Raw genomic sequence first — 56,092 nt, 5'->3', positions numbered from 1 at the left:
CGAAGCCAAGAAGGAAGGCGCCACGCTCAGTGGTGTGGAAGGGCAAAGCGCCCGATATGCGCAGGGACTGCCCGTCAGTCTGCCGGCCTGGCGCCGGCCGCTGCCCTTCGTGTTCGAGTCTACCGGGGTGGAAACCCGCTTCACCAACGGGCTGGACCCTGCACCCCGCGCCCGGCCGCTGTTCGCCTTCTACCGGCCTGATCTCTTGCTGCACTGGCTCACTCCCGTTCGGGCTGAGCCTGTCGAAGCCCACCCTTCGACAAGCTCAGGGCGAACGGTACAGGAGCCAGCGGCGAGATACGGTTCATCCGGCACCTTCCTCGCCCGCCTGCAGCAGATGCCCCCGCTCGTGACCGAATGGGGCAGTGGCGGCGCCAGCTACCAGCTGTGGCCCGCGCAGATCAAGGCCATCCAGAACCTGGAGAAGAGCCTGGCCGCCAACAAGCCCAAGGCCCTGATCCAGATGGCCACGGGCAGCGGCAAGACCTTTACCGCCATCAGCTTCATCTACCGGCTCATCAAGTTCGGTGGTGCCCGGCGCGTGCTGTTTCTGGTGGACCGTGGCAACCTCGCGCGCCAGACCAAGAAAGAGTTCGACGCCTACGCCAGCGACCGCGCCAAGGAGCTGGTGCAGAGTTTCGAAGCCTTCATCGCCCAGCACAAGGACGAGATCACCGCGCTGCAGATCCTCTACAACTGACGCTGGTGCCGCACTCAGGCAAGGGCAAGAACGCGCTGGACTTCCACTTGTCGTTCTACCTGGGCTACCTGGCCGCCAAACACCCGGAGGCCAACCTGGTGGTGGTGGCGAACGACAAGGGCTATGACTCGATGCTCGGTCACGCCAAGTTGCTGGAGTTCAGAGCGACGCGGGTGGGGTTCAAGGCCAGGAAGGCGCCTGCCGCCAAGAAGGCCGCGCCAGCGAAGAAGGTCACGGCAAAGAAGGCCGCACCGGCCAAGAAAGTGGCGCCACCAGCCAAGAAGCTTGTGGCCAAAAAGGCACCGGCCAAGAAGGTGCCTGCCAAGAAGGCGGTGGCCAAAAAAGCGGTGACCAAAATGCCGGCGTCTGCGGTGCAGGCAACGGCCCAGACAACGCCCGCTCCAGCGGACAAGGTATTGGCGCGGGCGAAAGCGTCCTTGGCCAAGATGGGGAAGAACCGCCCAATCAAGCTCACTTCTCTGCTGCGCCACCTGAAGTCCATCGTGGGGCAGGGAGCGACGGCCGAAGACGCGGACGCCTTGTCTCGGCGTCTGGAAGAGGCCAAGGTCATCCAGGTGGTGGGCGATCTGGTGCTGTATCCCTGACGGCCTGCCGTGTCGACTTGCGGAAAAGCCGTTTGGCTGTTAAATTCTATATTCGCAAATCGCGAATATTGAACAAATGCAGCTCAAACCCCAGGATTTTCTCGTCGCCCTCAAGCTCGTGGCTTGGGGCGACCAGCGCTGGACGTATGCGCGCCTGGCGCAGGAGCTGGGGCTGAGCGCTTCGGAAGCCCATGCTTCGGTAAAGCGGGGTTTGCTGTCCGGGTTGCTGCTGCAGAACCGCGCTTCGGCGGCTTCGTTCGCGGGCGCGGCCGGCGCGGGAGCCCAAGCGCTGCGGGAGCCACAGGGCATTTATCGGGTCACGCGCAAACGGGTGCGCCGCAGTGCGGTGCACTCGGAAGAAGATGTCGGGCTGCCGGATAACCCGGTGCGCGTACATGCCCAGGCGCTGGCGGAATTCGCCCTGCACGGGGCCAAGTACGCTTTTCCCGGCGTGCGTCTGCCGCTGGCGGTCGGGGTGCCCACGAGCCACAGCGCGCCCGCGTTTGCCGGCGTGTTCGCACCCGGCAGCACAGACTTTGTCTGGCCGCACCCGAACGGATCGGTGCGCGGCATGGGGGTGGAGCCGCTGCACCCTTCTGTGCCCTTTGCCGCCATGCAGGACGCGAAGCTGTACGACATGCTGGCGCTGTTCGATGCTCTGCGCGTGGGCAAGGCGCGCGAGCGGAACATGGCCATGGAGCGGCTGCAGGCCTTGATCGACCCGAGTGCGCCCACGCCGCAAAAGGATTCGCCGCGTGGCTGACCCGAATCTGGCGCTGTTGATGGCCATGGCGCGCGCGATGGGTCCACTGTGCGAGCAGGTGGTGTTCGTAGGCGGTTGCGCCACGGGGCTGCTCATCGACAACCCAGGCTTGATGGACGTGAGGCCCACCGAAGATGTGGACGCCATCGTGGAAGTCACGTCACTGGCGGGTTACCACCAGCTGGCCGAGCACTTGGCGCAACGCGGCTTCAAGCAGACCATGGCGGACAACACGCCACCGTTTCGCTGGTATTGGAACCGCCTGCAACTGGACTTGGCCCCGCTGGACGAAAAGGTGCTGGGTTTCGCCAACCCGTGGTACCGGGCGGGCTTCGAATCGGCGGAGCAGGCCACAGGGGAAGACGGTTTGGTTCTACGGCACCTTTCGGCGCCGTACTTCCTGGCCACCAAGTTCGAAGCCTTCAAGGATCGCGGTCGCAACGATGTGTTTGTGAGCCATGATCTGGAGGACATCATGACCGTGGTGGAGGGGCGTGCAGCCCTTGTGAAGGAGGTCAAGGCCGCGCCCGACAATGTGCGGTTGCATATCGCCCGGTCGGTGGCAAATTTGCTGGCCTTGCCAACCTTCACCAATGCCTTGCCCGGTCTCCTGAGCGACCCGGAGCGCGAAGAGACTGCCCTTGCGCGTCTGAGTCAGATTTCATTTTTTGCTTGAGCATGAACAACAACACCCATTCCCTCGTCCAGAAGCTCTGGAACTACTGCAATGTGCTGCGCGACGACGGCATGAGCTATGGCGACTATGTGGAGCAACTGACCTATCTGCTGTTTCTCAAGATGGCGCATGAGCGCAGCCAGCCGCCGCATAACCAGGCGAGCATCGTGCCCAAGGGCTATGGATGGCCCGAGCTGCTGGCACGAGATGGCGACGCACTGTTTGACCACTACCGCCACACCCTGGAGCGCCTCGGGCTGGAACGCGGCACGCTGGGCCTGATCTTTGCCAAGGCCCAAAACAAGTTCCAGGACCCGGCCAAGCTGCGCCGCGTGGTGGCGGACCTGATCGACGCGGAAACCTGGACCATCCTGGGCGCGGATGTGAAGGGCGATGCCTACGAGGGCCTGCTGGAGCGCAATGCACAAGACACCAAGAGCGGCGCGGGCCAGTACTTCACGCCGCGCGCGCTCATTCAGGCCATGGTGGACTGCATCGGCCCGCGGCCGGGCGAGACGATTTGCGACCCGGCCTGTGGCACGGGCGGTTTTCTGTTCACCGCGCACCACCACATCACCGCGCACCACAAGAATCTCACACGCGACCAGCTCAAACACCTGAAGGAAAAGGCCTTCACCGGCTACGAGCTCGTGCAGGCCACGGCGCGCGTGTGTGCGATGAACCTGATGCTGCACGGCATCGGATCCGAAAAGTCGGTGCCGGTGGTGGTGGGTGATGCGTTGGGCGCCGATCCCGGCGCGCGCTTTGACGTGGTGCTGGCCAACCCGCCGTTCGGCAAGAAAAGCAGCACCGTGATCGTGGGTGAAGACGGCCGCACGAGCACGGAAAAAGACATCATCGAACGCGACGACTTCTGGGCCACCACGAGCAACAAGCAGCTCAACTTCGTGCAGCACATCAAGACGCTGCTGGCCACGAACGGGCGCGCGGCGGTGGTGCTGCCCGACAACGTCCTTTTTGAAGGCGGGGCGGGCGAAACCATTCGCCGTCGTTTGATGCAGGAATGCGACCTGCACACCCTGCTGCGCTTGCCCACAGGTTTGTTCTACGCACAAGGCGTCAAGGCCAATGTGCTGTTCTTCGACAAGAAGCCCGCCAGCGAAACGCCCTGGACACGGAAGCTGTGGATCTATGACCTGCGCACCAACCAGCACTTCACGCTCAAGACCAATCCATTGCGGCGCGAGCACCTGGACGAGTTCGTGGCGCTCTACAACATGGCCAACCGCAACCAGCGCCTGGCCACCTGGAGCGCCGAACAGCCGACGGGGCGGTGGCGTGACTACAGCTATGAAGACATCATGGCCCGTGACAAGGCCAGCCTCGACATCTTCTGGCTCAAGGACGATTCGCTGGCAGACAGCGACAACCTGCCGGCACCCGATGTGATTGCGCAGGAAATCGTGGAAGACCTGCAAGCCGCGCTGGAGCAGTTCAAGCTGATTGCGGGGGACCTGGGTGCCGAAGTGGACGAGTCGGCGTGAACGAGATGAAGACCCTGCCGCTCCGCCTCACTCCCGGCCAGGACTTGCGCTCGGCCCTGGAGGCGGCAGTGCGCGAGCAGGGCTGTGAGGCCGCGTTCGTGATCTCGGGCATCGGCAGCCTGAGCGATGCGCGCCTGCGCTTCGCGGGCGTGGACCAGGCCCAGACCTTGGACGGTGACAGCGAGATCCTGAGCCTGTCGGGCACGGTGGGGGTGGACGGCGAGGGCCGCAGCCACTCGCACCTGCACATGGCCGTGTCCACCGCCAGCGGTGCCGTCTTCGGCGGCCACGTGGTGCCGGGCTGCCGCGTGCGCACCACGGCCGAGGTGCTGCTGGGCCTGCTGCCCGAATGGCGTTTCTCGCGCGAGGCCGACCCCGCCACCGGTTTCCCGGAACTGGTGGTGCGGCCGCGCGAAGCCTGAGGCGTGCGCCACCCAGAAAAAAAGGGAGCCAGTGGCTCCCTTTTTTGTGACCGACCGCCGCTTACAGCGTGTCGATGAAGCTGCGCAGCTTGTCCGAGCGGCTCGGGTGCTTGAGCTTGCGCACCGCCTTGCTTTCGATCTGGCGGATGCGCTCGCGCGTCACGTCGAACTGCTTGCCCACTTCTTCCAGCGTGTGGTCGGTGGACATCTCGATGCCGAAGCGCATGCGCAGCACCTTGGCTTCGCGCGGCGTGAGGCTGTCGAGGATCTCCTTGACCACTTCGCGCAGGCCGGCCTGCATCGCGGCCTCGATGGGCGCGGTGTTGGCCTGGTCTTCGATGAAGTCGCCCAGGTGCGAATCGTCGTCGTCGCCGATGGGGGTTTCCATCGAGATCGGCTCTTTCGCGATCTTCATGATCTTGCGGATCTTGTCCTCGGGCATCTCCATCTTCTCGGCCAGGATGGACGCATCGGGCTCGAAGCCGAACTCCTGCAAGTGCTGGCGGCTGATGCGGTTCATCTTGTTGATGGTCTCGATCATGTGCACCGGGATGCGGATGGTGCGCGCCTGGTCGGCGATCGAGCGGGTGATGGCCTGGCGGATCCACCACGTGGCGTAGGTCGAGAACTTGTAGCCGCGGCGGTATTCGAACTTGTCCACCGCCTTCATCAGGCCGATGTTGCCTTCCTGGATCAGGTCCAGGAACTGCAGGCCGCGGTTGGTGTACTTCTTCGCGATCGAGATCACCAGGCGCAGGTTGGCCTCGATCATTTCCTTCTTCGCGTCGCGCGAGGTGGACTCGCCCTGGTTCATCCGCTTGTGGATGTCTTTCAGGTGCGCCAGCGGCACGACCACGCTGCTCTGGATGTTGATCAGGCCCTGCTGCAGCTCCTGCACCGGCGGGATGTTGCGCTCGATGATCACGCTCCACGGCTTGCCGGCGGCGGCCTGCTTCTCGACCCACTTGAGGTTGAGCAGGTTGGGCGGGAATTCCTTGATGAAGGTTTCCTGCGGCATGCCGCACTTGTCCACGATGATGCGGCGCAGCTCGCGTTCTTTCTTGCGCACGTCGTCGACCTGGCTGCGCATGGTGCCGCAGAGCTTCTCGATCGCCTTGGCGGTGAAGCGGATGGACATCAGCGTTTCGGTGATGGCCGTCTGCGTCTTGAGGTAGCTCGGCGTGCCGTAGCCTTCCTTGTCGTAGGTCTTGTGCAGCTTCTCGAACAGCGCGCGCATGTTGTCGAAGCGGGTGAGGGCTTCGCGCTTGAGTTCTTCGAGCTTGCGGGTCAGGGCCTTGGAGCCGCCCTTGCCGTCGTCGTCGTCGGCTTCGTCGTAATCGTCGAAGTCTTCTTCGGCCACGTAGTCATCGGCCTCGTCGGCGTCGGCGAAACCGTCCACCACGGTGGAGATGACGACCTTGCCTTCGCGGATGTCCTCGGCCATCACCAGGATCTCGGCGATGGTGGCCGGGCTCTCGCTGATGGCGGCCATCATGTCGTTGAGGCCACCCTCGATGCGCTTGGCGATCTCGATTTCGCCTTCGCGCGTGAGCAGCTCCACCGTGCCCATTTCGCGCATATACATGCGCACGGGGTCGGTGGTGCGGCCGAATTCGCTGTCCACCGTGGACAGGGCGGCTTCGGCTTCTTCCTCGGCTTCCTCTTCGGTGGCGGCGGTCGGGCCGGTGTTGTTCAGCAGCAGGGTCTCGGCGTCGGGCGTCTGTTCGTAGACGGCCACGCCCATGTCGTTGAGCAGCGAGACCACCACTTCCAGGGTCTCGGCTTCCACCAGCTTGTCGGGCAGGTGGTCGTTGATTTCGCCGTGCGTGAGGTAGCCGCGCGTCTTGCCCAGCTTGATCAGGGTCTTGAGGCGTTCGCGGCGGTTGCGGGCTTCCTCTTCGGACAGGACGGTTTCGTCCAGGCCGAATTCCTTCATCAGCGCGCGCTCCTTCGCCTTGCTGATCTTCATGCGCAGGGGTTTGACCTTCTCGGTCGTCTGCGCGGCGGTGGTGTCCACCGCCTCGACTTCGGTCTCGTCACCCGTCAGGTCGTCCTCGATGTCGCTGAGGTCGGCATCGTCCAGGTCGGCATCGCCTCCCTTGCCCTTGGCGTCCGCCTTGGGCTTGCGGCCGCGCTTGGCCGCGGGCTTGTCGCCCGCATCGGCCTTGGCCGGGCGACCGGCCTTCTTCTTCGCGGGTTCTTCGAGCAGTTCGGCCTCGGACTTGGCCTTCACGGCGGTCTTCTTGGCGGGCGCGGCCTTGGCGGCGGCTTTGACGGGGGGCTTCTGGGTCACAGCGGGGGCTTTCTTCGGGGGAGAAACCGGGGCGGCCGCGCGCGGGCTGGCCTTCTTGGCGGTTTTGGTGCTGGACGCAACGGACGTACTGGATTTCTTCGCGGGCATGGGGACCTCAAAAAAATGTCGAACTGGAGCCGGCAGAACACACAAAAAACGCCTGAAAGGCCGCGCGACGCGGTCCGTTCCGGTGATTTTGTTGGGCACAACGCCTGCCTTTCGCCGGAAAGGGCAGGCCTGCAAGCTGTGGGGCGAACATTTGGTGTGCAGTCCTTGCGGGGTTCCGTCGGGCCGGGGAGGTCGCCGAGGTGGCCAGGAAGGTGTTCCATCTAGCCCCTTGCTGGGGCCGGGCCGGTGCCGGAGGTGCTGCTGTCGCGCTTGCGGTGCAAAACCTTGGATTATACCGCTGACAAAGTTTTTTTGTCAGGCGGGCGTGTCGCTTTGGAGGGCCTGCAGCTGGGCGTTGACCCGTTTGTAGTCCTCCATGGCGCTGGCATCTCCCGCGGCCACGCGCTCGGCCAGCTGGCGAGCCTGTTCCACCAGCCCGTCGCGGCGCAGGCGGTGCATCACGTCGTTCAGCTCGGACAGCTCGGCGCTCGGGTCGCCGCCCAGGGTCGCCTGCTCGACCTGGACGCAGGCAAAGGTCTCGTGTTCGTGGCCGCGCAGGGCCTCGCGCACCGCAGCCCAGGGCTGGTGCCCGTGTTCGTGCAGCTGGGCTTCCAGCCAGACGAACACCGGGCCGTGGGGCGCGGGCAGGTGGGCCAGCAGGGCGTGGTCGTCGGCCGAGAGCGTGTCCCAGGCCTGCGGGCTGGCCAGCAGCAGACCCACCGCGCGGTCGGCCCGGCTGCCCCCCGCGCGGCGCGTGCCCAGCATGCGGGGCGGGGGCGGCGGGCCTTTGCGCCACTTGCCGAAGCCCTTGCTGCCGCCGCCGTAGGTTTTGCCACCACCGCCGTAGCCGCCACCGCCGCTGCTGTAACCGCCGCCGGCGCCGCTGTCGTAGCCCGGGTCCGAGGTGTAGGCCGCGCTGGCCCCGCCGCCGTCGTAACCGGCGTCGTGCCCCGGCTGCGCGGGCGCCGGGCTGGCGGCCCGGGGCTTGCGCGGGCCGCCGCCGGTCTGCTGCCAGAGCTGCAGCAGGTCCGGGCTGCCGATGCCGATGCCGGCGGCCAGTTCGCCGATGAGCTGGCGCTTGAGCGCGCCATCGGGCAGGGCGCTCCAGAGTGGGCGCGCCTGGCTGGCCATGCGCGCGCGGCCTTCAGCGGTGCTGAGGTCGCAGTCGGCACCGGCGGATTCGACCAGGAAGCGCGACAGCGGCACGGCCTCCTTCACGCACTGCGCGAAAGCCGCCTCGCCGTTGGCGCGGATGAAGCTGTCCGGGTCGTGTTCGGCCGGCAGGAACAGGAACTTGACGCTGCGCGTGTCGGTGGCCAGGGGCAGGGCGGCATCGAGCGCCTTGCGCGCGGCGCGCCGGCCGGCGCCGTCGCCGTCGAAGCTGAAGACCACGGCGTCGGTGAAGCGGAACAGCTTTTGCACGTGGTCGGGCGTGCAGGCCGTGCCCAGCGTGGCCACGGCGTTGGCGAAGCCGAGCTGGGCCAGCGCGACCACGTCCATGTAGCCTTCGGTGACGAGGGCGTAGCCGGCCACGCGGATGGCGGTGCGGCCCTCGAACAGGCCGTAGAGCTCGCGGCCCTTGCTGAACACCGGCGTTTCGGGCGAGTTGAGGTACTTGGGCTCGCCCTTGTCGAGCACGCGCCCGCCAAAGCCGATGCACTCGCCCTTGACGTTGCGGATCGGGAACATGATCCGGTCGCGGAAGCGGTCGTAGCGCTTGGCCTGGCCGTCGGCGCCTTTTTCGTCCTCGTGCTCGATCACCATGCCCGACTCGACCAGCAGGGGCGCCTGGTAGTCGGGGAACACGCTGGCCAGGGCGCGCCAGCCCTCGGGCGCGTAGCCCAGGCCGAAGGTCTTGGCGATCTGGCCCGAGAGGCCGCGGCCCTTGAGGTAGTCGATGGCGCGCGGCGAGACCTTGAGTTGCTTGGCGTAGGCCTGCGCGGCCTTCTCGAGCACGTCGGTGAGCGTGGCCTGCTTCTGGCGCTGCTGCGCGGCGCGCTCGCGGTCCTGCGGCGAGGCCTCGTCTTCCGGCACCTGCATGCCGGCCTGCTGGGCGAGGTCTTTCACCGCCTCGATGAAGCTCATGCCGGCGTGTTCCATCAGGAAACCGATGGCGTTGCCGTTGGCCCCGCAGCCGAAGCAGTGGTAGAACTGTTTGCTCGGGCTGACGCTGAACGAGGGCGATTTTTCGCCGTGGAACGGGCACAGGCCCATCAGGTTGGCGCCGCCCTTCTTGAGCTGCACGTAGCGGCCCACCACGTCAACCACGTCCACGCGGTTGAGCAGTTCCTGGATGAAGGTCTGGGGGATGGCCACCGGGGTATTCTGACCGATGCACCCCGGTTGCTCAGTCCCCGGCGACGATGCCCTCGCGGCGGGGATCGGCTCCGCCCAGCCACACCCGCTGGCCGCGCTGCGTGCCCCGCATCAGGGCCTGCAGGCCGCTGGTCATGTCCGCTTCCTCCACCGTGTGGCCGCGCTGGCGCAGGGCCTCCACGGTGGCGGGCGCAAACCGTTTCTGTTCCAGCAGCAAGGGCCCACCGGTGGTGCCGAAGTTGGGCAGGTTGATCGCGTCCTGCGGCGACAGGCCCCATTGCAGCGTGCCGTGCAGGGTCTTGGCGGTGAAGTGGATGATGAGCGCGCCGCCCGGGCTGCCCGCGCTCATCAGCAGCTCGCCGCTGGCCTTGTCGAACACCAGGGTGGGCGACATCGAGGAGCGCGGCCGCTTGCCCGGTTCGACGCGGTTGGCGATGGCTTGGCCCTGGGCGTTGCGGGGAGCGAAGCTGAAGTCGGTGAGCTCGTTGTTGAGCAGGAAACCACCCGGGCGGCTCGGATCGGTGGTGACCATGAGGCGCGAGCCGAAGACGGCCTCGATGGTGGTGGTCATGGCCAGCGCATTGCCGTAGGCGTCCACGATGCTGATGTGGCTGGTGCCGTACTCGGGCTGCTCGGGCATGGGCGCCCAGCCCACCTGCACGCCGCCCGGCACGCCGGCGGGCGCCTGCGGCATGCGGGCGTTCGGGCTGATGAGGCGGGCGCGCTCGTCCAGGTAGCGCGCATCGAGCAAGCTGCTCCAGCGGCCACCAGGGGCGGCGACGAAATCCGGGTCGGCCACGTACTGCGCGCGGTCGGCGAACGCCAGGCGCGAGGCCTCGGTGTAGCTGTGCAGCCAGTCGGCCGAGGGCAGGGCGGTGCCCATCGCGGGTTTCACCAGCGGCTCCTGGGCCTGCGGCGTGCGCGCGAGCAGACCGAGGATCTGGCCGACCGCGATGGCGCCCGAGCTGGGTGGCGGGAAGCCGCAGACGCGCAAGGCGCGCTGCGCGGCCGTGTGGTCGTGGCACAGGGCTTCGCGCTCGCGCGGCTGGTAGCGCTGGAGGTCTTCGAGGCTGAGGCTGCCGGGTCGCACCGGGTGCTGCCGCACCTTGTTGACGATGGCCTGGGCCACCGGGCCTTCGTGCAGGGCGATCGGGCCCTGGGCCGCGATGTTCCTGAGCACCTGCGCGAGTTCGGGGTTGCGCAGCACATGGCCCACCGGGTGCGGCTGGCCGTCGGGCCGGTAGAAGTAGGCGGCCGCGACCGGGTCGTTCTTCAGCGCGGTCTCGGCCAGCAGCAGGGTGTGCAGCCGGGGGCTGACGGCGAAGCCCTGGTCGGCCAGCGCGATGGCGGGCTCGAACAGGCGCGCCCAGGGCAGCTTGCCGTGTTGGCGGTGGGCCTGCGCGAGCATCGCCACCGCGCCGGGGGTGCCCACCGAGCGGCCGCTGGCCACGGCCACCATGAAGGGCAGGGGCTTGCCCTGTTCGTCGAGGAAGAGTTGCTCGTTGGCCCCGGCGGGCGCGGTCTCGCGGCCATCGAAGGCCTGGACGCGGCGCCCGTCGTGGTGCAGCAGGAAGGCACCGCCGCCGATGCCGCTGGACTGCGGCTCCACCAGCGTGAGCACCATCTGCACGGCGATGGCCGCGTCCACCGCGCTGCCGCCGGCGCGCAGGATGCGCGCGCCGGCCTCGGTGGCCAGCGGGTTGGCCGCCGCCACGGCCTGGCGCGGGAAGGCCCAGCCCGGTTTGACCGTGAGGCCCGAGGCACCCTCGGGCTGCTGGATGGAAGAGGAGGAAGGGGTGGTGGGTGTGCCGCAGGCGCTGAGCAGGCTCAGCGAGGCGATCAGGCAGGCAAGGCGTGTCATGGCAATGGCTCCTTGAAGATCGTTGTCGAGACGGCCACCGTATCCCAGAAACGCGGATGGACCGCCTTGGCGGTCCATGGAGGCGTAAGAAACCGTTTCGGGATTACTTCGGTGCCAGGCGGATCGCGCCATCCAGGCGGATCACCTCGCCGTTGAGCATGTCGTTCTCGAAGATGTGTTTGGCCAGCTTGGCGTAGTCCTCCGGGGTGCCCAGGCGGCTCGGGAAGGGCACGCCGGCGGCCAGCGCGTCCTGCACTTCCTTGGGCATGCCGAAGAGCATGGGTGTGCCGAAGATGCCGGGGGCGATGGTCATGTTGCGGACGCCGTTGCGCGCCAGGTCGCGCGCGATCGGCAGCGTCATGCCGACGATGCCGCCCTTGGACGCCGCGTAGGCCGCCTGGCCGATCTGGCCGTCGTAGGCCGCCACGCTGGCGGTGGAGATCATCACGCCGCGCTCGCCGGTGGCCTCGGGCTCGTTCTTGCACATGGCCTCGGCGGCCAGGCGGATCATGTTGAAGCTGCCCACCAGGTTGACCATGATGGTCTTGGTGTAAACGCCCAGGTTGTGCGCACCGTTCTTGCCCACGGTCTTCTCGGCCGGGGCGATGCCGGCACAGTTCACCAGGCCCATGAGCTTGCCCAGGGACAGGGCCTTGGCCACCACCGCCTGGCCGTCGGCCTCGTTGCTCACGTCGCACTTCACGAACGCGCCGCCAATCTCCTTGGCCACGGCTTCGCCCTTGTCGGCCTGCATGTCGGCGATCACGACCTTGCCGCCGTTGGCCGCCAGCATGCGCGCCGTGCCTTCGCCCAGCCCCGATGCGCCGCCGGTGACGATGAATACCTTGCCTTGAATGTCCATGGGTGTGCTCCTGTGTGATGAGAGGGGATGTGACGTTGACGTAAACGTCAATTCGACCCGGATTATGCGACATGCCCGTGTCACGCCCTTGTCACGCGGGTGCCCTAGTCTGGGCACTTTGTTTCCATCATGGAGCCCACATGTTTGACAGCCAGGACGAGCTGATGCGCCGCATCCACACCGACCTCATGGACGGTTACGACGAAGAGCTGGAGATGGAGCTCGAGGACCGCGTGCTGGACCAGGCCCTGGACGCCGATGAAGAGGCCAAACACAAGGAAGCGCGCCGCACCTACTTCCGCGAGCTGTTCCGGCTGCAGGCCGAACTCGTGAAGCTGCAGGACTGGGTGGTGGCCACCGGGCACAAGGTGGTGATCGTGTTCGAGGGCCGCGACGCGGCCGGCAAGGGCGGGGCGATCAAGCGCATCACCCAGCGCCTGAACCCGCGCGTGTGCCGCGTGGCCGCGCTGCCCGCGCCCAACGACCGCGAGCGCACGCAGTGGTACTTCCAGCGCTACGCCGCGCACCTGCCCGCCGCGGGCGAGATGGTGCTGTTCGACCGCAGCTGGTACAACCGCGCGGGCGTGGAGCGCGTCATGGGCTTCTGCAGCGACGAGCAATACGAAGAGTTCTTCCGCTCGGTGCCCGAGTTCGAGAAGATGCTGGTGCGCTCGGGCATCCAGCTCATCAAATACTGGTTCTCGATCTCGGACGAAGAACAGCACCTGCGCTTCCTGGGCCGCATCCACGACCCGCTCAAGCAGTGGAAGCTCAGCCCCATGGACCTGGAGAGCCGCCGCCGCTGGGAGCTCTACACCCAGGCCAAGGAAGTGATGCTGGAACGCACCCACATCCCCGAATCGCCCTGGTGGGTGGTGCAGGCCGACGACAAGAAAAAGGCCCGCCTCAACTGCATCCACCACCTGCTGCGGCAGATGCCCTACGGCGAAGTGGAGCGCGCCACCATCACGCTGCCCGACCGCGTGCGCCACGAAGGCTACCGGCGCCACCAGGTGCCCGGCGAGATCTACGTTCCTCAGGTGTACTGACCGCCACAAAAAAGAAAAAGCCCCCATGCATTCACACGGGGGCTTTTTTCTTTAGCCGAAGCGCCTCAAGTCCAGAACATCGCGGATCCGGCTTCGCCGGTCCGCAGATGTTGCCCCCTTGAGGGGGTCGCGCGAAGCGCGGCGGGGGTGTTCTTACTTATAGCCCACGCGGTCCAGCATTTGCTGCACCTTGGTCATGTTCTTCGCCACCACGCCCAGCGGCACGGTCTCGGCCTTGAAGCTGTCGCCGCCCATGGCCTTGATGGCCGGGTTGTCGACCTTCAGGCCCTTGACGGTGGGGAACTCGTTGTTGCCGTTGGCGAAGTAGTCCTGGGCGTAGGGGCTGGACAGGAACTCCATGAAGGTGATCGCGTTGTCGCGGTTCTTGGCGTGCTTGGCCACGCCCGCACCGGCGATGTTCACGTGGGTGCCGCTGGTGGCCTGGTTGGGGAACATGACCTTCACCTTGCTCATCACGGCCTTGTCTTCCGCCTTGTCGGACTTGATCAGGCGCGCCACGTAGTAGGTGTTGGTCAAGGCCACGCCGCATTCGCCCGAGGCCACGCCCTTGATCTGGTCGGTGTCACCGCCCTTGGGCGCACGCGCCATGTTGTCCACCACGCCCTTGAGCCAGGCTTCGCCCTTCTGGTCGCCCAGGTGTTCGACGATGGTGGAGAACAGCGAGAGGTTGTAGGGGTGCGAGCCCGAGCGCGTGCAGACCAGGCCCTTGAGCTTGGGGTCGGCGAGCTGTTCGTAGGTGGCCACGTCTTCGGCCTTCACGCGGGCCGGGTCGTACACGATCACGCGGGCGCGGGTGGAAAAGCCGGTCCAGGTCACGCCGTCGGCGGTGGCGCTGGCGCGCAGGTTGGCGGGAATGGCGGCGTCGAGCTTGGCCGACTTGATCGGCTGGAACAGGCCCTGGGTGTCGGCCACGGCCAGGCGGGCGGCGTCCACCAGCATGATCACATCGGCGGGGGAGGCCGCGCCCTCGGCGCGCAGGCGGGCGATGATGCCGGCGTCGTCCGCGTCCACGCGGTTGATCTTGATGCCGGTGGTCTTGGTGAAGGTCTCGTACATGGCCTCGTCGGTCTGGTAGTGACGGGCGGAATACAGGTTGAGCACCTTGTCCTGGGCCTGGATCTGGGTATGGGCGCCCAGCGCGGCGGCCATGGCGATGGCCATCATGGCGAGTTTGGGAAGTCGGGTCATGACGCGGTCCTTGGAGGTGGTTTGAAACGGAGCAGAGGAGGGGGACGCCCCGTCGATCGGATCGGTGGGCGAGGGGATAATTCCGCCGAGCATGCTAGCACGAACGAGAATGGTTCTTATCAAAAACTTACGCCCCAACTTGCCGCGAACCGCCTGGATTCTGGCCGCCGTCCTGCTGATCGCGGGCTGCTCCAGCGGTCCACGCCGGCTGCCGGAGACCCCCCCGGTTGCCACCGTTCCCCCAACCCCTGAGGTACCCACGCGCGCGCCCCGCCTGGGGCTGGCGCTCGGTGGTGGCGCCGCGCGCGGGTTCGCCCATGTGGGCGTCATCCAGGTGCTGGAGCAGAACGGCATCCGCCCCGATCTGGTGGTGGGCACCTCCGCCGGCAGCATGGTGGCCGCGATGTACGCCAGCGGCAAGACCGCCGCCGAGCTGGAGGCCACGGCCCTCAGCATGGAAGAGGCCACCTTGACCGACTGGTCCCTGCCCATCATGGGCCGGGGCATGCTGCGCGGCGAGGCGCTCACGCGCTACGTGCGCCAAGCCGTGGGCGGCAAGCTGCTGGAGAACATGTCCATTCCCCTGGGTGTGCTGGCCACCGACCTGGCGACCGGGCAGGGCGTGCTGTTCCGCCGGGGCGACGCGGCTCAGGCCGTGCGCGCCTCCAGCGCCGTGCCGGGCGTGTTCGCACCGGTGAACATCACCGGGCGCGACTATGTGGACGGCGGCCTGGTGGCGCCGGTGCCGGTGCGCTACGCCCGCGACATGGGCGCCGAGGTGGTGCTGGCGGTGGACATCTCGAGCGCGCCCGAGGGCAATTCGGCGGTCGGCAGCGTGCAGGTGCTGCTGCAGACCTTCGCCATCATGGGGCAAAGCATCAACCGCCACGAACTGGCGGGGGCCGACGTGGTGCTGCGCCCCGCGCTGGTGGGCGTGGGCAGCGCGGACTTCACGGCGCGGCTGCGCGCCATCGAAGCGGGCCGGGCCGCGATGCAGGCGGCCTTGCCGCAGCTGCGCACCCAGCTGGCCCGGCGCCTGCCGGCCAACCGGCCATAAAAAAAGCCCTCACCTTGCAGTGAGGGCTTAAGGGGTCCGATGAAATCGAATTTCGAAAAGGACCCGAGGAGACAACCAGAAAAACAGACTTGAGATTCAAGCGCTGCCTTTGAGGGGTAGCGCGCCGTGACTTGATACTAGAGGGGCCTTTTTGACGTGTGTCAAGCGGGCCGATCAACGGCACGATCGCGGTGCTGTGCTGCTTAGCGCTTCTTGGCGGCCGTCTTGGTCGCGTTCACGGCCGAGGCGGTCACGGTGTTGAAGTTGGCTTCGGCCATTTCGGTGGCTTGCTTGACGGCCTTCTGGACCGATTCCATGGCGTTGTTGGCGGCGGAAACGGCGCTCTTCATCACGGCCACGGCGGTTTCGGAACCGGCGGGAGCGTTCTTGGCGGCGTTGTCCACGACAGCCAGGAACTTCTTCTGGGTGTCGCTGGCTTGGGCTTCAGCGGCCTTGCCGAACTCGGCGCCGGTGCCGGCGGCGATGTCGTACAGGTGGCGGCTGTAGGCCACGGTCTTCTCGGCCAGGGGCTGCATCAGGTTGGCTTGCAGGGACAGCAGTTCCTGCGCGTCCTTCACGCTCAGCAGGGCCTGGGCGCTGTTGGCGGATTCGGACAGGGCAGCCTTGGTGGCTTGCACGTTCAGATCGACCAGCTTTTCCACGCCTTCGAAGGCTTTCTGGGTCAGGCCGAAAAGGGTCTCGATGTTGGCTTTCTGGGCGGCAACGATTTGTTCAGCGGTCAACATATTCATACTCCTAAACTTTGTAAAACAAGGGCTTAGTTGAAGGCTGCTGAGAACACCGCGCTGTCGGGACGCTGTTGTTTTCGTTCGCTTTGCTGCACTGCAACATGACTCGAATTATAGGGAGATGCCGCGGACGTGCAAGCTCTTTTTGTTGCGCCGCAGCATTCTAGATGCGGTGTTCTAAAAGTCGGTGGTGGCACTGCGGCATCGTCCTGCGCCCACAATGGCCCGGCCCGACCGAATCCCTCGCCCCGATCTCCCTTCCGTGCACGCCTACTACGCCGACCACTTTGTCCTGCCGCTGCCCAGCGGGCACCGCTTTCCCATGGGGAAATACGCGCGCCTGCGCGAGCGGCTGGTGGCCGAGCTGCCCGAGGTGCAGATGCTCGAGGCCTTGCCCGCGAGCCGCGGCGAGCTGGCCCTGGTGCACACCCCGGCGTACATCGAGGCCGTGGCCAGCGGCACGCTGAGCCCGGCGGCGCAGCGCGAGATCGGTTTTCCCTGGAGCCCGGCCATGGCCGAACGGGCGCGCCGCTCGGTGGGCGCCACCCTGCAGGCCTGCCGCAGCGCCCTGGGCGGTGCCGGGCTGGCCGCGAACCTGGCCGGCGGCACGCACCACGCCTATGCCGACAAGGGCAGTGGCTTCTGCGTGTTCAACGACTTCGCCGTGGCGGCCCGCCTGATGCAGGCCGAGCACGCGCGGCTGAACCGCGCCCGGGGACCGCTGCGGGTCGCGATCATCGACCTCGACGTGCACCAGGGCAATGGCACGGCGTCCATCTTCGCCAACGACGCGTCGGTGTTCACACTGTCGCTGCACGGCGCGAGGAATTTCCCCTTCCGCAAGGAGCCCAGCGACCTCGACGTCGAGCTGCCCGATGGCTGCGACGACGATACCTACAGGGACGCGCTGGAGCGGGCGCTGGGTGAGCTGGAGCGCCGCTTCGACCCGGGCCTGGTGCTGTACCTGGCGGGAGCGGACCCGCACGAGGGCGACCGGCTCGGGCGCCTCAAGCTCAGCTTCGATGGCCTGGAGGCGCGCGACCGCCGGGTGATGGACTGGGCCTGGCAGAAGCGCCTGCCGCTGGCCATCGCCATGGGCGGTGGCTACGGCCACGACCTGGAGGCCACGGTGCAGGTGCAGGTCAACACCTACCGCACCGCGCTGCAGTACCGGCAGCGCTGGCGCGGCTGGGCGGCGGCGGTTGCCGGATCAACCCACTGGCACAATGCCCCGGCATGAGCACCGCCAGCAGCCCACCTCCGCGTCCGCAGGCCTTGCCCCGCAGCGCCTACCGGGTGTTCCGGCCCATCGGCACACGCTGGAGCGACAACGACATCTATGGCCATGTGAACAACGTGGTGTACTACAGTTGGTTCGACACGGCGGTCAATGCGCACCTGATCGAGCAGGGCGCGCTCGACATCCATGGCGGCGAGGTGATCGGCCTGGTGATCGAGACCCAGTGCAACTACTTCGCGCCGCTGGCGTTTCCCCAGACCGTGTGGGCCGGCCTGCGCGTGGCGCACCTGGGCAGTTCCAGCGTGCGCTACGAAGTGGGCCTGTTCGCCGACGGTGAAGAGACCGCCGCGGCCTGCGGGCACTTCGTCCACGTGTACGTGAACCGCGAAACCCGCCGCCCCGTGCCGCTGCCCGACATCCTCAAGAAGACTTTGGAGACCCTGCGATGAGCCAGAACCCCGCGTCGCCCCTGATCGATGCCGCCAGCGTCGATGCCGCGATCAACAGCCGCATGTCCACCCGGGCCTTCCTGCCCGACCCGGTGCCGCGCGAGACCATCGAGCACCTGCTGCGGCTGGCCAGCCGCTCGCCTTCGGGCACCAACACCCAGCCCTGGAAGGTGTACGTGCTGCAGGGCGCCAGCCGCGACAGCCTGGTGGAGAAGGTCTGCGCCGCGCACGACGCGCTGCGCGCCGATCCGGCGCTGGCCGCCGAGTACCGCGAGGAGTACGACTACTACCCCGAGAAATGGGTCAGCCCCTACATCGACCGCCGCCGCGAGAACGGTTGGGGCCTGTACGGCCTGCTCGGCATCACCAAAGGCGACAAGGACAAGATGCACGCGCAGCACCAGCGCAATTTCCGCCTGTTCGACGCCCCGGTGGGCCTCATGTTCACGGTGGACCGCATCATGGGCCGGGGCTCGCTGGTGGACTACGGCATGTTCCTGCAGACGCTCATGATCGCCGCGCGCGGCCACGGCCTGCACACCTGCCCGCAGGCCGCCTGGAACGGCTTCGCGAAGATCATCCTGCCGCACATCGGTGCCGGCGACAACGAAATGCTGGTGTGTGGCATGGCCCTGGGCTACGCCGACCCCAGCCACCTGGTCAACGGCTTCCACACACCGCGCGAGCCGGTCGAGAGCTTCACCCACTGGCTGGAATAATCGCCGGTTCCACTTTTCATTCCAAAGGACACAACATGATCACCACCCCCAGCGGCCTGCAGTACGAAGACACCGTGGTCGGCAACGGCGAAGTGGCCCAGGCCGGCCGTCCCGTGCAAGTGCACTACACCGGCTGGCTCTACAACGATGGCGTGCAGGGCTCCAAGTTCGATTCGAGCAAGGACCGCGGCCAGCCGTTCGAATTCCCGCTCGGCGCCGGCCACGTCATCAAGGGCTGGGACGAGGGCGTGCAGGGCATGGCCGTGGGCGGCACGCGCCGCTTGGTCATTCCGGCCGCGCTCGGCTACGGCGCGCGCGGTGCCGGCGGCGTGATCCCGCCCAACGCCACGCTGCTGTTCGAAGTGGACCTGCTGGCCGTCTGACGGCATGCCGGCGCTCTGATGGGCGCCCTACCGCGCCCAGCGAAGGCGCTTCGGAGACAACATGACATCACCCACCCTGCGCCGGTTGTGCCTGGCGGCCACCCTGCTGCCCGGCCTGGCCCGGGCAGCAGATCTCGACGGCAGCCAGCTGTCCGTGTGGTGGGGCGTGCCGTTCGCGGGCGTCCTGCTCTCCATTGCCCTGATGCCCCTGCTGGCACCGGCTTTCTGGCACCACCACTTCGGCAAGGTGTCGGCCGCCTGGGCGCTGGCCTTTCTCGTGCCGTTCGCGATCGTGGCGGGTCCGGGCCTGGCAGGGACCAGCGTCGTGCACGCGCTGCTGGCCGAGTACATCCCGTTCATCGTGCTGCTGACCGCGCTGTTCACGGTGGCCGGCGGCATTTTCGTGCGGGGCAACCTGCATGGCAGCCCGGGCCTGAACACCGGCCTGCTGGCCATCGGCGCGGTGCTCGCCAGCTTCATGGGCACCACCGGCGCGTCGATGCTGCTGATCCGCCCGCTGATCCGCGCCAACGACAACCGCAAGCACCAGGTGCACGTGGTGGTGTTCTTCATCTTCATCGTCTCCAATGCGGGCGGCTCGCTCACGCCGCTGGGCGACCCGCCCCTGTTCCTGGGCTTCCTCAAGGGCATCGATTTCTTCTGGACCATGGCTCACCTGTGGATGGAAACCGTGGCGCTCATCGGCGCGCTGCTGGTGATCTTCTACGCCATCGACTGGTGGTACTACCACCGCCGCGAAGAGCTCCAGCCGCAGGACCCCACGCCCGACACCGCGCGCCTGGGTTTCGACGGCGGCTTCAACTTCGCGCTGCTGGGTGTGGTCGTGGCGCTCGTGCTCATGAGCGGCCTGTGGAAGTCGCCCGTGGTGTTCCACATCGCGGGCACCGACGTCGGCCTGCCGGGCCTGTTGCGCGACATCGGGCTGATCGTGGTCACGCTCATCTCGCTCAAGCTCACACCGTCCAGCGTGCACGAGAGCAACCAGTTCGCCTGGGGGCCGATGCAGGAGGTGGCCAAGCTGTTCGCCGCGATCTTCCTCACCATCATCCCGGTGATCGCCATGCTCAAGGCCGGTGTCGACGGCCCGTTCGGCGCGGTGGTCAGGGCCGTGACGAATGCGGACGGCTCGCCCAACCCGGCCATGTACTTCTGGGCCACCGGCGCCCTGAGTTCCTTCCTCGACAACGCACCCACCTACCTGGTGTTCTTCAACACGGCCGGCGGCGATCCGCAGGCGCTGATGACCACCATGGCGCCCACGCTGGTGGCCATCTCCGCCGGTGCCGTGTTCATGGGCGCCAACACCTACATCGGCAACGCGCCCAACCTGATGGTCAAGGCGATCGCCGAAGACCGCGGCATCCGCATGCCCAGCTTTTTCGGTTACATGCTCTGGTCGGTCGGCATCCTGGTGCCGCTGTTCGCGCTGATGACCTGGATCTGGTTTGTCTGACCCCTTGAAGGAACCTCCCGCCATGACCTCCCGCCCCGCCATCTTCGTTGCCCGCCAAGTCTTCCCCGAGGTGGTGGACAAGCTGCGGCAGCACTTCGATGTGGACACCAATGAGGACGACGCACCGCTGGCGCCGGCCCAGCTGATCGAGCGCCTGCAGGGCAAGGTGGGCGTGATCACCACCGGCAGCGAGCGCGTGGACGCGGCCCTGATCGCGGCCTGCCCGCAACTCAGGATCGTGGCCAACATCGCCGTGGGCTACAACAACTTCGACCTGCCGGCCATCACCGCCGCGGGCGTGCTGGCGAGCAACACGCCCGACGTGCTGACCGAAACCACCGCCGACTTCGGCTTCGCGCTGCTGCTGGCCACGGCCCGCCGCCTCACCGAGAGCGAGCATTTCCTGCGCGCCGGCCAGTGGAACCGCTGGGCGCTGGACATGTTCGCGGGCGCCGAAGTGCATGGCAGCACGCTGGGCATCCTCGGCATGGGCCGCATCGGCCAGGCCATCGCGCGGCGCGGCGCGCACGGCTTCGGCATGAAGGTGATCTACCACAACCGTTCGCGGCTCGACGCGGCGACGGAAGCCGAATGCAAGGCCAGCTACGTGAGCAAGGAAGAGCTGCTCAAGACGGCCGACCACCTCATCCTCGTGCTGCCCTATAGCGCCTCGTCGCACCACGCCATCGGCGCGGCCGAGATCGCGCAGATGAAGCCCACGGCGACGCTGGTCAACATCGCGCGCGGCGGCATCGTGGACGACGCGGCGCTGGCCGTGGCGCTGCGCGAGAAGCGCATCGCCGCCGCCGGGCTGGATGTGTACGAGGGCGAGCCCAAGGTGCACCCCGACCTGCTCACCGTGCCCAACATCGTGCTCACGCCGCACATCGCCAGCGCCACCATCACCACCCGCAAGGCGATGGCCCACCTGGCGGCCGACAACGTCATCGCCTACCTCACGCAGGGCAAGACCCTCACGCCGCTCAACCCGGAAGTGGCGGGCCAGCGTTGAACGACACGATGAGCAACGACCTGCTTCTCTGGCTGCTGCTGATCGGGGTGGCGCTCAACCTCGCGCTCGGCCTGTGGCTGCTGCTGCGCCGTGCGCCGGTGGATGCCCAGGAGCTCGCGCACCGAGAGCGCCTGCTCGACCAGGTGCAGCAGCAAGGGCAGCAGGTGGGCCAGCGCGTGGAGCGGGTGGAAAGCGAACTGCGGCGCGAGATCAGCGAGCAGTCGCGTGGCGGGCGCCAGGAAATGCAGCAGACCCTGGCCACCTTCCAGGAAACGCTGTCGCGCCAGGAGGCCGAGGCCACGCGCACGCAGAACGCCCAGCTCGACGCCTTCGCCCTGCAACTCGTGCAGTTGCGCGGCACGCTGGGCGACACGCTCACGCGCCAGCTGCAGGACATGAGCGAAGGCAACGCGCGGCGCCTGGCCGAGATCCGCACCACGCTGGACGCGCAGCTCGCGCAACTGCAGCAGAACAACGCCGCCAAGCTCGATGAGATGCGCGCCACGGTCGATGAGAAACTGCAGAGCACGCTGCAGGCGCGTCTGGGCGAGAGCTTCAAGCAGGTGGCCGACCGCCTGGAGCAGGTGCACAAGGGCCTGGGCGAAATGCAGACGCTGGCGCAGGGCGTGGGCGACCTCAAGCACCTGCTGACCAACGTGAAGACGCGCGGCATGTTCGGCGAAGCCCAGCTGGCCGCGTTGCTCGAACAGGTGTTCGCGCCCGACCAGTACGCCGTGCAGGTGATGACCAAGCCGGGCAGCCGCTTCACGGTGGACTTCGCGATCAAGATGCCCGGCCGCAGCGAAGATGGCGCGCCTTGCTGGCTGCCCATCGACGCCAAATTCCCCAACGAGGACTACGAGCGCCTGCTCGATGCGCAGCAGCGCGCCGACGTCGAAGGCGCCGACCTGGCCGCGCGTGGGCTGGAGCAGCGCATCCGGCTCGAAGCGAAGTCCATGGCCGACAAGTACCTGCAGCCGCCGCACACGACCGACTTCGCCATTCTGTTCCTGCCCACCGAAGGCCTGTACGCCGAGGTGTTGCGCCGACCGGGGCTGATGGAAGTGCTGCAGCGCGAGCACCGCGTGACCCTGGCCGGGCCCACCACGCTCATGGCCATGCTCAACTCGCTGCAGATGGGCTTTCGCACGCTGGCGCTGGAAAAGCGCTCCAGCGAAGTCTGGCAGGTGCTGGGCGCGGTCAAGACCGAGTTCGGCAAGTTCGGCGACGTGCTCGCGCGCGTGAAGAGCCAGACGCAGACCGTGCTCAACACGCTGGACAGTGCCGAGACGCGCAGCCGCGCCATGGGCCGCGCGCTCAAGGCGGTGGAAGCCCTGCCGCAGGACCAGGCCAGCGCGCTGCTGCCGCTGGACCCCACCGACAACGGAGACGCTTGAACCCCCAGCTCCGATCCGTCCTCTGGCGCCTCATCGCGGCGCAGATCTGCCTGCATGCCTGCATGACAGGGTTTCGCATGGCCGCGCCGCTCATGGCGCTGCGCGAGGGCTACAGCCCGGCCGCGGTGGGCATGCTGCTGGCCCTGTTCGCGCTGGCGCCCGTCTTCATGGCCTTGCCCGCCGGCCGCTACGCCGACCGGCGTGGCCTGCGCAAACCGGTGATGCTTTCGGTGGCCGTGGCCTCGGCCGGCGCGGCGCTGGCGGTGGCCTTTCCGGTGTTCCCGGTGCTGTGCCTGACCGCGCTGACCTGCGGCGCGGCCACGGGCATGGCCATGATCGCGCTGCAGCGCCACGTGGGCCGCCTCGCGCACGGCCCGACCGAGCTCAAGCAGGTGTTCAGCTGGATGGCCATCGGCCCTTCGATCTCCAACTTCCTCGGGCCCTTCGCCGCGGGCGTGATGATCGACAGCTTCGGTTTTCGCGCCGCCTTTCTGCTGCTCGCGTTGCTGCCCTCGCTGGCCTGGTATGGCGTGCGGCACACCGTCGAGCACGAGCCGGTGGCGCCCGAGCTGCGCCAGGCCAGCGGCTCGTCGTGGAACCTGTTGAAGGACAAGGGCTTTCGCCAGCTGATGATGATCAACTGGATGCTGTCGTCCTGCTGGGACGTGCACACCTTCCTGGTGCCGGTGCTGGGCCACGAGCGCGGCCTGAGCGCGACCGTGATCGGCACCATCCTCGGCGCTTTCGCCCTGGCCGCCACCGCGATCCGCCTGCTCCTGCCCTGGCTGGCCTCGCACCTGCGCGAGTCGGTGGTGATCGGCACGGCCATGCTGGCCACCGCGCTGCTGTTCGCGGCCTATCCCATGGTGCACGCGGCCTGGGCCATGGGCACGCTCTCGGTGCTGCTGGGTTTCGCGCTCGGGTCGGTGCAACCCATGATCATGAGTTCGCTGCACCAGATGACGCCGCACCACCGCCACGGCGAGGCGCTGGGCCTGCGCGCCATGGCCATCAATGGGTCCAGCGTGGTGATGCCGCTGATGTTCGGCTCGGCCGGCGCCCTGATCGGGGTGGGCGCGGTGTTCTGGCTCGTGGGCGCGGTGGTCGGCCTGGGTTCGCCGCTGGCCTGGCGCCTGCCGGCGCCTTCGGCCGAGGCGCCTCAGCGCATGCCTTAGGCGGGTGCGAGCTTGCGCGGAGCGGCCGCGCGTTGCGGGGCCCGCGCGGCGGGTTGGGTGAAGCCCAGCCCGGCGAGGTACACGTCCATCGTGTCGCGCCCGCTCTTCACGAGATCGAAAGCCTCGGGGTCGAGCAGCCAGTTCTGGATCAACCCGTCGATGATCACGTGCAGGCCGAGCGCGGCGGTGCCCAGCGGGATGTGCAGCTGGATGCCTTCGCGCTGCACCGCCTGCTGCAGGATCTCTTCGGTCATGGCCATGCATTCGTTGCGCACCTGCAGATGGCGGTCGCGCACCGCCTGCATCTCGGCCACGTACTCCACCTTGTGCGTGGCGACCTCAAACACCCGGCGGGTCTGTTCGTCGTTGGCGGTCTGCTGGAGCGCGTTCATGATCGAGTCGCGCAGGGAGAGCAGGGGGTTGGCGGTGGTGTCCGCCGTGCGCGCGGTGCAGGCCAGCGTGCCCTCCAGGGGCATGGTCACGCGCTCCATCATGGCGTTGAACAAGTCGGCCTTGTCCTTGAAGTGCCAGTAGATCGCGCCGCGCGTGGTGCCGGCGGCGGTGGCAATGTCGTTGAGCGAGGTGCGGGAGACGCCTCGCTCCTGAAACAAATGCTCGGCAGCATCCAGCAGGCTGTGGCGGGTGGCCAGCGCATCGGCTTTGGTGCGTCGAACCATGGTGTGTGTGTCTCCAGAATGGAAGCCCGTGGGGATGGTTAGGACTATACATACATTCTTGTATGTATGTATACTTCGCCGTTTTGCGACAGCACAACCCGTCAGGGTATTCCCTGCCGTTGCGCGCCATCCCTCTTTCATACCCAAGGACTCCCATGCCCGCCTTGAGCCTTATCAAGTCAGTGCCCCTTTTTCGCACCCGGTTCGCCCCCTTGCCCCCGGCCCCGTTGTGGCGTGGCTTGTCCGTCCTCGCGTTGGCCGCGGTGCTGGCCGCCTGCGGCGAATCCGCTCCCCCGCAGGCTGCCGCCCCGGGTGGTGGCATGCCGGCCCCCGAAGTGGGCGTGGTCACGGTCGCCCCCGGCGACGTGGGCCTGACGACCGAACTGCCAGGCCGCCTGGAAGCGTCGCGCGTGGCGCAGGTGCGGGCCCGCGCGGCCGGCATCCTGCAGGAGCGCCTGTTCCGCGAGGGCAGCGACGTGAAGGCAGGCCAGCCCCTGTTCCGCATCGATCCCGCGCCGTACTCGGCCGCCCTGCAAAGCGCCCAGGCCAGCCTGGCGCGCTCGCAGGCCAACCTCACGCAGGCCACGGCGCTGGCCGAGCGCTACGCTCCGCTGGTGAAGGAAAACGCCATCAGCCAGCAGGAATACGCCTCGGCCGTCGCGTCCCAGAAGCAGGCCGAGGCCGACGTCGCGGCCGGCAAGGCGGCCGTGCAGACCGCCAACATCAACCTGGGCTATGCCCGTGTGACGGCGCCCATTTCGGGCCGCATCGGCCGCGCGCTGGTGACCGAAGGTGCGCTGGTCGGGCAGGGCGAGGCCACGCAGCTGGCGGTGATCCAGCAGATCAACCCCATGTACGTGAACTTCACGCAGTCCGCCGCCGAGGTCTTCAAACTGCGCAAGGCCATGGACAACGGCCAGCTCAAGGGCGCGGGCTCGCAAGCCGCTGCCGTGCAGGTGGTACTGGAAGACGGCACCGTGTACGAACAACCCGGCCGCCTGCTGTTCGCCGACCTGACGGTGGACAGCGCCACCGGCCAGGTGACGCTGCGCGCCGAAGTGCCCAACCCCAAGGGCACGCTGCTGCCGGGCCTGTACGTGCGCGTGCGCCTGGAGCAGGCCAAGGCCGGCAATGCGATCACGCTGCCGCAACAGGCGGTGACGCGCTCGGCTCAAGGCGACACCGTCTCGGTGGTTGGCGCCGACGGCAAGATCGCTCCTCGCCAGGTCAAGGTGGGCGGGCAGCAGAACGGCCAGTGGGTCATCCTCGACGGCGTGAAGGCCGGCGAGCAGATCATGGTCGACGGCTTCCAGAAGCTCCAGATGATGCCGCCTGGCACGCCCGTGAAGGCCGTGCCCTGGCAGGCGCCCGGCAGTGCACCGGCCGCCCCGGCGGCCCCGGCGCCCGAGGCCGCGAAGTAAGGAGCGCCCGACATGGCGAAATTCTTCATTGACCGACCCATCTTCGCGTGGGTGATCGCGCTCTTCATCATGGTGATCGGCGGCGTGTCGATCACGCAGCTGCCGATCGCGCAGTACCCGCCGGTGGCCCCGCCGGCCATCGTCATCAACACCGCCTACCCCGGTGCCTCGGCCGCCACGCTGGAAGACAGCGTGCTGTCGGTGATCGAGCGCGAGATGAACGGCGCGCCCGGCCTGATCTACATGGAATCGGTCGCGCAGGCCGATGGCAGCGGCAGCATCACGCTGAGCTTCGAGACCGGCACCGACCCGGAACTGGCGCAGGTGGACGTGCAGAACCGCTTGTCCCGGGCCACGCCGCGCCTGCCGGCGGCGGTGACGCAGCAGGGTGTGCGGGTGGACAAGTCCAACAGCAACTTCCTGCTGTTCGCCATGCTCTCGAGCGACGATCCGGCGCTGGACCCCGTGGCGCTGGGCGACTATGCCGCGCGCAGCGTGGTGCCCGAGCTGCAGCGCCTGCCCGGTGTGGGCCAGGCCCAGCTGTTCGGTTCCGAGCGCGCCATGCGCATCTGGATCGACCCGGCCAAGCTGCTCGGCTTCAATCTGAGCGCGTCCGACGTCAACAACGCCATCCGCGCGCAGAACGCGCAGGTCTCGGCTGGTGAGATCGGTGCGCTGCCCAACGTGGCCGGCCAGAGCATCGCGGCCACCGTGGTGGTCAACGGCCAGCTTGGCAGCGTCGAGCAGTTCGGCAACATCGTGCTGCGCGCCAGCGCCGACGGCGCCACCGTGCGCCTCAAGGACGTGGCCCGCATCGAACTCGGCGGCCAGGCCTACGCCACGTCGGCGCGCCTGAGCGGCAAGCCCGCGGTCGGTGTCGGTGTGCAGCTCTCGCCCAGCGGCAACGCCCTGGCCACGGCCGAGGCGGTGCGCACCAAGATGCACGAACTCGAGCGCTTCTTCCCCACCGGCATGAAATGGTCGATCCCCTACGACAGCTCGCGCTTCGTGAAGATCTCCATCACGCAGGTGGCCCAGACCCTGGGCGAAGCCATGCTGCTGGTGTTCCTGGTGATGTTCCTGTTCCTGCAGAACATCCGCTACACCATCATCCCGACCATCGTCGTGCCGGTGGCCCTGCTGGGCACGTTCGGCGCCTTGCTGGCCATGGGCTTCTCCATCAACGTGCTGACCATGTTCGGCATGGTGCTGGTGATCGGCATCGTGGTGGACGACGCCATCGTGGTGGTGGAGAACGTCGAGCGCATCATGAGCGAGGAGGGGCTGCCGCCCCTGCAGGCAACCCGCAAGGCGATGTCGCAGATCTCCGGCGCCATCGTCGGTGTGACCGTGGTGCTGATCTCGGTGTTCGTGCCGCTGGCGTTCTTCGCTGGCTCGGTGGGCAACATCTACCGCCAGTTCTCGGCGGTGATGGGCGTGTCGATCGCGTTCTCGGCCTTCCTGGCCCTGTCGCTCACGCCCGCGCTGTGCGCGACCCTGCTCAAGCCGGTCGAGGCCGGCCACCACCACGAGAAGACGGGCTTCTTCGGCTGGTTCAACCGCGGCTTCTCTCGCACCGCCAAACGCTACGAACGTGGCGTGGCCGCGCTGCTGCCGCGCGCCGGTCGCACGCTGATCATCTACGTGGCCATCATCGCCGCCGCCGCCGTGGTCTACATGCGCCTGCCGACGTCGTTCCTGCCCAATGAAGACCAGGGCACGCTGCTGGTGAACGTGCAGCTGCCGCCGGGCGCCACGCAGGAGCGCACGCTGGATGTGATGAAGCAGGTGGAAGGTTTCATCCTGCAGCAGCCCGAGGTGGAAAGCATGGTCGGCGTGCTGGGCTTCAGCTTCTCCGGTCAGGGGCAGAACGCGGCGCTGGCCTTCGTGACGCTCAAGGACTGGGCCGAGCGCACCGCGCCCGGCAGTTCGGCCGAGGCGGTGGCCGGGCGGGCCTTCGGCGCGCTCTCGAGCATCCGCGACGCGTTCATCTACCCGCTGAGCCCGCCACCCATTCCCGAACTGGGGGCCTCGTCCGGCTTCAGCTTCCGTCTGCAGGACCGGGGCGGTCTGGGCCGCGACGCGCTGATGAGCGCGCGCAACCAGCTGCTGGGCATGGCCTCGCAGAGCAAGGTGATCACCCAGGTGCGCCCGGACGGCCTGGAAGACGCGCCGCAGCTGCAGATCGACATCGACCGCGACAAGGCCAACGCCCTGGGCGTGGGCTTCGACGTGATCAATGCCGCCATCGGCACCTCGCTCGGTTCGAGCTACGTCAACGACTTCCCCAACGCCGGCCGCCTGCAGCGCGTGGTGGTGCAGGCCGACGCGCCCGCCCGCATGCAACCGGAAGACCTGCTGCGCCTGAACGTGGTGAACAACAAGGGCCAGGCGGTGCCGCTGTCGGCCTTCGCCACCACGAAATGGATCACCGGCCCGATGCAGACGGTGCGCTACAACGGCTACCCATCCGTGCGCATCAGCGGCAGCGCCGCCCCCGGCATGAGCACGGGTGCGGCCATCGCCGAGATGGAGAAGCTCGCGGCCCAGTTGCCGCAAGGCATCGGCTACGAGTGGACCGGCCAGACGCGCGAGGAAAAGCTCGCCGGCTCGCAGGCGGTCATCCTGTACGCCTTCGCCATCCTGGCCGTGTTCCTCTGCCTGGCCGCGCTGTACGAGAGCTGGACCATTCCGCTGTCGGTGATTCTGGTGGTGCCGCTGGGCGTGCTCGGGGTGCTGCTGGCGACGTTGATGCGCGACTACTCGAACGACGTGTACTTTCAGGTGGGGCTGATCACCATCATCGGCCTCTCGGCGAAGAACGCGATTCTGATCATCGAGTTCGCCAAGGACCTGCAGGCGCAGGGCAAGAGCGTGATCGCGGCGGCGCTGGAAGCGGCCCACATCCGGTTCCGCCCCATCATCATGACCTCGATGGCCTTCACGCTCGGTGTGCTGCCGCTGGCGATCGCCTCGGGCGCCGGCTCGGCCAGCCAGCGCGCCATCGGCACCGGCGTGATCGGCGGCATGATCACCGGCACCGTGCTGGCGGTGATCTTCGTGCCGATCTTCTTTGTGGTGGTTCGCACCCTGTTCAAGGGCAGCGAACGCCAGCACCAGCGGGATGCCGAACAAGCGGCCGCCCACCATGGCCCAGGAGTGCAAATCGATGTTTAAGAATGCCCACCCCCGCGCCGCCTTCGGCGGCACCCCCTTCAGGGGGCGCACCGTGCGGCCTGGCGAAGCCAGTTCCGCCGATGCCCTGGATGTTTCGCCTCGGCGCTTGTCGCGCCTCGGCTTGACGTTGTTGGCCGTTGCCGCGATGTCGGCTTGTTCGTTCATTCCGAAGTACGAGCGTCCTGAGGCGCCGGTGGCCTCGCAGTTTCCTGGCCCGCAGCCCGCGGCGGCGACCGATGCCAAGTCGGGCGCTGACGTCGCCTGGCGCGAGTTCATCGGTGACGCCAAGCTGCGCGAGCTGATCGCGCTGGCGCTGAAGAACAACCGCGACCTGCGCGTGGCCACGCTCAACATCGAGCAGGTGCGCGCGCAGTACCAGATCCGCCGCGCCGACCAGTTCCCGACCATCGGCCTGGCCGCCACCGGCAACCGCCAGCCCGACGGCAATGGTGGCATCACCAGCGTCTACAGCGTGGGCCTGGCCCTGAGCAGCTGGGAGATCGATTTCTTCGGCCGCCTTGGTGCGTTGAAGGAAGCGGCCCTGGCCCAGTACCTCGCGAGCCAGGAAGCGCGCCACGCCGCGCAGACCAGCCTGGTGGCGGCTGTCGCCAGCACCTGGCTGAGCCTGCAGGCCAACGACGAGCTGCTGGTGCTGACCGAGCGCACCGTGGCCACGCGCGAGGACTCGCTGCGCCTGAGCAAGCTGCGCTTCGACAACGGCGCCACCTCCGCGCTGGACCTGCGCCAGGCCGAGTCGCTGACCGCCGCGGCCCAGTCCGCGCTGGCGCAGCAGCGCCGCCTGCGCGCGCTGGACATCAACGCCCTCACGCTGCTGGTGGGCCAGGCGCCGCCGGCCGAACTGCTGCCCGTGCCGCCGACCGTGCCCGCGCAGAGCGCCAATGCCAACGAGGTGGTCGTGCCGACCGCGCCCGTGCCTGCCGCGTCCATGCTGCGCGACGTGCCGGCCGGCCTGCCGTCGGACCTGCTCACGCGCCGCCCGGACATCCGCCAGGCCGAGCAGCAGCTGATCGCCGCCAACGCCAACATCGGCGCCGCGCGCGCCGCGTTCTTCCCGCGCATCTCGCTCACCGCGACGGCGGGCACGGCCAGCAGCAGCCTCTCGGGCCTGTTCAAAGACGGCTCCTGGGGCTTCACGATGGCGCCGCAGGCCTTGCTGCCGATCTTCGATGCGGGGCGCAACCGCGCCAATCTGGACTCGTCCAACGCCGGGCGCGACATCGCGGTGGCCCAGTACGAAAAGGCGATCCAGACCGCGTTCCGCGAAGTGGCCGATGCGCTGGCCGGCAGTGCGACGCTGGGCGACCAGCTCAGCGCGCAGCAGGTGCAGGCCACGGCCGAAGCCGAACGTTTCCGCCTGGCCGAGCTGCGCTACCGCAATGGCGTGGCGAGCTTCCTGGACGTGCTGGACGCACAGCGCTCGCTGTTCGCCACGCAGCAGGCGCTGGCGCAGACGCGCCTGGCACAACAGCAGAACCAGGTGAACCTGTACAAGGCCCTGGGCGGCGGCTGGCAGCAGGAGTGACCCCCTGCGCCGCTGACGCGGCTTCCCCCTGGAAGGGGGACAATGCCTGAGGCCCGGCGAAGCCGGTTCCTCGGCGTTTCTGGCAGACGCGCCTCGCGCGCCGTGAGTCAGGCTTTCAAGTCGTAGAAGCGCAGGATGTGCTCCCACGCCGTCTGCGGATCGTCCACGTACTTGAACAGGTTCAGGTCCTCGGGCGAGATCGTGCCTTCCTCGACCAGCACGTCGAGGTTGATCAGCCGCTTCCAGTAGTCCGATCCGAACAGCAGGATCGGCACCGGCTTGGACTTCTTGCATTGCACCAGCGTGATCACCTCGAACAGCTCGTCGAGCGTGCCGAAGCCGCCGGGGAAGGCCAGCAGGGCCTTGGCGCGCATCATGAAGTGCATCTTGCGCAGCGCGAAGTAATGGAACTTGAAGCTCAGCTCGGGTGAAACGTAGGGGTTGGCGGCCTGTTCGTGCGGCAGCGCGATGTTCAGGCCCACGGTGGGCGCGCCTTCATCGTGCGCGCCGCGGTTGGCCGCTTCCATGATGCCGGGGCCACCACCGGTGCAGATGAAGAGCTGCTCGGCCTTCGCGCATCTCGAGCTGTAGCGGGCCACGATGCGCGCGAACTCGCGCGCCTTGTCGTAGTAGTGCGCGTTGCGCACCATGGCCTGCGCGCGCGCGATCTCGCGCGCGTCGCCGCTGCGCTCGGCGCGCACCAGCTGCTCCTGCGCCTCGCTGGCTTCGCGAAAGCGCGCGCTGCCATACACGACGATGGTGTTCTCGATGCCCGCTTCGCGCTGGGCGAGGTCGGGCTTGAGCATCTCGAGTTGCAGGCGGATGCCGCGCGTCTCGCGCCGCAGCAGGAATTCGGGGTCGGCGAACGCCAGGCGGTAGGCGTCGGCCTGCAGGGGCAGTCCTTCGTTGGCGTGGGTCTGGAGTTCGGCCCAGGCATCGGCCAGGCGGCGTTCATTGAGGTCTTGGGGGGCTGCCATGGTGGGATTCCTTCGTTTGTCGTGTGATTCGGATGATGCCGCTCACAGGGCGAGCGCCAGGGCCAGCGGCACGAAGACCACGGCCAGCGCGTTGCCCAGCATGATCATGGCACCGACCTTGTCGGGCTCCTGGTGGTAACGGTCGGCCAGCATGAACTGCATCACGGCGGGAGGCAAGGCGGCGAACAGCAGCAGCTGGCCACGCGCCGCACCTTCCAGGTCGAGCGCCCAGGCCAGCGGCAGGGCGATGGCCAGGCCGATGAGAGGGCGCGCCAGCGCGCCGAGCAGGCCGATCGCCAGGCCCTCGCGGGTCAGCGCGGTCAGGCGCACGCCCAGGGAGAACAGCATCATGGGCAGCAGCGCGTCGCCCAGCAGCTTCAGGCCGGAGAGCACCACGTCGGGCGGGCGCACATCGGTCAGGGCGCTCGCGAAGCCGAGCGCCGTGCCGATCATCAGCGGGCTGGTGAGCAGGTCGCGCGTGCGCGCCATGCGGCTGGTGATGCGCGCGCCGAGCGAGAAGTGCAGCAGGTTGCTGACCGAGAACAGCGCCACGGCCGCGCCGAAGTGGGCCGGGCCGAAGGCCAGCAGCGCCAGGGGCAGGCCCATGTTGCCGCAGTTGTTGAACATCACCACCGGCACCAGGGTGCGCGGCTGCGCGCCCGAGGCCCGAGACAGGGCCCAGGCCAGCAGGCCGCCGCCCAGGATGATCACCGCGCCCCCCACCAGCAGGACCAGGTGCTCGGCGATGACGAAGTCGCGCGACGCGAGCGCCGAGTACACCAGCATGGGCGCGAGCACGTCGAGCGCGATGCGGTTGAAGGTGCCCATGTCGGGCGCCTGCCGGCGCGCGTAAGCGAAGCCGACGGCTACGATCAGGAACACCGGGATGATGACGTCGGCGATGCGGGCGATCAGGTCCATGCGGAGGGAGGGGGCAGCGTGCGGAGGCCGGAAAGTGAAAAGGCTCCCGCAGGAGCCTCTTCAAGGGTGGGTCGTGGGCGTCAAACGCTCAGACGCGCTTGCGGTATTCGCCGGTGCGCGTGTCGATTTCGATGCGGTCGCCCTGGGCCACGAACAGCGGCACGGAGATTTCGAAACCGGTGGCGATCTTGGCCGGCTTGAGCACCTTGCCCGAGGTGTCGCCCTTGACGGCCGGCTCGGTCCAGGTGATTTCGCGCTCGACGCTGGTGGGCAGTTCGACCGAGATGGCCTTGCCGTCGTAGAACACCACTTCGACGGTCATGCCGTCTTCGAGGTAGTTCAGGGCGTCGCCCATGTTCTCGGCTTCCACTTCGTACTGGTTGTACTCGGCGTCCATGCAGACGTACATCGGGTCGGCGAAGTAGGAGTAGGTGCACTCCTTCTTGTCCAGGATGATCTGGTCCATCTTGTCGTCGGCCTTGCAGACGACTTCGGTGGCCATGTTGTTCAACAGGGCCTTGAGCTTCAGACGCACGGTGGCGGCGCCACGGCCGCCACGGCTGTATTCCGTCTTGAGGACGATCATCGGGTCCTTGCCGTGCATGATGACGTTGCCGGCGCGGAGTTCTTGAGCGATTTTCATAGGGATTCCAACGGTTGGGCGCGGAATGGTGCGTGGGATCGAATCCGGCCCGGTTTTCCGCAAAGCCTCGAATTTTATCGCTTTTCCAGTGCGAAACGGACCAGCTGGCTGCACAGGTCGGCCTGGGCCAGCAGGCGTTCGCGCGCCGCCCGGGCGCAGCCGTGCCAGCTTGCCAGGGTGCCGGCATCCGGCCAGACGGCCGCCTGCGGGCCGATGCCGTTCCACGCCAGGTGGAAGGCGCGCAGCGAGGGCGGTGCCTGCAGCCAGTCCAGAAACGCCTCCAGCTTGGCGTGGTGCGCGCCGTCGTGCTGGGGGTAGATGTGCCAGACGAAGGGGTGGCCGGCCCAGAGGGCGCGGGCCAGCGAATCCTCGCCACGCACGAAGTTGAGGTCGCAGGCCCAGAGCAGGTGGTCGAAATCGCGCTGGCTCAGCAGGGGCAGGGCGTGCAGCCGGCAGCCCGGGCCGGGCGGGGCCGTCTGCTGCACGGCCTGCCAGGCCCGCCCCGGGGTGACCAGCCAGTCGCTGGGCGCCGCGTCCTGCCCCGCCTGCCGCAGCACGGCGGGCAGGGCGGCGGGTTCGTAACAGAACAGGCTGACCCGGCGGGCGGCGGGGCGCACCGGCAGCCGCAGTTCGGCCAGCCAGGCCTCGGCGTCGAACGCGGCCTGGCGCGCCAGCAGATCGGGCTCGCGCAGCAGACCGCCCGTGCGCGCGGTGAAGCCGGGGTAGAAGAACCATTTGCCGAGCCCGCGCGCCGGCCCGCTCATGACCGGCGAGGGCAGGCGGTGCGAACGCTCCACATAGGACTCGGCGCTGAGGTATTCCAGGTTGATCCACACCGGCGCGCGCGCGCCACCGGCCACGCGGGCGGCCAGGGCCTCGATGCACTCGGCCGGGGGTTCGCAGCCGAAGGCCTCGATCCACACGTCGGCCGGCGGCTGCGGGTCGGCCTGGCCGGCGGGCAGGGGCGAGGTCCAGGTCCGCACCTCGATGTTCGGCACGCTGCCTTGCAGCGCGCCGGGCGCCATCCAGGCCAGGGCCTGCGGGTCGTCCAGCCACAGGCGCACCTGTTCGCCCCGGCGGGCCAGCTCGGCCGAGAGCCGCCAGCAGACGCCCACGTCGCCGAAGTTGTCGATCACCCTGCAGAAAATGTCCCAGCGCATGGGCGCCATTGTCGGGGCTTGGCGGCGCCCGCTGGCCGGGCTACAGTTTGCGGGCGCTGCAGGCCGGGCCCGCTGGGTCGCTGAAGGCGCGGAGACCCGCACCATGGCCTTGCGACGCTTCACCCCCTGGCTGGCCGCACTGCTCCTGGTGCTCCTGTCTCCCCTGCTGGCCGCGCAGGACCTCATCGCCGACATGAGCGCCGGCCCTCCCACCGGCCGCTATGCCTTCGCCAGCAGCACCCCGCGCAGCCTGCCGGACCTGCTCAAGGGCCCGGGGCAGGGCGAGCCGGCGCAGCCGGTGGGGCACTGGTTCCTGCCCGCCGGCACGGAACGTGGGCCCGCCGTGATCCTGATCCACGGCTCGGGCGGCCTCTACGACGCCATGCTCGACTTCTGGCCCAGGCAGTTCAACGCCGCGGGCATCGCCGTGCTGGCGGTGGATTCCTTCGGGCCCCGGGGCGTCAAGAGCACGGCGGAGGACCAGTCGCAGGTGCCCTTCGCCGCCGACACCGCCGACGCCTTCGCCGCGCTCCGGCTGGTGGCCAGCCACCCCCGCGTGGACCCGGCGCGCATCGCCATCATGGGGTTCTCACGCGGGGGCATCACCACCTGGCGCACGGCGGTCGAGCGCATCGCGGCGGCGCAGAAGCTGCCCGACAACCTGCGTTTCGCCGCCCACGTGCCGATGTATTCGGGCGGCTGCGTGGGCGCGTTCCGCCTGATGGTCAAGCCCGGCGTGTTCACCACCAAGGCGCCCATGCTGTGGGTGCACGGCGATGCGGACGACTACACGACCATCGGCGCCTGCCGCGACTACGCCGATCGCATCGGCAAGGCCGGCACGCCGGTGGAGTTCGTCACCCTCGATGGCGCGATGCACAAGTTCGACCAGGACGACACGCGCCGCCTCAACGTGCGCGGCGCGCAGCGCACGCTGGAAACCTGCCCGTTGGAGCTCGACATCGACACGCTGGCCACCTACGACCGCAACACCGGCCAGCGCGTGAGCGGCGAGGCCTTGCAGGCGCTCACGCGGCAGTCGTGCAGCGCCATTGGCGCCCACGTGCAGGGCGACCGCGCCGCGCGCGACAAGGCCGCGCAGGCCATCCTGGCCTTCTTCCGCAAGACGCTCGGCTCGCGCTGAGGCCCGCACGCCGGCGGGGCTGGCGGGGACGGGCCACAATACGCGCCCATGTCCGACACGCATTCCGAACAACTGCTCAGCGAGGTGGCCGCACTGCCGGGCCTGCCCGGCGTGTACCGCTACTTCGACGCCCAGGGGCAGCTGCTCTACGTGGGCAAGGCGCGCAACCTCAAGAAGCGCGTGTCGAGCTATTTCCAGAAGAACCACGACGGCACGCGCATCGGCCACATGGTCGGCAAGATCGTGCGCATGGAGACCACCGTGGTGCGCTCCGAGGCCGAGGCGCTGCTGCTGGAAAACAACCTCATCAAGACGTTGAACCCCAAGTTCAACATCCTGTTCCGCGACGACAAGAGCTACCCCTACCTCAAGATCACCGGCACGCGCGAGGTGTTCAAGCCCTCGGCCCGCCTGCCCTCGCCCTCGCTCGCGTTTCCGCGCATGGCGTACTACCGGGGCGTGGTCGACCGCCGCCACAGCTACTACGGCCCGTACCCCAGCGCCTGGGCGGTGAAGGAATCCATCACCCTGCTGCAGAAGGTGTTCCGCCTGCGCACCTGCGAGGACACGGTGTTCGCCAACCGCACGCGGCCCTGCCTGCTGTACCAGATCAAGCGCTGCAGCGGCCCCTGCGTGGATCTGATCGACCACGAGGCCTATGCGCAGGACGTGCGCGACGCCGAGCGCTTCCTGCGCGGCGAGACCCAGGCCGTGCTCGACACGCTGGAGCAGCGCATGCTCGCGCACGCCGAGAAGCTGGAGTTCGAACAGGCCGCCGAGATCCGCAACCAGATGAGCGCGCTCTCGCGCGTGCTGCACCAGCAGGCCATGGACACCGTGTCGGACAAGGACGTGGACGTGCTCGCGGTGAAGGTGCACGGCGGGCGGGCCTGCGTGAACCTCGCGATGATCCGCGGCGGCCGCCACCTGGGCGACCGGCCGTATTTCCCCGCCCACGTGGACGACGCCACCGCCATCGACAACGCGCTGGCCGAGGAGGGCGGTGAAGCCCCCAAGCCGGCGGACCCCGCCGAGCGCGTGGCCGTGCAGGTGCTGGAGGCCTTCATCGCGCAGCACTACCTGGGCGTGGCCATGCCGCACACGCTGGTGACCAGCCACGCGGTGGGCAAGCCGCTGCTGGACGCGCTGACCGAGCAGATCGGCGCCAAGGTGAACGCCGTGCACCACCCGCGCGAGCACCGCCGCATCTGGCTGGAGATGGCGCAGAAGAACGCCGACATCGCGCTCGCGCGCCTGCTGGCCGAAGAAGGCAGCCAGCAGGCCCGCACGCGCGCGCTGGCCGATGCGCTGAACCTGCCCGACGACCAGCTCGACACGCTGCGCATCGAATGCTTCGACATCTCGCACACCGCGGGTGAATCCACCCAGGCGTCCTGCGTGGTGTTCGAAGGCCACAAGATGCAGAACAGCCAGTACCGCCGCTACAAGATCGAGGGCATCACCCCGGGCGACGACTACGCCGCCATGCGCCAGGTGCTGCTGCGCCGCTACGGCCGCATCGCCGAGGCCCTGCGGGCGGAAGAGGGCGCGCCCGCCCTCCCGCCCACCGAGGCCGCGGTGGCCGCCGACGCGCCGGACGAGGCGCTGGCCACCGAGCCCACGGTCGAGTCCGTGGCCGGCCCGCGCATGCCCGACCTGGTGCTGGTCGACGGCGGCAAGGGCCAGGTCAGCATGGCGCGCGAGGTCTTCGAGCAGCTCGGCCTGGACCTGTCGCTCATCGTCGGCGTGGAAAAGGGCGAGGGCCGCAAGGTCGGCCTGGAGGAACTGGTGTTCGCCGACGGCCGCGAGAAGGTCTACCTCGGCCACGACTCCGCCGCGCTCATGCTGGTGGCGCAGATCCGCGACGAGGCCCACCGCTTCGCCATCACCGGCATGCGCGCGCAGCGCGCCAAGGTGCGCACCGGCGGCAGCAGGCTGGAGGACATTCCCGGCGTCGGCCCCAAGAAGCGCGCGCGCCTGCTGCAGCGCTTCGGCGGGGTGCGCGGCGTGGCCTCGGCCAGCGTGGAAGACCTGAGCACGGTGGAAGGCATCTCCCCCGAGCTGGCGGACGCGATCTACCGCGCCTTGCACTGAAGAGCCCGCCTGCTGCGGTTTCCGGGTTGCCAACGCATAATCGGCCCATGTTCTTCAACCTCCCCACCCTGCTCACCTGGGCCCGCATCGTCGCCATCCCGCTGATCGTGGGGGTGTTCTATCTGGAGAACCTCAGCCCGGCCCAGCAGAACCTGATCGCCACGGTGCTGTTCATCGTGTTCGCGCTGACCGACTGGGCCGACGGTTACCTGGCCCGCAAACTCAACCAGACCTCGGCCTTCGGCGCCTTCCTCGACCCGGTGGCCGACAAGTTCCTGGTGTGCGCCAGCCTGCTGGTGCTGGTGCACCTGGACCGCGCCGACGTGTTCGTGGCCCTCATCATCATCGGCCGCGAGATCGCCATTTCGTCGCTGCGCGAGTGGATGGCCATCATCGGCGCGACCAAGAGCGTGGCCGTGCACATGATCGGCAAGGTCAAGACCACCGTGCAGATGGTGGCGATTCCCTTCCTGCTGTTCCACGGCACGCTGTTCGGCATGATCGACACGCAGCTGTGGGGCACCTGGCTGATCTGGATATCCGCCGTGCTGACCATCTGGTCCATGGTGTATTACCTGCAGAAGGCCATTCCCGAGATCCGCGCCAAGTCGCGCTGAGGCTCCGCCATGAATTCCCCGGCGCAAGACAACGCATGGCTGCGCGCCATGCCCTGGGTGTTCGTGCTGATCTGGAGCACGGGCTTCATCGTGGCGCGCTACGGCATGCCGCACGCGCCGCCGATGAAGTTCCTCGCCGTGCGCTACGCGCTGTCCATCGCGTGTTTCCTGCCCTGGATCTTCCTGGCCGGTGTGAAGTGGCCGAGCAACCGCACCCAGTGGTTTCACCTCGCGGTCACCGGCGTGCTCATGCACGCGGGTTACCTCGGCGGCGTGTGGGCGGCGGTGAAGGCCGGCATGGGCTCGGGCCTGTCCTCGCTCATCGTCGGCCTGCAGCCGGTGCTCACCGCCATCTGGCTCTCGGGCACCGGCTCCAAGGTGTCCAAACGCCAGTGGCTGGGCCTGGTGCTGGGCTTCGCCGGCCTGGTGCTGGTGGTCTCGCGCAAGTTCGGCTCGGGCGGGCCGGGCGATCAGGCCAACTGGCTCAACCTCTCTTTTGCCGTGATGGCCCTGATCGCCATCACCGTGGGCACGCTGTACCAGAAGCGCTTCGTGGCCGCCTGCGACGTGCGCACCGCCAACGCGGTGCAACTGCTCGCGGCGCTGCTGGTGACCCTGCCGCTCACGCTGCTGGAAGCCGAGCTGATGGACTGGAACGGCGAACTCATCGGCGCCATGGCCTGGTCGGTGCTGGGCCTCACGCTGGGCGGCAGTTCGCTGCTCTACCTGCTGATCCAGCGCGGCGCGGCCGCCTCGGTCACCAGCCTGATGTACCTGGTGCCACCGTGCACCGCGCTCATCGCCTGGCTGCTGTTCGCCGAACCCATCACGGCCGTCACCCTGGCCGGCACCGCGCTCACCGCTTTTGGCGTGGCGCTGGTGGTGCGCTCTTCGTCGCGCTGACGCGTTTTTTCCAGGGCTCCTTGCGGAAGCTCTCCACCAGAAAGTCCACCAGCAGGCGGATGCGGCGCGGCGTCTGCGGCCGGTACGGCGCCAGCCAGTGGATGTCGGCGTCGGGCATGGCGTAACTGGGCAGCACGCGCACCAGCTCACCGCTGGCGATCTGCGGCGCGATGTCCCACAGGCTGCGCAACATGAGGCCGTGGCCCGCCAGGCACCAGTCGCGCACCAGCTCACCCGAGTTGCTCGACAGCGGGCCGCTCACCGGCACGTGCTGCACCTGCGCGTCCGACGCGCGCTGCAGGCGCCAGTGGTCGAAGCGCTGGCCCGGTCCGCCGCCGTTCTCGCGCACCACCAGGCAGGCGTGTTGTTGCAGTTCTTGCAGGCTGCGAGGCGCACCGTGGCGCTCGAGGTAGGCGGGCGAGGCCACCAGCACGCGCTGGTTGGCCGCCAGGCGGCGCGACACCCACTCGGCCGCGCGCTCGGTGGGGGCGTTCCACAGCCAGATGGCGCCGTCGAAGCCTTCCACCGCGAGATCGGGCAACTGCTCGGTCAGCTGCAACTGCACCTGAATGCCGGCGTGGCGCGCCTGGAACTCGGCCAGCGCGGGCCCGAGCCAGAGCCGGCCGAAGCCGAAGGTGGCCGCGAGCCGGATCGGGCCGGCGGGCTCGGCCTGGCGCTCGCGCAACTCGGCCTCCACCTCGTCGAAGGCGCGCAGCAGCTGCACCGCGCGCTCGCACAGCGTGTCGCCCTCGGCCGTGGGGCTCACGCGCCGCGTGGTGCGCTGGAACAGCCGCAGGCCCAGGCGGGCTTCGAGCGCGGCCAGGCGCTTGGTGACCACCGAGGGCGCCACGCGCAGCGCGCGCGCGGCCATCACCAGGCTGCCATGCTGGCGGACGGCGAGCACGAGTTCCAGATCGGGGCGGTCCAATTGTTTCCTTTTGGGAATGAATCAATTGCCGGATTATTGCCGCAATGCGGGCTATGCTGGCGCCCATGTTGAACGGATTCCTCCCCCACACCGTGCACCGCGATGGCGTCGCCCTGCACACCCGCATCGGCGGGGAAGGGCCGCCCTTGCTGCTGTTGCACGGCCACCCGCAGAGCATGGCCATGTGGCACCGCGTGGCGCCCACCCTGGCCCGGCACTTCACCTTGGTGCTGATGGACCTGCGCGGCTACGGCGATTCCGCGCGGCCCGCCGCCGACGCGGGGCACCTCGCGCACAGCAAGCGCGAGATGGCGCTCGACGCCATCGCCGCCATGGCGCACCACGGCTTCGAGCGTTTCGATGTGCTGGCGCACGATCGGGGCGCGCGCGTGGCGCACCGCCTGGCCGCCGACGACCCCGAGGCGGTGAAACGCCTGCTGCTGCTGGACATCGCGCCCACCCTGGCCATGTACGAGCAGACCGGTGAGGCCTTCGCGCGCGCCTACTGGCACTGGTTCTTCCTGATCCAGCCGCCGCCGCTGCCCGAGGCTCTCATCAGCGCCGACCCGGCGCGCTATGTGCGCAGCGTCATGGGCAGCCGCCACGCGGGCCTGGCGCCGTTCGACCCAGCCGCGCTGGCCGAGTACGAGCGCTGCGCCGCGCTGCCCGGCACCGCCGAGTCGGTCTGCGAGGACTACCGCGCCAGCGCCACCATCGACCTCGATCACGACCGCGCCGATGTGGCGGCCCACCGCCGGCTCCCGCAGCCGCTGCGCGTGCTGTGGGGTGAACACGGCACGGTGGCGCGCTGTTTCGATGTGCTCGCGCTGTGGCGCGAGCGCGCGGCCAAGGTCTCGGGCCACGCCCTGCCGTGTGGCCACTACATCGCGGAAGAGGCGCCCGAGCGCCTCATTGCCGAAGCCCTGTCCTTTTTTCAATCCCCTTCCGAGGAGCAACCATGAGCAAACACCGCATCGCCGTCATCGCCGGGGACGGCATCGGCACCGAAGTCATGCCCGAAGGCATTCGCGTGCTGGAGGCCGCGGCCTCGAAGTTCGGCATCGACCTGCAGTTCGACCACTTCGATTTTTCCAGCTGCGACTATTACGAGCGCCACGGCAAGATGCTGCCCGACAACTGGAAGGACCAGATCGGCGGCCACGACGCGATCTACTTTGGTGCGGTGGGCTGGCCCGACAAGGTGCCCGACCACGTGTCGCTCTGGGGCTCGCTGCTGATGTTCCGCCGCGAGTTCGACCAGTACGTCAACATCCGTCCGGCGAGACTCATGCCCGGCGTCACCGCGCCCGTGGTGCGCCGCGACGGCAGCCCGCGCGCGCCCGGCGAGATCGACATGGTGATCGTGCGCGAGAACACCGAAGGTGAATATTCCAGCATCGGCGGGCGCATGTTCCCCGGCACCGAGCGCGAGATCGTGGTACAGGAAACCGTGATGTCGCGCATCGGCGTGGACCGCGTGCTGCGCCACGCCTTCGAGGTCGCGCGCTCGCGCCCCAAGAAGCACCTGACCAGCGCCACCAAGTCCAACGGCATCGCCATCACCATGCCCTACTGGGACGAGCGCGTGGTCGAGATGGCCAAGGAATACCCGGACGTGAAGGTCGACAAGTTCCACATCGACATCCTCACCGCGCACTTCGTGCAACGCCCGGACTTCTTCGACGTGGTGGTCGGCAGCAACCTGTTCGGTGACATCCTGAGCGACCTCGGGCCGGCCTGCACCGGCACCATCGGCATCGCGCCCAGCGCCAACCTCAACCCCACGCGCCAGCATCCCTCGCTGTTCGAGCCGGTGCACGGCTCGGCGCCGGACATCGCGGGCAAGGGGATCGCGAACCCGATTGGTCAGATTTGGTGCGGTGCAATGATGCTCGACTTCCTGGGCCATCGTGGTGCACACGACGCGATCATGCAGGCCATCGAGGCCGTGCTGCAGCCCGGCAGCGGTGCCCCGCGCACCGCCGACCTGGGGGGCCAGGCCGGCACGCGCGACGTGGGCCAGGCCATTGCCGGGGTGCTCGCGGCCTCGTGAAGGAAGGGTGGAGTTGCGACAGATTGTTGCGCGCGACATCCGGTGGATGAAAGCGTCTAGAATCTCGCCTCTTGCGCCGACAGGCACCGGGCCCAGGCTCCTCAGTATTGACAGGGGTTGTGCCCAGTGGGTCTAATCACCCAGCGTTTGCCACGGTGTTGGCATCGTCCTGCGGTCTAGAGCGATTGGGGTTTTTTGCCCGCGGCCCGCGCCGTCTTCGGAAAAAACCTGTCCTTACGGAACATTCATTTCACCTTCAAGAGGGGCTATTTGTGAACAAAACAGAACTCGTCGAACACATTGCCAAGCACGCCGACATCTCCAAGGCGGCTGCAACGCGTGCACTGGACTCCACCATCACCGCGATCCGCACCACGCTCAAGAAGGGTGGCACTGTGTCGCTCGTCGGTTTTGGCTCTTTCGCCGTGACCAAACGCCCCGCTCGCAAGGGCCGCAACCCCCGCACCGGCGCTGAGATTAAAATCAAGGCCGCCAAAGTGCCGAAGTTCCGCCCGGGCAAGGCACTCAAGGATGCGCTGAACTGAAGCGCTCACCGGATTTCCGGTGGGGTGCTTAGCTCAGTCGGTAGAGCGGCGCCCTTACAAGGCGTAGGTCGGCGGTTCGACCCCGTCAGCACCCACCACCATCGAAAAGGCGAACCAGGGTTCGCCTTTTTTGTTGTCGGAAACGGCAGCACCACGTAGCAGGATTCAAGGCATGTTCGATTCCATCCGCAATCACAAGAAGTACCTCATGGGCTTCCTGATGATCCTGATCATTCCCTCGTTCGTGCTGTTCGGCATCGAAGGCTACACACGCTTCAACGAGAGCGGCGCACCAGTGGCCGTCGTCGATGGAAAAGACATCACCAAGGCCGAGTGGGACCAGGCGCACCAGCAGGAGTCTCAGCGCCTGCGCGAAGCGATGCCCTCGCTCGACTCGCGCCTGCTCGACAGCGATGGCGCGCGCTACGCGACGCTGGAGCGCCTGGTGCGCCAGCGCCTGCTGGCCGCCGCCGCGACCAAGCTCAACCTGTACACCAGCGACGCGCGCCTGGCGCGCGACCTGCAGCAGAACGAAGCCATCGCCGCGCTGCGCAAGCCCGATGGCGCGCTCGACGTGGAGGCCTACCGCCAGCTCGTCGCCCGCCAAGGCTTGACGCCCGAGATGTTCGAAGCGCGCGTGCGCGCCGACCTCTCGCAGCGCCAGGTGTCGCAAGGCATCCTCGGTTCGAGCTTCGCGCCCACCGCGCTGGCCAACGTCTCGCTCAACGCCTTCTTCGAACGCCGTGAAGTGCGCGTGGCGCGCTTCGCCGCCAGCGACTTCGCTTCGCAGGTCAAGCCGACCGATGCCGACATCGAAGCCTTCTACAGCGCGAACCAGGCATCGTTCCAGGCGCCCGAGCAGGCCGAGATCGAATACCTCGTGCTCGACGCGGCGGCGCTGCAGAACAGCGTGACCTTCAACGAAGCCGACGTGAAGACTTATTACGAACAGAACGCCTCGCGCCTCTCCGGCGCCGAGGAGCGCCGCGCGCGCCACATCCTGCTGACCGTGCCGGCCGGCGCGCCCGCCGCCGACAAGGACGCCGTGCGCAAGCGCGCCGAAGAACTGCTCGCGCAGGTGCGCGCCAAGCCCGCGAGCTTCGCCGACGTGGCCAAGGCCCAGTCGCAAGACCCGGGCTCGGCCGCCAAGGGCGGTGACCTCGACTACTTCGGCCGTGGTGCCATGGTCAAGCCTTTCGAGGACGCAGTGTTCTCGCTGGCCAAGGGCGCGATCTCCGATGTGGTGGAAACCGACTTCGGTTTCCACATCATCCAGCTCACCGACATCAAGGCGCCGCCGGTGCGCAGCTTCGAATCCATGCGCCCCGAGATCGAGGCCGAGTTGAGGAAGCAACAGGCCCAGAAGCAGTACGCCGAAGCCGCCGACACCTTCAGCAACCTCGTCTACGAACAGGCCGATTCCCTGCAACCCGCGGCCGATCGCCTGAAGCTGCAGGTCCGCAAGGCCACGGTGCAACGCCAGCCGCAACCCGGTGCCACCGGCGCGCTGGCCAGCGAGCGCCTGCTCGGCGCGCTGTTCGACACCGAGTCGATCGACAAGAAGCGCAACACCGAAGCGATCGACACGGGTTCGGGCCAACTGGTCTCGGCGCGCGTCGTGAAGCACTCGCCCGCCCACACCCAGCCCCTGGCGGAGGTGCGCGAGCAGGTGCGTGCGCGCCTGGTTGCTCAGCGCACGGCCGAACTGGCGCGCGCCGAAGGCGAGAAGCAGCTGCAGGCCTGGAAGGCGGGCGGCGATGCCAAGGGCCTGGGCAATGCCGTGGTGGTCTCTCGCGAGAACCCGCAAGGCCTCGCGCAGCAAGTGCTGACCGCCGCCCTGAGCGTGGACCCGAAGACCTTGCCCGCCTGGACGGGCGTGAACCTGGCCGACCAGGGCTACGCCATCGTGAAGGTGGAGAAGGTGCTGCCGCGCGACGTGCGCGAGGCGCAAGCCCTGGCCCAGGAAGTGCAGCAATACAACCAGTGGTGGGCCTCGGCCGAAAACGAAGCCTACGTCGAAGGCCTCAAGGAACGCTTCAAGGCCCGCATCCTGGTGCCCGAGCCGGCCACCACGCCGGCACCGGCCCGATGAGAGGGCTTCGGTTCGGGCTATAATGCTTAGCTTGCGGTGGCTGTAGCTCAGTTGGTAGAGTCCAGGATTGTGATTCCTGTTGTCGTGGGTTCGAGTCCCATCAGCCACCCCAGATGATTTCCCCAAAAAGCCCGGCTCCTGCCGGGCTTTTTTGTTGGTGGGTTGGATCGCGCCCTCCACGCTGCGCCATCGCAATCTGACCAAGCGCTTACCCGAGTCGCAGGTCTGAGGTCGGGATTTGTACCCATCCTCAGAGATGGGCAGGCATGCAAAGATGGATGGACGGAGACATTCACTCACCCTGTAACAGGAGGGGCGATGATCAAGGTCATGAGCAAGGGTCACCGGAGCGTGCCCGTTATCTGCTGCGACGTTTGCGGGAGCTGGATCGACGACGCCGACGCGGGTGCTGTGGTCTTTCGCAAGATGACCGGTGACGATGACACCTCCGAGGTGCTGCACGCCCACAAGGGGCGCTGCCACGTGGTCGCGGAGGAGCGGTTCGGAGGACAGGTCAAGACCGGGTGGCATGAGCTGCGCCAGCACCTCCAACTCCTCACATTCAACACGGGCGTGCCGCCTGCCGCGCTTCAAAAGATGGATGGCGACAGAGAGTTGTAGCGCCGCGCGGCTGCGGTGGCCCGATCAGGGCATTGCAATGGGGCAGGGGAATTTCACGGCTTGTCCTTCTTCATCAGGCCCAGATCGCGCAGCACCGCGAGGCGGCACACGCTGGCCATGGAGCGCTGTTCCCTGTCGGCCTTTTCTTTCACGCGTTCGAGTTCGTCGGGGAGCAAGCGCAGTGCGATGGGGCGCTCGCTGATCGCGCCGTTGGGTGCTCGTTTGCGTCGTGCGGGCAAGGTGGTTTTGACCATGTTTCACCAGAGCGTGACCACATCACTCAGTTAGCATTGAGTAACGGGAAAATACACATCAACCGAATTTTATAACGGAATTCTGTCAGTAAAACTTTATGGTAACAGATATCCGTTCGTCTATCGGCGCCCGACTGCGTGAAGAGCGGGAGAGGCTTGATCTGAGCCAAGTGCAAATGGCAGCGCTTGCCGAGTTCAAGCTGCGGACCTATCAAGATTGGGAGCGCGGCATTGCCGCAGTGAGTTCCGAATTTCTGGCGCTTGCCGCACCGCACGGTCTGGATGTGTTCTATGTCCTCACGGGCGAGCGCATGTCGTCGAAGCTGACCCTCGACCCCATCCAGAGCGCCGTGCTGGGCAGCCTCGCGCAATGCTCCCCGCAGCGGCAGATGGAAGCGGTCCAGCACATGGCGCTGCTGGCCGCGGGCATGTCGCCCCAGACACCCGCGGGCAGGGGATCCCCTTTGCCTTCGGTGAACAAGCCTGCCGTGAAAAAGCCGGTCCGCGGCGTGGGCGTGGCGAAGGCGCGCAAGGGCAAGTAGCGCACGAGGCGGCCGCCGCCCGCCTCACTCCTTGTAGGAAGGGTCGGTTCGGTCGAGCAGGCGCAGCAAGGCTTGCCAATCACGTCCCTGGATGTAGGACGGTGAGCCATCGAATTGCGCGATGGCGTGTCGGCACACGTCTTCAGCGGGGTAGATGAGTTTCTGGGTGCCCGAGGTGGCGGCGATCTGAATCTGGCAGGCGCGCTCCAGGTAGAACATCAGCTCGAACGCTTCCGGCACGGTGCGCCCCATGGTGAGCAGCCCGTGGTTGCGCAGGATCAGGACGTTCCTGTCGCCCACGTCGGCAATCAATCGCTGTTGCTCGTCGTTGTTCAGGGCGATGCCTTCGAAGTCGTGATAACAGAGCTGCCCGTACACGCGCATGGCGTGTTGCGAGATGGGCAGCAGGCCATCCTGCTGTGCCGCCACCGCCACGCCGGCTGCGGTGTGCGTGTGCAGGACGCAACCCACATCCGGGCGCGCGCTGTGGATGGCGCCGTGAATGACGAAGGCGGCCGGGTTCACGTCCAGCTGCACGTCCTCGGCCAGGTTGCCGTGCACATCCACCTTGACGAGGTTGGAGGCGGATACCTCTTCGTAGAGCAGGCCGAAGGGGTTGATGAGGTAGTGCTCGTGCGACCCTGGAACCCGCGCGGAGATGTGGTTGTAGATCCAGTCGGTCATGCGGAAATGGGCGATGAGTCGGTAGCAGGCGGCCAGCTCCACCCGGGCCGCCCATTCCTCGGGCGACACCTGTTCGCGCAGTTGTTTCCGTTCCTTCAGCAAGACGGCGAGTTCGTCGTTGTTCAGCATTTCAATCTTTCATCGTGGGAGCGAGCGGTGCGCAGGAGCGCCGCACTTCGCGGGCCCTGGTGTCACTCGGCGGAGATGCCCTTTTGCTGAATCAGCTTGGGCCAGTAGTCCGCATCCTGTTTCCATTGCAGCGCCATCGCGGCGGTGTCGGTGGGCGTCGGAATCAAGCCGAGCTCCAGCAGACGGCTGTTGACCGACGGGTGGGCCACCGCCTTCTGCAGTTCCGCGCTGAGTCTGGCGATCACGTCCTTGGGCGTGGCGGCGGGAACGACGATGCCTTGCCAGGGCAGCATTTCAATGTCGGCATAGCCCAGTTCGATGAGTGACGGCACGTTGGGCAGCGAGGCGAGGCGGGCCTTGCCGAAGGTGGCGAGGGGCTTGATCTTGCCGGCCTTGATCATGGGCATGGCCGCGACGGTGTCCACCACGATCAGCGGGATCTGGCCGCCCAGCAGATCCTGAAGGGCGGGGGCGGCGCCACGGTAGGGGGTGTGGACCACGTCGAGCTTGTTGTGGTCCTTGAGCATTTCCATGGCGAGGTGGTGAGGCCCGCCCACGCCGGGCGATCCGTAGCTGAGCTTGCCGGGGTTGCGCTTGATCTCTTCGATGAGCTGGCGCGCATCGGTGAAGTTGGACGTGGCGTTGACGGCCAGCAACAACGGGAAGCGCCCCAGCAGGGCCACGGGAGCAAAGTCCTTGGACGGTTGGTAGCTGAGCTTTTTGAACAAGGCCGTGTTGTAGACCAGGGTGCCGCCATCGACGCTCATCATGGTGTAGCCATCGCCTGCGGCCTTCGCGGTGGCATCGGCGGCAATGACCGTGGCGCCACCCGGGCGGTTTTCGATCAGCACCGGCTGCTCCATCTGGATCGCCAGTTGCGCGCCGACCGTGCGGGCCAAGGCGTCGGTTCCGCCGCCCGCCGCATAGCCCACCACCCATTTGATGGGCTTGGTGGGGTAGGGGTCCGCGGCCAGGGCGGTGATCGCCAGCGACGCGACGAGGGCCGCGCCGAGCTGTCTGAAGAGGGGCATGTGTGTCTCCTGGTGGGGCAACGTTGTGGTGTGGCGCAGTCTAGGGACGCCCCATCGCGCCGGACATGCCATGTGGGCCCTGAGGCATACCGAATCGGAATGCTCAAGAACCGGAGCAGACTAAGATCCGATCCCCTTCCTCCAAGGCCGCGGCCATGCCCTCCATGCTGTTGAATCTGCGCGAGCTTCATGCGTTTCAGGCGGTGATCGATGCGGGCTCCCTGAGCAAGGCGGCGGAGAGCCTGCACATCACGCAGCCGGCGCTCAGCCGGATCATTCGGCGGCTGGAGGAACAACTGGGCGTGGCCTTGTTCGAGCGGCACCAGTACGGCGTGGCGCTGACGGACTTCGGCCGGCGGCTGGAGCCTCATGCGAGGCTGATGCTGTCCGAGTCTTCCCGGGCCGTGCAGGAAGTCGATGCCCTGCGCGATCAGCCCGGGGGCGTCGTGCGTTTTGGCGCGGTGGTCAGCGCGCTCGCGAGCTTCGTGCCGGGCGTGGTGGAACGCTTGCTGGCCCGGATGCCGGGTCTGCAGGTGGTCTTGGTCGAAGGGCTCTCGGAAGACCTGCTGCAGCAGCTCGCCCGTGGCGAGATCGACCTGGCCTTGGCGTTTGCCGTGTCCACCTCCGATGACATCACCACCGTTTCCCAGAGCGAATGGCAGGAGGGTTGCCACGTGGTCACGGGAGCCACCCACCGTTTGTGCGGGCGCCAGGACCTGCGCTTGCAGGATTTGCTGGGTGAGGCCTGGGCCCTGGCCCCACGGGGAACGCAGCCGCGTGACGAGTTGAAGCAGATGTACCTGGACCACCACCTGCCGCCGCCGCAGGCCACCGTGGAGTCCCGGTCCATGGCGGCGTTGCGCCAGTTGGTGGCCGGGGGCTCGTTCCTGGGCTGGATGCCTCGGCAGCTCGTGACCTCGTTGTCCGGGCCGGGAGAGGGTGCGATCCGCATCCTGCCTCTGCAGGACGTTCGCTCCGTGCGCCGATTTGCGCTCTATCGGCGTCGCGAGGGCACGCTGTCGCCGGCCACGCTGGCGCTTCGCGACGAATTGCTGGCCTACATCCGCACGCTGTAGGCGCCGGCGCACGCCGTTAAGCCAAAATGGCCGGCGAACGGCAAAGCCTGAACCTCAACCACCGGCGTTGAGCCCCATGGTCGCCGAGGGAGAACACAGTGGCCATCCGCGTCAACGCGCCGTATCAGGCGGTCTACATCCATGAGCCGCTGGGGCATGAGGTCCCGGCACTCAACACGCCATGGTCGGTCGCCGGTCTGTTCCGGTTCGAAGCCGACGTCAACCTCAATACCCTGATCGTCGCCTTGTACGGCACCACGAACGCGGCTTCGTGGGTCGGGCTTTACATGAATTCCGACGGCATCACCTGCCAGCTCGAGGGCTACAACGGCGGGTCGCCCACGGTCAGCTCCAGCTACACGCTGGAGGTGGGCCGGGAATACCGCCTGGCCATCGACTACAACGGCGCGGGCACCGTGCGCATGTTGCTCGATGGCGCGGTGGTGCTCTCCATGGCGTTCGTGCCCAATGCGGGCACGGCCGGCGAGCGCTCGCTGCAATGGGGCGGCTATGGCGAGCTGGCGGGCTACACCGACTGCACGATCGCGCGCTGGCGCATGTGGACGGCCGTGCTGACCGAGGCGGAGCACCGCCGCGAGTACCGCTCGACGGTGCCGTTTCGCACGCGCAACCTGATTCACAACTGGCCGATGGATGCTGGCAGCGGGCGGTTCGACGACACGATGCCCGGCGAGCCTCCCCTGGCGGACAATCCCGCCGACCCGTGCGGCGATGGCAGCGATTTCACCTACCTGCCCAGCATTCTCGGTGTGCCTCAGGTCGTGGACCTGGGCACCTCGGCCACGCCCGGCGCGCGCACCGTCAACGTGCCGCAGTGGGCGGAATTCGTGGCCGTGCACATCGTGGGCAGCGATGACACGGCTGTGCCTTATACCGATCTGGCCTCCATCGCTTCGGACTTCGCGGCAGCCTTCAGCCAAACGGGCAACGGCGCCATCGCCACGGCGGCGGGTGGCTGGGTGTGCACGGCACCGGTGGCGAACTGGGCCGCCGGCCGCAGCGTCACCATCGCCTTCACGCAGGCGAATTCGCTGGCTGGCGCACACGCCTTCGTCTGCTTCATCCAGGACACCACGGGTGTCACCGCGCGTGGCTATGGCCAGGCGACGGGCGATGGCACCACGCCGGGCGTGGCCAGCGCGTCCGGCGTGTCGGGCGGCCTGGCCCTCGCGCTGGACACCCGGCTGAACGCGTCGTCCGGTGCCTTTCCCGGCAACCAGTCGGGCTGGGATTCGGTGCTCACCGGAGAGTCCTCCGGGACCTTCGGCTACTGGGCGAGCTCCCGCCTTCGGTCCAAGCCCATCACGGTCACGGGCACCGAGACGGCCACGACGCAGAACACGTACGCCGGGCCGATCACCCTGGCGACCTGGGCCCCGGCGAGCCTCGCCACGGTTGCGCCAACGGTCGCTTTCCCGGTGGCTGCGGACGTGACCGCCAGCGGCAACAACACCGCGAGCAGCAGCTGGGCGGTCAGCCATCCGGCTGCCGCGGCTGGCGACCTGCTGACCTTCCATCTGGCCTGGGACGACAGCACGGACACCACGTCGGTGAGCGCGCCCACCGGCCCGAACGGTGAAATGGCCACGTCCATCGCGGGCCCGATCGCATCGAGTGGCACGGAGGTGCGGGCGCAGGCCTGGCGGTACATCGCCACGGGCGCCTGGAGTGCCGGCACGCGCACGTTCACGCCGAGTGCCAGCGAGCAGTGGACCGCCGCCGTTCTCAAGGTGCGCGCGGGCGAGTTCGACGCATCGACACCGGTCGGCGCCACCGCCACGCGCGCGAGCGCGGGGGGCGCTGAAACCACGGTGCTGTCGCCCGCCTTCAGCGCGGGCTCGACCGATGGGGGCGGGCGCTTGGTGTGCTGGGGCGCCGTGGACGATGACCCGGTGATCGCGAACGCCAGCGCCTGGTCCACGTTGAACAGCTTGGATCGCGGCGCGGTATCCGGCACGCTCGCGGCGCGCAACCTGGAGGCCACCGACAGCGAGGCCTTCACGGCGGGCGGTTGGCGCATTGCCGGCGACAGCTGGGCCACCCTGGCCTATGTGATTCGCAAGCCCTAGGGCTCGGGGGCCGGGCGCGCGACGATTCACGGGTCGCGCATGGCGTCCTTGATGCTGCGGGCCGCCTGGGCCACCAAGGGCCCGACGCGTTTTTCCAGCAGGGTCTTGCTCAATTGCTGCGAAGGGCCCGCGCAGGAGAGCACGAAGATTTCCGAGCCCGTCACGATGGGCACCGCCGCCGCGCTCAACACGCCGCCGCGCACGCGGCGGGACACGACGAACCCCAGCCGCCTGTACTCCGCATGGACGCGCTCCACGTCCGCGCGGTAGCTGGTCCAGTCCACCGAGGCCATGCGCTGGAGGTTTTTCAGGATGGCGGTGCGTTCGTTGGCCGCGGCGGCCACCAGGTAGGCCAGCCCGAGGGAGGTGGTCTCCATCGCCAGCAGGTCGCCCACGGCCTTGTTGATGGTGATGGTGCTGACGGGCGGGCGGACCACCTCCAGCAGCAGCATGTGGGCGTGTTCGCGCGTGGCCAGCAGCACGGTGACGTCCAGCGTCTGGGCCAGTTGCCGCATGAGCGGGGCGGCGATGCGTTGGATGCCATGCTTTTGCATGGTGATGGAGCCGAAGTTCAGCGTGCGGCCGCCCACCCGGTATTTGCGGACCTGGTCGTCGAACCGCAGGTAGCCCAGCTTCTCCAGGGTGCCGGTGAAGCGCGACACGGTCGCTTTGGGCATGCCGGTGATCTCCACCAGCTCCTGGTTGCCCAGCACGTCCGACTGCTCGAAGGCGGACAGGATGGACAAGCCCTTGGCCAGCGAGGCGACGAACCCCCGGTCGTTCGGGTGGGGAATGGAGGACATGCGCGGTCGGTGTGCGTAGGGGGGCCAGGCGGAGGTCGCCAGCCATGGTATCGAAACACTCGCCATCGGCCACGGAACCCTCTTCAGTTCCGGCATGCGGAACTGAAGCGCATATCGGTCGCCCGAATGCGGGCCGCTTCTTAGAGTTGCACCGCATGAACACCTACCGATTTCCTGACTACGAAGTGGCCGGCGATGCCGACACCACGGTTTTCCTGCTCCACGGCGCGTACGGCAGCCGAGCCTACTTCCGCCCGCTCATCGACACCCTGGTCCGGGCCGGCTACCGGGTGGTGGCCTGGGACGCGCCGGGCTACGGCCTGAGCCCCTTGCCGCAAGGCGGCTTGTCGATCGAAGGCCTGGCCGAAGCCGCCGCGCGCCTGATCGAACGCGAAGGCAGCCGGCGCAATGTGGTGGTGGGCCACAGCATGGGCGGCATCGTGGCGCCACTGGCCTCGCTGCTCTCCCAGGGCCGGGTGCACGGCGTGGTGATCTCGGCCACCGTCGCCACCTTCTCGCGCAAGTCGGCGCAGGACAAGGCGACCTTCGCCGAAGAACGCATCGGCCCCATCCGGCGCGGCCTGCCGTTCAAGGAAGCGGCCTTGCCGGTCATTCGCGGCATGTTGGCGCCGACCTCGTCGGGGCCCCTGGTGGACCTGGTGGTGGACGTGGCCTCCGGCATGCGCGCCGAGACGTTCTGCGCCGCCATCGAAGCCATCGTCGGCTACGACGGCGAGGACAACCTGAAGGCGGTGAACGTGCCGACGCTGCTGATCGCGGGCGCGCAGGACAAGGTGGGGCGGCCAGAGGGCATGCAGTCGCTCACCGCGCTGATTCCCGATTCGCGCTTCGTCTGCATCGACGGCGCCGCGCACTACGCCTTCGCGGAGCAGGCGCCGGCGTTCAACGCCGCGCTGCTGGGCTTCCTGTCCGAGCTGCCCGCCTTGCGCGCCTGAGACCCACAGAAAGAGGAGCATCGACATGAGCAGCACCGTCGTCAACACCGTTCACAGCACCCTCAAGCCCACCGACAACCCGTTTCTGAACGGCGCCTTCCGGCCCAATTTCAACGAGCATGTCGCGCACGTGGGCAGCCTGAAGGTCATCGGGGAGATTCCCAGGGACCTGGACGGCCTCTACATCCGCAACACGCACAACCAGGTGCACGAGCCCATGGGGATCTACCACCCCTTCGATGGCGACGGCATGCTGCACGCCGTGCATTTCCAGAACGGCCAGGCGTCCTACCGCAGCCGCTTCGTGCGCACCACGGGCTTCCTGGCGGAGCAGGCGGCCCAGGCGTCGCTGTGGACCGGCATTCTCGAACCGGACAAGGGCGCGCGGCGCGGCTGGGGCGCGATGGGGTCGATGAAGGACAACGCGGGCACCGACATCATCTGCCACGCGGGCAGGCTGCTGGCCACGATGTCGCAGGGCAGCGAGCCCTGGCGCCTGGACCCGATCTCGCTGGACACGCAGGGGCCTGACGCCAGCTGGGCCCGGCACGTCATGCCGCACGGCATCGGATCGCACTACAAGGTGGACCCGGAGACCGGGGAGATGATGTTCTTCAACTACCCGGAGGTCTGGCCCTACATGCACTACGGCGTGGTGGACCGCCACAACCAGCTGGTGCACTACGTGCCGGTGGAGCTGCCCGGCGCGCGCTGGCCGCACGACCTGGGCATCACGAAGAACTACACCATCCTGCACGACACGCCGCAGTTCTTCGATCCGGCGCTGTTGAAGAAGGGGGTGAGAAAGCTGGCGTTCCACCCGGAGGTGCCGGCGCGCTTCGGGGTGATCCCGCGCCGGGGCAGTGGGGCCGACGTGAAGTGGTTCGAGGCCACGTCCTGCCACATCCTGCACCTGTCCAACTGCTACGAGGACGGCGACGAGATCGTCATGGACGGCTGCATCATGCCCAGGCCCGTGATGCACCCTGTGGGCAAGACCGAAGGCGGTGATGTGTATGCGCGCATGAAGGCGCGCCTGGACAAGCACAACAACCCGACCATGATGCACCGCTGGCGCTTCAACCTGCGCACGGGGCAGACGACGGAGCAGTACCTGGACGACGAGATCACCGAGTTCCCGGTGGTGAGCAACGACTACGTGGGCCGTCCGTACCGCTACAGCTACAACATCCTCTACCAGCCGGGCGAGTGGCTGTTCTGCGGCTTGAAGAAGTTCGACCTGCAGACCGGCGCCACGCAGCGCTTCGAGTACGGGCCCGGTCGTTATGGCAGCGAGCCCCAGATGGCGCGCCGCCTGGGCGCGACGGGCGAAGACGACGGCTACCTGCTGGTCTACGTCACCGACATGGTGCAGGACCGCTCCGAGGCCCTGGTGTTCGACGCGACCGACATCGCCCGAGGGCCCCTGGCCACGGTGATCCTGCCCGAGCGGATTTCGGTGGGTGTGCATGCCTGCTGGGTCGAAGGCGATCGCATCCACGGCGAGCACCGCGACAGCCGCATGCTGCCCTGAGGAAAAAAGCCATGGACATCGTCTTCATCCCCGGTCTGAACAACACCGGCGACGTCTTTCGCGACGTGAGCGCCGCGCTGCCGGCCCACCTGCGCAGCCATTGCCCGGACCTGCCACCGCTGGAGCACATCGAGGCCCTGGCCGATGCGGTGCTGGCCGAGGCACCGGAGCGCTTCTATCTGGCCGGGTATTCCTTCGGCGGCTATGTGGCCCTGGGCGTGCTCGAAAAAGCGCGCGAGCGGGTGCGGGGCCTGTGCCTCATGGGGTCGAGCGCCCGCGCCGACTCCGACGCGCAGAAGCTCAAACGGCAGCAGGCGATCCAGTCGCTCGACGCCGCGACCTACGTGGACACCGCGTCGTCGTCGGTGGCCCCGTTCCACCCGGACAACCGCCAGCGGCCCGACCTCGTGGCCCGCCGCCGTGAGCTGGCATCGGCCTACGGCGCCCAGCGCTACCTGGCCCATGTGCGCGCCACCCTGCAGCGCCAGGACCGCTCGCACCTGCTGGATGGGTCCGTGCCCATGCTGTGGCTCGCGGGTTCGCACGATGCGGTCGTGCCCGTCCAGCAGCAGGCCGAAGAGGCCGCCCAGGCCCGGCACTGCCGGTACGTGGAGATCCCGGGCGCGGGGCACCTTCTGCCATTGGAGCAACCGCAGGCGGTGGCCGATGCCCTGTCCCACTGGATCGTGCGCACCCCATGAGCCACAACACCACACCACTGGCCATGGACGGCATCCGCGTGCTCGACCTGACCCAGGGCATCGCGGGCCCCTACGCCACCATGCTGATGGCGGCGCACGGGGCCGAGGTGATCAAGGTCGAGCCGCCGGGCGGGGACTGGATCCGAAACGCGCGCAACCAGATCCGGGGGCACGCGCCGGCCGCGATCGCCGTCAACGTGGGCAAACACAGCATCCAGCTCGATCTCAAGAACCCGGGCGAACTCGCCCTCGCGCAGCGCATCGCGCAGACCTGCGATGTGGTGGTCGAGAGCTACCGGCCCGGCGTGGTCGAGCGCCTGGGACTCGGTGCCGAACAGCTGTGCCAGGACCGGCCCACGCTGGTCTATTGCTCGGTCACCGGTTTCGGTCGGGACAGCGAGCTCCGGGACCGGCCGGTCATTGACCACGTCGCGCAGGCCTACTCGGGCTGGATGCACGTCAACGCGGACGAGAGCGGCATGCCGCAACGCACGCGCAACGTGGTGCTGGCGGACCAGATCACGGGGCTGTACGCCTACCAGGCCATCGCCAGTGCTGTGCTTCGCCGCTTCCGTTTTGGCACGGGGCAGCAACTGGAGGTGACGCTCGCGGGCGCCATGGCCGCGTTCCTGGCGCCGCGCATCATCTCGAGCGCGCTCAGCGACGGCAAGGTGGGCAACGCGGAATTCACCGCGCCCACCGGGGACTACCCGACCCGGCAAGGCACCCTGGTCGTGGCGGTGCAGAAACCG

At 67.8% G+C, this 56,092-nt stretch carries 51 protein-coding genes and 2 tRNA genes (2 of these 53 only partly in view); 37 read left to right on the top strand and 16 right to left on the bottom strand.

All coding sequences use genetic code 11. The features are described 5' to 3' along the window. From AC1Q9M_RS10610 to AC1Q9M_RS10585, 6 genes are all read left to right on the top strand, one after another. A protein-coding gene (locus AC1Q9M_RS10610) for a DEAD/DEAH box helicase family protein (RefSeq protein WP_492433684.1) crosses the window boundary here: on the top strand, positions 1 to 700 show its 3' portion. The gene continues 203 nt to the left of window position 1, outside the view; the window shows 700 of its 903 coding nt (coding positions 204–903); its start codon lies off the left edge, out of view; its stop codon occupies positions 698 to 700. A gap of 5 nt (positions 701 to 705) precedes the next feature. Then, on the top strand, positions 706 to 1,305 hold the full coding sequence (locus AC1Q9M_RS10605; protein ID WP_492433682.1) for a PIN domain-containing protein: 600 nt from the start codon (positions 706 to 708) through the stop codon (positions 1,303 to 1,305). Positions 1,306 to 1,381: 76 nt separating this feature from the next. Further along, entirely contained in the window at positions 1,382 to 2,068 is a 687-nt protein-coding gene (locus AC1Q9M_RS10600; protein WP_382320576.1) for a hypothetical protein, read from the top strand. Further along, positions 2,061 to 2,744 (top strand): hypothetical protein, encoded by a 684-nt coding sequence (locus AC1Q9M_RS10595; RefSeq protein WP_382320574.1) that lies wholly within the window; start codon positions 2,061 to 2,063, stop codon positions 2,742 to 2,744. Before AC1Q9M_RS10600 ends, AC1Q9M_RS10595 begins: the two co-directional genes overlap by 8 nt. A gap of 2 nt (positions 2,745 to 2,746) precedes the next feature. Next, positions 2,747 to 4,249 carry a class I SAM-dependent DNA methyltransferase gene (locus tag AC1Q9M_RS10590; RefSeq protein ID WP_492433680.1) on the top strand — a complete coding sequence of 501 codons (1,503 nt, stop codon included), beginning with the start codon at positions 2,747 to 2,749 and terminating at the stop codon, positions 4,247 to 4,249. Between the two features lie 5 nt (positions 4,250 to 4,254). Continuing rightward, positions 4,255 to 4,671 carry a PPC domain-containing DNA-binding protein gene (locus AC1Q9M_RS10585; RefSeq protein WP_382325651.1) on the top strand — a complete coding sequence of 139 codons (417 nt, stop codon included), beginning with the start codon at positions 4,255 to 4,257 and terminating at the stop codon, positions 4,669 to 4,671. Between the two features lie 61 nt (positions 4,672 to 4,732). Here AC1Q9M_RS10585 and rpoD read toward each other — a convergent pair whose 3' ends face one another. The 4 genes from rpoD to AC1Q9M_RS10565 form a co-directional block, all read right to left on the bottom strand. Beyond that, positions 4,733 to 7,072 carry an RNA polymerase sigma factor RpoD gene (rpoD, locus tag AC1Q9M_RS10580; protein ID WP_382156779.1) on the bottom strand — a complete coding sequence of 780 codons (2,340 nt, stop codon included), beginning with the start codon at positions 7,070 to 7,072 and terminating at the stop codon, positions 4,733 to 4,735. 315 nt (positions 7,073 to 7,387) lie between these two features. Beyond that, positions 7,388 to 9,388 carry a DNA primase gene (gene dnaG / locus AC1Q9M_RS10575; RefSeq protein WP_492433677.1) on the bottom strand — a complete coding sequence of 667 codons (2,001 nt, stop codon included), beginning with the start codon at positions 9,386 to 9,388 and terminating at the stop codon, positions 7,388 to 7,390. Positions 9,389 to 9,419: 31 nt separating this feature from the next. After that, positions 9,420 to 11,249: a gamma-glutamyltransferase family protein gene (locus AC1Q9M_RS10570; protein ID WP_382326395.1), complete on the bottom strand. Its 1,830-nt coding sequence runs from the start codon at positions 11,247 to 11,249 to the stop codon at positions 9,420 to 9,422. Between the two features lie 103 nt (positions 11,250 to 11,352). After that, positions 11,353 to 12,111, bottom strand: coding sequence for a 3-hydroxyacyl-CoA dehydrogenase (locus tag AC1Q9M_RS10565; RefSeq protein ID WP_382156785.1), 759 nt, complete (start codon positions 12,109 to 12,111; stop codon positions 11,353 to 11,355). 140 nt (positions 12,112 to 12,251) lie between these two features. Here AC1Q9M_RS10565 and ppk2 point away from each other — a divergent pair, with 140 nt between their 5' ends. Continuing rightward, complete coding sequence (ppk2, locus tag AC1Q9M_RS10560; protein WP_382156787.1) at positions 12,252 to 13,160, top strand: polyphosphate kinase 2; 909 nt, start codon at positions 12,252 to 12,254, stop codon at positions 13,158 to 13,160. A gap of 153 nt (positions 13,161 to 13,313) precedes the next feature. Here the strand turns inward: ppk2 and AC1Q9M_RS10555 are convergent, their stop codons facing one another. Continuing rightward, entirely contained in the window at positions 13,314 to 14,369 is a 1,056-nt protein-coding gene (locus tag AC1Q9M_RS10555; RefSeq protein ID WP_382156789.1) for an extracellular solute-binding protein, read from the bottom strand. Between the two features lie 139 nt (positions 14,370 to 14,508). Here AC1Q9M_RS10555 and AC1Q9M_RS10550 point away from each other — a divergent pair, with 139 nt between their 5' ends. Continuing rightward, positions 14,509 to 15,426, top strand: coding sequence for a patatin-like phospholipase family protein (locus AC1Q9M_RS10550; protein WP_382326397.1), 918 nt, complete (start codon positions 14,509 to 14,511; stop codon positions 15,424 to 15,426). 203 nt (positions 15,427 to 15,629) lie between these two features. Here AC1Q9M_RS10550 and AC1Q9M_RS10545 read toward each other — a convergent pair whose 3' ends face one another. Further along, entirely contained in the window at positions 15,630 to 16,172 is a 543-nt protein-coding gene (locus AC1Q9M_RS10545) for a phasin family protein (protein ID WP_204733310.1), read from the bottom strand. Positions 16,173 to 16,437: 265 nt separating this feature from the next. Here AC1Q9M_RS10545 and AC1Q9M_RS10540 point away from each other — a divergent pair, with 265 nt between their 5' ends. From AC1Q9M_RS10540 to AC1Q9M_RS10505, 8 genes are all read left to right on the top strand, one after another. After that, complete coding sequence (locus tag AC1Q9M_RS10540) at positions 16,438 to 17,415, top strand: histone deacetylase family protein (RefSeq protein WP_382320569.1); 978 nt, start codon at positions 16,438 to 16,440, stop codon at positions 17,413 to 17,415. Further along, entirely contained in the window at positions 17,412 to 17,864 is a 453-nt protein-coding gene (locus tag AC1Q9M_RS10535) for an acyl-CoA thioesterase (protein WP_291116178.1), read from the top strand. The genes AC1Q9M_RS10540 and AC1Q9M_RS10535 overlap by 4 nt, the downstream gene beginning before the upstream one ends. Next, complete coding sequence (locus AC1Q9M_RS10530; protein ID WP_382320567.1) at positions 17,861 to 18,583, top strand: nitroreductase; 723 nt, start codon at positions 17,861 to 17,863, stop codon at positions 18,581 to 18,583. Before AC1Q9M_RS10535 ends, AC1Q9M_RS10530 begins: the two co-directional genes overlap by 4 nt. A 35-nt stretch (positions 18,584 to 18,618) precedes the next feature. After that, a complete protein-coding gene (locus AC1Q9M_RS10525) occupies positions 18,619 to 18,966 on the top strand; it encodes an FKBP-type peptidyl-prolyl cis-trans isomerase (protein ID WP_066271574.1) in 348 nt (115 codons plus the stop codon). Positions 18,967 to 19,027: 61 nt separating this feature from the next. Next, on the top strand, positions 19,028 to 20,440 hold the full coding sequence (locus AC1Q9M_RS10520) for a sodium:proton antiporter (protein WP_382320565.1): 1,413 nt from the start codon (positions 19,028 to 19,030) through the stop codon (positions 20,438 to 20,440). 22 nt (positions 20,441 to 20,462) lie between these two features. After that, on the top strand, positions 20,463 to 21,452 hold the full coding sequence (locus AC1Q9M_RS10515; protein WP_382156802.1) for a 2-hydroxyacid dehydrogenase: 990 nt from the start codon (positions 20,463 to 20,465) through the stop codon (positions 21,450 to 21,452). Between the two features lie 8 nt (positions 21,453 to 21,460). Next, on the top strand, positions 21,461 to 22,849 hold the full coding sequence (locus tag AC1Q9M_RS10510; protein ID WP_382156804.1) for a DNA recombination protein RmuC: 1,389 nt from the start codon (positions 21,461 to 21,463) through the stop codon (positions 22,847 to 22,849). A 62-nt stretch (positions 22,850 to 22,911) separates the two neighbouring features. Continuing rightward, positions 22,912 to 24,024, top strand: coding sequence for an MFS transporter (locus AC1Q9M_RS10505; RefSeq protein ID WP_382325649.1), 1,113 nt, complete (start codon positions 22,912 to 22,914; stop codon positions 24,022 to 24,024). Here the strand turns inward: AC1Q9M_RS10505 and AC1Q9M_RS10500 are convergent. Beyond that, positions 24,021 to 24,701 (bottom strand): TetR family transcriptional regulator, encoded by a 681-nt coding sequence (locus AC1Q9M_RS10500; protein ID WP_382156806.1) that lies wholly within the window; start codon positions 24,699 to 24,701, stop codon positions 24,021 to 24,023. The two genes, AC1Q9M_RS10505 and AC1Q9M_RS10500, sit on opposite strands and share 4 nt — an antisense overlap. A gap of 155 nt (positions 24,702 to 24,856) precedes the next feature. Here AC1Q9M_RS10500 and AC1Q9M_RS10495 point away from each other — a divergent pair, with 155 nt between their 5' ends. The 3 genes from AC1Q9M_RS10495 to AC1Q9M_RS10485 all read left to right on the top strand — a co-directional run bounded on the left by AC1Q9M_RS10495 (position 24,857) and on the right by AC1Q9M_RS10485 (position 30,842). Then, positions 24,857 to 26,122, top strand: a complete 1,266-nt coding sequence (locus AC1Q9M_RS10495) for an efflux RND transporter periplasmic adaptor subunit (RefSeq protein WP_492433671.1) — start codon at positions 24,857 to 24,859, stop codon at positions 26,120 to 26,122. Between the two features lie 12 nt (positions 26,123 to 26,134). Next, a complete protein-coding gene (locus AC1Q9M_RS10490) occupies positions 26,135 to 29,299 on the top strand; it encodes an efflux RND transporter permease subunit (protein WP_444686885.1) in 3,165 nt (1,054 codons plus the stop codon). Between the two features lie 145 nt (positions 29,300 to 29,444). Continuing rightward, entirely contained in the window at positions 29,445 to 30,842 is a 1,398-nt protein-coding gene (locus AC1Q9M_RS10485) for an efflux transporter outer membrane subunit (protein ID WP_492434011.1), read from the top strand. A 107-nt stretch (positions 30,843 to 30,949) separates the two neighbouring features. On the opposite strand, the gene AC1Q9M_RS10480 is transcribed toward AC1Q9M_RS10485, so the two are convergent. The 4 genes from AC1Q9M_RS10480 to earP form a co-directional block, all read right to left on the bottom strand. Then, complete coding sequence (locus AC1Q9M_RS10480) at positions 30,950 to 31,819, bottom strand: LOG family protein (RefSeq protein WP_382320554.1); 870 nt, start codon at positions 31,817 to 31,819, stop codon at positions 30,950 to 30,952. A 42-nt stretch (positions 31,820 to 31,861) separates the two neighbouring features. Continuing rightward, a complete protein-coding gene (locus tag AC1Q9M_RS10475) occupies positions 31,862 to 32,740 on the bottom strand; it encodes an AEC family transporter (RefSeq protein ID WP_492433668.1) in 879 nt (292 codons plus the stop codon). 88 nt (positions 32,741 to 32,828) lie between these two features. Next, the gene (efp, locus tag AC1Q9M_RS10470; RefSeq protein WP_291116210.1) at positions 32,829 to 33,383 is read right to left on the bottom strand and encodes an elongation factor P; all 555 of its coding nucleotides are present in this window, start codon (positions 33,381 to 33,383) and stop codon (positions 32,829 to 32,831) included. 74 nt (positions 33,384 to 33,457) lie between these two features. After that, positions 33,458 to 34,543: an elongation factor P maturation arginine rhamnosyltransferase EarP gene (earP, locus tag AC1Q9M_RS10465; RefSeq protein ID WP_492433665.1), complete on the bottom strand. Its 1,086-nt coding sequence runs from the start codon at positions 34,541 to 34,543 to the stop codon at positions 33,458 to 33,460. A gap of 103 nt (positions 34,544 to 34,646) precedes the next feature. Here earP and AC1Q9M_RS10460 point away from each other — a divergent pair, with 103 nt between their 5' ends. From AC1Q9M_RS10460 to AC1Q9M_RS10445, 4 genes are read left to right on the top strand one after another with little or no spacing between them, the layout of a single operon-like run. Next, complete coding sequence (locus AC1Q9M_RS10460) at positions 34,647 to 35,687, top strand: dienelactone hydrolase family protein (protein WP_492433663.1); 1,041 nt, start codon at positions 34,647 to 34,649, stop codon at positions 35,685 to 35,687. Positions 35,688 to 35,735: 48 nt separating this feature from the next. Continuing rightward, the gene (gene uvrC, locus AC1Q9M_RS10455) at positions 35,736 to 37,781 is read left to right on the top strand and encodes an excinuclease ABC subunit UvrC (RefSeq protein ID WP_492433661.1); all 2,046 of its coding nucleotides are present in this window, start codon (positions 35,736 to 35,738) and stop codon (positions 37,779 to 37,781) included. A gap of 47 nt (positions 37,782 to 37,828) precedes the next feature. Continuing rightward, positions 37,829 to 38,398, top strand: coding sequence for a CDP-diacylglycerol--glycerol-3-phosphate 3-phosphatidyltransferase (gene pgsA / locus AC1Q9M_RS10450; protein ID WP_444686882.1), 570 nt, complete (start codon positions 37,829 to 37,831; stop codon positions 38,396 to 38,398). 9 nt (positions 38,399 to 38,407) lie between these two features. Beyond that, the gene (locus AC1Q9M_RS10445; RefSeq protein ID WP_444686881.1) at positions 38,408 to 39,301 is read left to right on the top strand and encodes a DMT family transporter; all 894 of its coding nucleotides are present in this window, start codon (positions 38,408 to 38,410) and stop codon (positions 39,299 to 39,301) included. On the opposite strand, the gene AC1Q9M_RS10440 is transcribed toward AC1Q9M_RS10445, so the two are convergent. Next, a complete protein-coding gene (locus AC1Q9M_RS10440) occupies positions 39,255 to 40,229 on the bottom strand; it encodes a LysR family transcriptional regulator (protein WP_444686880.1) in 975 nt (324 codons plus the stop codon). The genes AC1Q9M_RS10445 and AC1Q9M_RS10440 overlap by 47 nt on opposite strands. Positions 40,230 to 40,294: 65 nt before the next feature. On the opposite strand from AC1Q9M_RS10440, the gene AC1Q9M_RS10435 reads away from it, so the two are divergent. The 7 genes from AC1Q9M_RS10435 (at position 40,295) to AC1Q9M_RS10405 (ending at position 45,540) form a co-directional block, all read left to right on the top strand. After that, a complete protein-coding gene (locus tag AC1Q9M_RS10435) occupies positions 40,295 to 41,191 on the top strand; it encodes an alpha/beta fold hydrolase (protein WP_492433659.1) in 897 nt (298 codons plus the stop codon). Next, the gene (locus AC1Q9M_RS10430) at positions 41,188 to 42,282 is read left to right on the top strand and encodes a tartrate dehydrogenase (protein WP_382156829.1); all 1,095 of its coding nucleotides are present in this window, start codon (positions 41,188 to 41,190) and stop codon (positions 42,280 to 42,282) included. Before AC1Q9M_RS10435 ends, AC1Q9M_RS10430 begins: the two co-directional genes overlap by 4 nt. A gap of 272 nt (positions 42,283 to 42,554) precedes the next feature. Next, a complete protein-coding gene (locus AC1Q9M_RS10425; protein WP_066158910.1) occupies positions 42,555 to 42,827 on the top strand; it encodes an HU family DNA-binding protein in 273 nt (90 codons plus the stop codon). A 22-nt stretch (positions 42,828 to 42,849) separates the two neighbouring features. Then, positions 42,850 to 42,925 (top strand) — tRNA-Val (locus AC1Q9M_RS10420). 74 nt (positions 42,926 to 42,999) lie between these two features. After that, positions 43,000 to 44,919, top strand: a complete 1,920-nt coding sequence (locus tag AC1Q9M_RS10415) for a SurA N-terminal domain-containing protein (protein WP_382320538.1) — start codon at positions 43,000 to 43,002, stop codon at positions 44,917 to 44,919. Between the two features lie 36 nt (positions 44,920 to 44,955). Beyond that, positions 44,956 to 45,031 (top strand) — tRNA-His (locus AC1Q9M_RS10410). 206 nt (positions 45,032 to 45,237) lie between these two features. Further along, entirely contained in the window at positions 45,238 to 45,540 is a 303-nt protein-coding gene (locus AC1Q9M_RS10405) for a hypothetical protein (protein ID WP_382320536.1), read from the top strand. Between the two features lie 53 nt (positions 45,541 to 45,593). Here AC1Q9M_RS10405 and AC1Q9M_RS10400 read toward each other — a convergent pair whose 3' ends face one another. Further along, entirely contained in the window at positions 45,594 to 45,779 is a 186-nt protein-coding gene (locus AC1Q9M_RS10400) for a hypothetical protein (RefSeq protein ID WP_492433655.1), read from the bottom strand. A gap of 113 nt (positions 45,780 to 45,892) precedes the next feature. Between AC1Q9M_RS10400 and AC1Q9M_RS10395 the strand changes: the two genes are divergently transcribed. After that, on the top strand, positions 45,893 to 46,336 hold the full coding sequence (locus AC1Q9M_RS10395; RefSeq protein ID WP_382320531.1) for a helix-turn-helix domain-containing protein: 444 nt from the start codon (positions 45,893 to 45,895) through the stop codon (positions 46,334 to 46,336). Positions 46,337 to 46,360: 24 nt separating this feature from the next. Here AC1Q9M_RS10395 and AC1Q9M_RS10390 read toward each other — a convergent pair whose 3' ends face one another. Beyond that, positions 46,361 to 47,149 (bottom strand): class II aldolase/adducin family protein, encoded by a 789-nt coding sequence (locus tag AC1Q9M_RS10390; RefSeq protein ID WP_382320529.1) that lies wholly within the window; start codon positions 47,147 to 47,149, stop codon positions 46,361 to 46,363. Between the two features lie 62 nt (positions 47,150 to 47,211). Next, entirely contained in the window at positions 47,212 to 48,180 is a 969-nt protein-coding gene (locus tag AC1Q9M_RS10385; RefSeq protein ID WP_492433652.1) for a Bug family tripartite tricarboxylate transporter substrate binding protein, read from the bottom strand. Positions 48,181 to 48,335: 155 nt separating this feature from the next. Between AC1Q9M_RS10385 and AC1Q9M_RS10380 the strand changes: the two genes are divergently transcribed. Beyond that, positions 48,336 to 49,256, top strand: a complete 921-nt coding sequence (locus AC1Q9M_RS10380) for a LysR family transcriptional regulator (RefSeq protein WP_382320525.1) — start codon at positions 48,336 to 48,338, stop codon at positions 49,254 to 49,256. Positions 49,257 to 49,354: 98 nt separating this feature from the next. After that, positions 49,355 to 51,346 (top strand): LamG-like jellyroll fold domain-containing protein, encoded by a 1,992-nt coding sequence (locus AC1Q9M_RS10375; protein ID WP_444686871.1) that lies wholly within the window; start codon positions 49,355 to 49,357, stop codon positions 51,344 to 51,346. Positions 51,347 to 51,372: 26 nt separating this feature from the next. Here the strand turns inward: AC1Q9M_RS10375 and AC1Q9M_RS10370 are convergent, their stop codons facing one another. Then, the gene (locus tag AC1Q9M_RS10370; protein WP_382326409.1) at positions 51,373 to 52,149 is read right to left on the bottom strand and encodes an IclR family transcriptional regulator; all 777 of its coding nucleotides are present in this window, start codon (positions 52,147 to 52,149) and stop codon (positions 51,373 to 51,375) included. A gap of 155 nt (positions 52,150 to 52,304) precedes the next feature. Here AC1Q9M_RS10370 and AC1Q9M_RS10365 point away from each other — a divergent pair, with 155 nt between their 5' ends. The 4 genes in view from AC1Q9M_RS10365 to AC1Q9M_RS10350 are tightly spaced (at most 25 nt apart) and all read left to right on the top strand, a layout consistent with a single transcriptional unit that may run on beyond the window. Next, positions 52,305 to 53,105 (top strand): alpha/beta fold hydrolase, encoded by an 801-nt coding sequence (locus tag AC1Q9M_RS10365; protein ID WP_444686870.1) that lies wholly within the window; start codon positions 52,305 to 52,307, stop codon positions 53,103 to 53,105. Positions 53,106 to 53,130: 25 nt separating this feature from the next. Further along, positions 53,131 to 54,639 (top strand): carotenoid oxygenase family protein, encoded by a 1,509-nt coding sequence (locus AC1Q9M_RS10360; RefSeq protein ID WP_382156849.1) that lies wholly within the window; start codon positions 53,131 to 53,133, stop codon positions 54,637 to 54,639. 11 nt (positions 54,640 to 54,650) lie between these two features. Next, on the top strand, positions 54,651 to 55,340 hold the full coding sequence (locus tag AC1Q9M_RS10355; RefSeq protein WP_492433648.1) for an alpha/beta fold hydrolase: 690 nt from the start codon (positions 54,651 to 54,653) through the stop codon (positions 55,338 to 55,340). Next, on the top strand, positions 55,337 to 56,092 hold the 5' portion of the coding sequence (locus AC1Q9M_RS10350) for a CaiB/BaiF CoA transferase family protein (protein WP_382320507.1). The gene runs 432 nt beyond the window's last position; only the first 756 of its 1,188 coding nucleotides appear in the window; it begins with the start codon at positions 55,337 to 55,339; its stop codon lies beyond the right edge, outside the window. The genes AC1Q9M_RS10355 and AC1Q9M_RS10350 overlap by 4 nt, the downstream gene beginning before the upstream one ends.

The sequence above is a fragment of the Hydrogenophaga sp. GW823-FHT04C09 genome (assembly GCF_058796355.1).
The sequence above is the reverse complement of the archived record's forward strand: the minus strand, read 5'-3'. Positions and strand labels throughout refer to the sequence as shown.

Excerpts from the sequence above, each read along its gene's own strand:
- AC1Q9M_RS10600 (WP_382320576.1), top strand. The coding sequence starts at position 1,382 with ATGCAGCTCAAACCCCAGGATTTTCTCGTCGCCCTCAAGCTCGTGGCT.
- AC1Q9M_RS10505 (WP_382325649.1), top strand. The coding sequence starts at position 22,912 with ATGACAGGGTTTCGCATGGCCGCGCCGCTCATGGCGCTGCGCGAGGGC.
- AC1Q9M_RS10510 (WP_382156804.1), top strand. The coding sequence starts at position 21,461 with ATGAGCAACGACCTGCTTCTCTGGCTGCTGCTGATCGGGGTGGCGCTC.
- AC1Q9M_RS10535 (WP_291116178.1), top strand. The coding sequence starts at position 17,412 with ATGAGCACCGCCAGCAGCCCACCTCCGCGTCCGCAGGCCTTGCCCCGC.
- AC1Q9M_RS10545 (WP_204733310.1), bottom strand. The coding sequence starts at position 16,172 with ATGTTGACCGCTGAACAAATCGTTGCCGCCCAGAAAGCCAACATCGAG.
- AC1Q9M_RS10480 (WP_382320554.1), bottom strand. The coding sequence starts at position 31,819 with ATGGCAGCCCCCCAAGACCTCAATGAACGCCGCCTGGCCGATGCCTGG.
- AC1Q9M_RS10565 (WP_382156785.1), bottom strand. The coding sequence starts at position 12,111 with ATGGACATTCAAGGCAAGGTATTCATCGTCACCGGCGGCGCATCGGGG.
- ppk2 (WP_382156787.1), top strand. The coding sequence starts at position 12,252 with ATGTTTGACAGCCAGGACGAGCTGATGCGCCGCATCCACACCGACCTC.
- pgsA (WP_444686882.1), top strand. The coding sequence starts at position 37,829 with ATGTTCTTCAACCTCCCCACCCTGCTCACCTGGGCCCGCATCGTCGCC.
- AC1Q9M_RS10395 (WP_382320531.1), top strand. The coding sequence starts at position 45,893 with ATGGTAACAGATATCCGTTCGTCTATCGGCGCCCGACTGCGTGAAGAG.
- AC1Q9M_RS10495 (WP_492433671.1), top strand. The coding sequence starts at position 24,857 with ATGCCCGCCTTGAGCCTTATCAAGTCAGTGCCCCTTTTTCGCACCCGG.
- AC1Q9M_RS10390 (WP_382320529.1), bottom strand. The coding sequence starts at position 47,149 with ATGCTGAACAACGACGAACTCGCCGTCTTGCTGAAGGAACGGAAACAA.
- AC1Q9M_RS10370 (WP_382326409.1), bottom strand. The coding sequence starts at position 52,149 with ATGTCCTCCATTCCCCACCCGAACGACCGGGGGTTCGTCGCCTCGCTG.
- efp (WP_291116210.1), bottom strand. The coding sequence starts at position 33,383 with ATGAAAATCGCTCAAGAACTCCGCGCCGGCAACGTCATCATGCACGGC.
- AC1Q9M_RS10380 (WP_382320525.1), top strand. The coding sequence starts at position 48,336 with ATGCCCTCCATGCTGTTGAATCTGCGCGAGCTTCATGCGTTTCAGGCG.
- AC1Q9M_RS10585 (WP_382325651.1), top strand. The coding sequence starts at position 4,255 with ATGAAGACCCTGCCGCTCCGCCTCACTCCCGGCCAGGACTTGCGCTCG.
- AC1Q9M_RS10520 (WP_382320565.1), top strand. The coding sequence starts at position 19,028 with ATGACATCACCCACCCTGCGCCGGTTGTGCCTGGCGGCCACCCTGCTG.
- AC1Q9M_RS10500 (WP_382156806.1), bottom strand. The coding sequence starts at position 24,701 with ATGGTTCGACGCACCAAAGCCGATGCGCTGGCCACCCGCCACAGCCTG.
- AC1Q9M_RS10385 (WP_492433652.1), bottom strand. The coding sequence starts at position 48,180 with ATGCCCCTCTTCAGACAGCTCGGCGCGGCCCTCGTCGCGTCGCTGGCG.
- earP (WP_492433665.1), bottom strand. The coding sequence starts at position 34,543 with ATGCGCTGGGACATTTTCTGCAGGGTGATCGACAACTTCGGCGACGTG.
- AC1Q9M_RS10485 (WP_492434011.1), top strand. The coding sequence starts at position 29,445 with ATGTCGGCTTGTTCGTTCATTCCGAAGTACGAGCGTCCTGAGGCGCCG.
- AC1Q9M_RS10430 (WP_382156829.1), top strand. The coding sequence starts at position 41,188 with ATGAGCAAACACCGCATCGCCGTCATCGCCGGGGACGGCATCGGCACC.
- AC1Q9M_RS10435 (WP_492433659.1), top strand. The coding sequence starts at position 40,295 with ATGTTGAACGGATTCCTCCCCCACACCGTGCACCGCGATGGCGTCGCC.
- uvrC (WP_492433661.1), top strand. The coding sequence starts at position 35,736 with ATGTCCGACACGCATTCCGAACAACTGCTCAGCGAGGTGGCCGCACTG.
- AC1Q9M_RS10415 (WP_382320538.1), top strand. The coding sequence starts at position 43,000 with ATGTTCGATTCCATCCGCAATCACAAGAAGTACCTCATGGGCTTCCTG.
- AC1Q9M_RS10360 (WP_382156849.1), top strand. The coding sequence starts at position 53,131 with ATGAGCAGCACCGTCGTCAACACCGTTCACAGCACCCTCAAGCCCACC.
- AC1Q9M_RS10475 (WP_492433668.1), bottom strand. The coding sequence starts at position 32,740 with ATGGACCTGATCGCCCGCATCGCCGACGTCATCATCCCGGTGTTCCTG.
- AC1Q9M_RS10590 (WP_492433680.1), top strand. The coding sequence starts at position 2,747 with ATGAACAACAACACCCATTCCCTCGTCCAGAAGCTCTGGAACTACTGC.
- AC1Q9M_RS10515 (WP_382156802.1), top strand. The coding sequence starts at position 20,463 with ATGACCTCCCGCCCCGCCATCTTCGTTGCCCGCCAAGTCTTCCCCGAG.
- AC1Q9M_RS10530 (WP_382320567.1), top strand. The coding sequence starts at position 17,861 with ATGAGCCAGAACCCCGCGTCGCCCCTGATCGATGCCGCCAGCGTCGAT.
- AC1Q9M_RS10490 (WP_444686885.1), top strand. The coding sequence starts at position 26,135 with ATGGCGAAATTCTTCATTGACCGACCCATCTTCGCGTGGGTGATCGCG.
- AC1Q9M_RS10365 (WP_444686870.1), top strand. The coding sequence starts at position 52,305 with ATGAACACCTACCGATTTCCTGACTACGAAGTGGCCGGCGATGCCGAC.
- AC1Q9M_RS10555 (WP_382156789.1), bottom strand. The coding sequence starts at position 14,369 with ATGACCCGACTTCCCAAACTCGCCATGATGGCCATCGCCATGGCCGCC.
- rpoD (WP_382156779.1), bottom strand. The coding sequence starts at position 7,072 with ATGCCCGCGAAGAAATCCAGTACGTCCGTTGCGTCCAGCACCAAAACC.
- AC1Q9M_RS10570 (WP_382326395.1), bottom strand. The coding sequence starts at position 11,249 with ATGACACGCCTTGCCTGCCTGATCGCCTCGCTGAGCCTGCTCAGCGCC.
- AC1Q9M_RS10405 (WP_382320536.1), top strand. The coding sequence starts at position 45,238 with ATGATCAAGGTCATGAGCAAGGGTCACCGGAGCGTGCCCGTTATCTGC.
- AC1Q9M_RS10445 (WP_444686881.1), top strand. The coding sequence starts at position 38,408 with ATGAATTCCCCGGCGCAAGACAACGCATGGCTGCGCGCCATGCCCTGG.
- AC1Q9M_RS10460 (WP_492433663.1), top strand. The coding sequence starts at position 34,647 with ATGGCCTTGCGACGCTTCACCCCCTGGCTGGCCGCACTGCTCCTGGTG.
- AC1Q9M_RS10355 (WP_492433648.1), top strand. The coding sequence starts at position 54,651 with ATGGACATCGTCTTCATCCCCGGTCTGAACAACACCGGCGACGTCTTT.
- AC1Q9M_RS10525 (WP_066271574.1), top strand. The coding sequence starts at position 18,619 with ATGATCACCACCCCCAGCGGCCTGCAGTACGAAGACACCGTGGTCGGC.